The sequence below is a fragment of the Limosilactobacillus alvi genome, assembly GCF_016900115.1.
Classification (GTDB): Bacteria; Bacillota; Bacilli; order Lactobacillales; family Lactobacillaceae; genus Limosilactobacillus; species Limosilactobacillus alvi.
The window spans coordinates 1-43,865 of sequence record NZ_JACJJQ010000014.1 but is presented as its reverse complement, the minus strand read 5'-3'; the positions used below and the strand labels follow the sequence as shown (position 1 = coordinate 43,865).

The following is a 43,865-nucleotide window of genomic DNA, read 5'->3' as shown; positions in this document are numbered from 1 at the left end:
TTTCTAGACATAAAAATACCCTCCAAGCATAAGATGAATTTTCTATTTCATCTGTATACTTAGAGGGCATTATAGCCGTACTGCTAGGATTTTACTCCTGTCAGTACCAAATATTGTAGACCTAAAACTAAAGGCATGACTCCGGTTGAGTACCGGAATCATGCCTTAGCATCTTTAACTTTAACTAACCTTTCGATTGCACTTCTAAAAAACTGCGGAGCTTTTAATTTTGAACTATTTTCTAGTGGAATTGCATCCCACCATCAACTTCAAGAGTTTGACCAGTGATGTAGTTGGAGTCAGGACCAGCTAAGAAGGCAACCGCATTGGCAACATCTTCTGGTTCGGAAAGGCGCTTTAAAGCGATGTCCTTAGCGAAGGTTTGCATCCCCCATTCATCACTCTTGCCAGCGTTTTGGCCAACTTGGTGGGCGATGTCAAACATCATTGGGGTCTTCACGATCCCAGGAGCAAAGGCGTTAACCGTCGTACCTTCTTCAGCCAATTCGCGGGCCACAACTTGGGTAATCCCGCGGATGGCGAACTTAGAACTGGAGTAGGCTGTCAAGTTCGGGTTACCAACAACCCCAGCTTGGGAAGTGGCGTTAATGATCTTACCTGGGTGGCCCAGCTTCTTGAAGGCAGCATGAGCGGCTTGAATTCCCCAAATCGTTCCATTTACGTTGATGGAGTAAACGTAATTCAAATCATCTTCGGTAACGGTGTCAATTGGCGTCGTTGGGGCAACCCCCGCGTTATTTACCATGACATTAAAGTCCCCCAAAGCATCGATCGTTTGGTCAACGGCTTTGAAAACTTCATCACGCTTGGACACGTCCGCCGTAACGACTAATGCCTTACCACCGGCAGCTTCAATCTTGTCCTTAACTTCGTTCAACTTGTCGGCATGCCGAGCAACCAAGGCAACCGCAAAGCCATCCTTAGCTAAACGAATAGCAATTGCTTCCCCAATTCCTTGGCCAGCACCCGTAACCATTGCGACTTTTTGAGACATTATCCATTTCCACCTTTCATGTGAATCCTTTAACATAATTTGTTCATTCATTATGCAATTTTCTTTAACCGCTGTCAAGTATTCACACGATTAATTCAATTCTCTTTATTCGATAGGTTTTAATTCGCTGAGGTTTTGAATGCCGAGCTCATCCATTAAGTTTGGTAATTCATGCGCTAACTTGGGACAAATGTTCAAATCCTTAAAGTGACCAGCACCGACGGCAACAGCACTGGCACCGGCCATCATAAATTCTAAGACATCAGCGGCGGTTTCAATCCCACCCATTCCGATGATTGGGAGCTTTGTGGCGTGGGCAACTTGGTAAACCATCCGAACGGCAAGTGGCTTAATGGCTGTTCCGGAATAGCCCCCCATCCCGTTTCCGAGAACCGGTTTACGGGTTTTAAGGTCAATGTGGAGACCTAAAACGGTATTAATTAGACTCAAGCCATCAGCACCCCCTGCTTCCGCAGCTTTAGCGATTTCAGTAATTGAAGTCACGTTTGGCGTCAACTTGACGTAAACCGGGATAGTTCCACTAACTTCCTTAACGGTCCTGGTTACGGCTTCAACTAACTTTGGATCGGTACCGAAAGCCATCCCCCCTTGGCTAACGTTGGGGCAAGAAACGTTTAACTCCAGAGCATTCACAAAGGGTGATTGAACAAGCTTTTCGGCCACCATTTGATATTCTGCTAAGCTCGCCCCGCCAACACTAGCTAAAACTGGTAGGTTAGAGTGGGCCTGATGAAAGGCGGGTAGCTTTTCATTGACCACAGCGTCAACGCCGGGATTGGTTAAACCAACCGAGTTCATTACGCCATCGCTTAGTTTGGCAATTTGGGGTTGCGGATTCCCAGTCCGAGCTTGAGGGGTCGTCGTCTTCATTACAAAGGCTCCCAGTTGATCAAAGTCAACCCGATCGGCCCCGTAGGCATCCCCAAAGCCAAAGGTTCCGGAAGCAGGCATCAACGGATTTTGCATCTTTAAGCCCGGAAGTTCAACTGCTAATCGTTCCATTTTCTTCTCCTTTATAGTGCCTGGGTGGTAAAGGACCGGTTTTCTAAGGACGTTAAGAGGGCATCCACCGTATCTAAGGCCGTTAGTAATGGCACATTGTGTTCAATGGCCGTCTGCCGGATCACAAAACCATCCGAATTCTTTTGGTAGTCATGGCCCATTGTGTTAACTACAATATCAACCTTGGTCTTAATGGCATCTAGGATATCATTGGTTCCCGTTTCATGGAGCTTATCAACCACTTCGACGTGAAGTCCATGTTGTTTCAAAAATTCTGCCGTCCCACTCGTCGCCAAAAGCCGATAGCCGATTCGGGCAAATCGTTGGGCTAGCGGAAGGACCCGTTGCTTATCAGCGTCTTCGATCGTCAAAAGGACGCTCCCGTTATCAGGTAAGAGCATCTTAGCGCCAGCAAAAGCCTTATAGAGGGCCTTAGCAAAGGTAACGTCACTGCCCATGACTTCCCCAGTGGACTTCATCTCAGGTCCTAAAAAGGCATCAACGTCATCAAGCTTATTAAAGCTAAAGACGGGAGCCTTAACATGGATCATTGCGGGTTCTGGATGTAGACCTGGTGTTAAACCTTGGTCGGCTATAGATTGCCCAAGGATGACCTTGGTAGCAGCTTGGGCCATTTCAATTCCAGTAATCTTGCTTAAGAACGGCACTGTCCGGCTAGCCCGTGGATTCACTTCCAGGACGTAGACTTGATGATCATGAATAATGAATTGAATGTTCATGATCCCAATACATTTCAAAGCCACACAGAGTTTTTCTGTGGCCGCCACAATTTGGGCTTTGATATCCGCATCAAAGCTTTGCGGTGGATAAACAGCCATTGAATCTCCCGAGTGGACCCCCGCTCGCTCGATGTGTTCCATAATCCCTGGTAAGAGAACCTGGTGACCATCACAGATGGCGTCAACCTCACATTCGCGCCCTTCTAAGTAGGCATCCACTAAAATTGGATGATCAACCGTTGCATGAGCATTGGTTTGCAAGTATTGTTCCAATTCAGTTTGGCTGTAAACAATTTCCATTGCTTTTCCACCAAGCACATAGCTTGGCCGGACGAGAACCGGGTAACCAATTTTTTCAGCGGCAGCTAGAACGGCAGCCGGAGTTGTAGCGGTTAAACCAACCGGTTGTTTTAAGTCAAGTTGCTTAATCACCTGGTCAAAAACTTCTCGGTCTTCCGCTGCGTCGAGATCCTTGACGGTCGTTCCTAAGATCTTAATCCCGTGTTGAGCGAGACCAGCCGCAAGGTTAATCGCGGTTTGACCTCCAAATTGGACAATCACCCCAACGGGTTGTTCTAAGTCACACACATTTAAAACATCCTCTAAGGTGAGCGCTTCAAAATAAAGTTTGTCTGAAACTGAAAAGTCCGTTGAAACCGTCTCGGGATTTGAATTCATCACAATCGCTTCATAGCCTTGACTTTGAATTGCCCGCACACTATGAACCGTCGCATAGTCAAATTCAACCCCTTGACCAATCCGGATGGGTCCCGAGCCAATTACCAGAATTGATGGTTTCTTGGAACGGTGACTTTCATTTTCGTGGTCGTAAGTACTGTAAAAATATGGGGTAGCGGATGTAAATTCAGCTGCACAAGTATCAACCATCTTGTAAACGGGGTGAATTTGGTTTGCTAAACGGAAAGTCCGAACTTCATTAGCGGTTACCCCCCACAGCTTGGCAATCGTTTGGTCACTAAAACCATTTTCTTTGGCTACTTGAAGCGTTGGGACATCTTGCTTGTGAGTTTGAATCGTTTTTTCTAATTCGACTAAGTGGGCCACAAGATCTAAGAAGTAATCATTAATCTTGGTGAGGGCATGAACTTGGTCAATCGTATAACCACGGCGAAAAGCTTCGGCTAAGTAGAAGAGCCGATCATCTTGGGCGTGGGTTAATTTTTCTTCTAAGCTGGCTTGATCCGCAGCTTGGGCCGCTGGCAAGATTAGATCCTTGGCATCGATTTCTAAGGATCGAATTGCTTTTTGGAGAGCTTCTTCGGCAGTCCGGCCGATCGCCATCACTTCCCCGGTCGCTTTCATCTGACTGCCGAGGTGGCGGTTAGCCTTGGTGAACTTATCAAAAGGCCACCGCGGAATCTTGCAGACAACATAGTCTAGAGCCGGTTCAAATTGAGCGGTGGTTTTCCCAGTAACCGGATTTAAAACTTCATCCAGGGTTAAGCCAATCGCAATTTTAGCCGCCATCTTAGCAATCGGGTACCCCGTTGCCTTGGAAGCTAAGGCTGATGACCTAGAAACTCGTGGGTTTACTTCGATAACGTAATATTGATAACTATTTGGATCCAAGGCAAGTTGCACATTGCAACCCCCTTCGATTTTCAATGCGCGGATTAATCTTAAAGCACAATCCCGGAGCATTTGAAATTCCCGGTCAGTGATCGTTTGGTTCGGCGCAAAAACAATTGAATCCCCGGTATGAATACCCACCGGATCAAAATTCTCCATGCAACAAACCACCATTGCATTATCAGCGGCATCCCGCATTACTTCAAATTCGATTTCCTTGAAACCGGCAATTGACTTTTCAATCAATACTTGGTTGGCAGGCGAAAGATCAAGCCCGTTAGCCGCAATTGTTGCCATCTCAGCGGCATCATGGCAGATTCCTCCACCAGTTCCGCCCATGGTAAAGGCTGGCCGGACAATTACCGGATAACCAATTGTTTCAGCATAGGCTAAGGCATCATCAACCGTTGCCACGGTTTGCGAAGCTGGCACTGGTTCATTGAGATCCTGCATTAATTCCTTAAACCGTTCTCGGTCTTCGGCTTGGTCAATTGAATCTAGTTTGGTCCCCAAAAGTTGGATCCCCAGTTCATCTAAAAGTCCAGTTTTGGCCAAAGCAACCGCCAAGTTCAGACCGATCTGCCCCCCAATGGTTGGTAAAATAGCATCCGGGTATTCTTGGCGAATAATTCGGGAAACCGAGTCAACCGTTAAGGGTTCAATATAAACATGATCAGCAATTTGGTTGTCGGTCATAATCGTAGCGGGGTTGGAGTTAACCAACACCGTTTCATAACCTTCTTCTTTCAAAGCTAAACAAGCTTGGGTCCCAGAATAATCAAATTCCGCAGCTTGCCCAATAATGATCGGTCCGGAACCAAAAATCATAATCTTATGGATATCTTTCCGCTTAGGCATGGTGATGGGCCTCCTTTTGGTCATCAACGAGTTTGATAAAAGTATCAAATAAGCTAGCTGCATCATGCGGACCAGGTGCGGCGTCCGGGTGGAATTGTAAGGAAAAGGCTGGGTATTGCTTATGACGTAAACCTTCAACCGTTCCATCATTGACTTCAACTTGACTAACCGTTAGCTGGGTCTCTTTAACTGAAGCCGCATCCACAGCATAACCATGATTTTGGGAAGTAAAGTACGTTTTACCTGAGGCCAAATCACGAACGGGATGGTTAAAGCCCCGGTGACCGAATTTCATCTTATAAGTCTTGGCTCCATTTGCCAGGGCAAAGAGCTGGTGACCCATACAAATTCCAAAGACGGGATAATGCTTTTCAACTTCTGCAATCATTTTAATAGCACTTATCATTTCCATTGGATCTCCGGGACCGTTGCTGAGTAAGATCCCATCTGGATGCAAATTTTCAATTTGTTTAGCCGTGGTGTTGTATGGAACCACGACAACGTTACAATCCCGCTTAGCCAATTCCCGCAGGATACTTTGTTTAATTCCAAAGTCAACCACAACAATATTGCGTTGATAACCAGGGTTGGGGTAAACCGACTTAGTAGAAACAGCCGCAATACTTCCCTTTGTAGGGTTAGTTGCCTTTAGTTGAGCAACAATTGCTGGCAAATCACTAACATCATCGGTTAACATCCCCCGTAAGGTCCCCGCTGACCGTAAGTGCCGGACCAACTCCCTGGTATCAATGCCTTGTAACCCTGGAATTTGATGATCCGTTAAGAAGTCACCAAGGCTTTGCTGATTTCGCCAATTACTTGGCCGCCGAGCTAAGTGATGACAGATCACTCCTTTGATGCCTGGTTCCAAGCTTTCGTTATCATCAAAGTTGATACCATAATTGCCAATTAACGGGTTAGTGAAAACCAGGATTTGGTTAACGTAAGACTGATCCGTAATTGATTCTTGGTAACCGGTCATTCCAGTACTAAAGACAACTTCACCTAAGGTGTTTGTCATTGCCCCAAAAGCTTTACCAGCAAAAACTGCCCCATCTTCTAATACTAAATACCGCTTCAATTTAGTTCTCCTTACGTTGGTAAACCACTTGACCATCAACTAAGGTCATCACTGTTTGACCTTGAACATCCCAGCCAGTAAACGGTGTATTGTGACCCTTGGAAAGATAATCTTCATCTTTAAAAGTAAATTGCTTATAAAGGTCAAAAATTGCCAGATCCGCTGGCATTCCAGGTTGGATGTGACCAGCGCCTTGTAAATTAAAGGCATCGGCTGGTCCGGCCGTCAACCATTGGAGAAGCTCGGTCAAACGAACCTTTCCTGGTAAAACTAAGTGGGTATAAAGAAGGGCAAACGCAGTCTCAAGGCCGGTAATCCCGTTAGCAGCTTTGATTAAATCAGGTCCCTTATCACTTTCGGCATGGGGAGCATGGTCAGTGGCAATCATGTCAATTGTGCCGTCCAAAAGTCCAGCTAAACAAGCAGCTTGATCAGCCCTCCCCCGCAGTGGCGGATTCATTTTGTAATTAGAGTTATTGGCTTCAATGTCTTCATCACACAAAAGGAGATGATGCGGAGAAACTTCCGCTGTTACCCGAATTCCTTGGGCTTTAGCCAGCCGAATTAGGTTAACACTTTCCTTTGTGGAAACATGGCAAACGTGATAATGAACATGGGTGGCTTGAGCCAACATCAGATCTCTAGCTAGTTGGGCTGACTCCGTGACCGATAAAATTCCGGGAACCCCAAGCTGACGCGCTTTTTTACCAGCATTAATCACCCCACCAAAAAGCAAAGAATTATCTTCAACATGAGCGGCTAATGGCAAACCAGCAGCCTTAGCGGCTTTCATGGCCTGGTACATCGTTCCAGCAGTTTGGACCCCAGAGCCATCATTGGAGACGGCAAAGGCACCTGCTTTTTTCACCCCAGCAAAGTCAACTAACTGATTACCCTGACGCCCTTCAGTAATTGTGGCGTATTGAAGGACGTGGACCTTCCCTTTTGTTTGGTTTGCCTTGACTTGTTTGGCTACCCGTTCTGGATTATCTGGTGTTGGTAGGACATTTGGCATTGCCCCAACTGTCGTGTAACCACCATGAGCAGCGGCCATTGTCCCAGTTTCAATCGTTTCTTTTTGGGTAAGTCCTGGATCGCGGAAATGGACGTGGAGATCAATTAAACCGGGAGTAACCAATTTCCCGCTAGCATCGATAATCGTGTCAGCGGCCGAGAGTTCATTCCCAATTGCGGCAATCTTACCATTTTCAATTAAAAGGTCGGTTTTAACGAGTTGACCGTTTAAAAAGATGGTCCCGCCTTGAATTTTGGTAACACTCATTATTCCAAGCCCCCTAACTTCCGCCCGCGCAGGACAGCTTCTAACATTGCCATCCGCATAAAGACGCCGTTGCGCATTTGCTCAACAAAGGCCGACTTTGGGGCTTCAACAAATTCACCGGCTAATTCAACCCCCCGGTTAATCGGACCTGGGTGCATGATGATGGCATCATCCTTTAAAGCTTCATAACGGGCCTTGTTGATTCCGTACTTAGCATGGTAATCCGCAGCGCTGAAGCTAGCTTCGTTGGCGTCACCAGCGTGTCGTTCATGTTGAACCCGAAGGAGCATCATTACATCAACCATCCCTACTAATTCATCCATTGGGAGGTACTTGCCATATTTATCAAAGGCATGGTCGTACCAGTATTCAGGACCAGAGAAGTAAACTTCGGCGCCCAACTTGTTGAGAATTTCCATGTTGGACTTAGCTACCCGGGAGTTAGTAATGTCACCGACGATTGCGACTTTCAAGCCCTTAAAGTGGCCGAAGTGTTCATGAATCGTCATAATATCAAGCATACATTGAGATGGGTGTTGGCCACTTCCATCACCGCCATTTACAACCCCGATCGAAAGGTGTTCATCCGCCTTAGGGTGAATCAAGGCTTGGTAATATTCATTTTCACTGGCCCGGATCACCGTCAGGTCAACCCCCAATGCATCCATCGTCAAGCAGGTATCGTATAAAGTTTCTCCCTTCTTGATTGAAGAATGACTGGCATCGAATGGAATTTCAGTTAACCCCAACTTCTTTTCGGCCATTGCAAAACTAGTATGGGTCCGCGTTGAATTTTCAAAGAACATGTTCGTGACGTATACTGGTTGACTTAACTTAGGAGCGGGGGTACCTGCCTTAAATTCTTCCGCACGTTCAATGAGCGCTAGAGTTTGTTCAACCGTCAAGTCTTCAACCGTTACAAAGTGTGGTAAATGTACGAGCATTCTTATTTCCTCCTTACCCGGAAACCGGGAATCACCAGGAGGACCCTATCATCCGTTTCTGAACTCATTGGGCCCTCGCTGGAGCACGTTAATGAAATTCATCAAGCCCATTAAGAAACCCCGCCTACCAGAAAATGGTAAGCGGGGATTGTCGGTTTATTATTAAAACGTGACGTACCTTGCTAGCCTCTCTGGACTACCTTAAAGGACATTGATTGTCATTATCATACTTTAATTTTAAAAAAAGTCAAGCAGAAAGATATCTTTTTATTAAAATGACTAGTCTGATTAACTGGACTGCCGTAAAATATGGTTGCATTTATATTATGGTCAAAACATTTAAATTTAGTACAGAAAGAAGCAGATGCTGATGACTAAGGATCATCATCGATCGCTGAGCCGCCTTTGGCTAATAATTATTTGTTTCTTAATGTTACTTCCCCAATTCATTTCCGGTGGAGTAATTATTGGAAATGATACCCTTTTTCACTTTAATCGCTTTTATGATGCCGCTATGCAACTACGAACTGGCCATTTTAATTACTTCCAGACAAACTATGGTTTCCAACAAAATGGACGGGTAATTAACGCAGTGTACGGCCCCGCTTTTGCGATGCTGAACGGGGCGCTCTTGGCTTTAACCCACAACTGGTTTGGTTACCAATTATTAACAACATTCATTATTAATCTGGTAGCGGGAATTGGAATGCTTAACTTATCACGGCAGATGGGCGCTGGTCCCGGAGTTAGTTTATTATTAGCTGTCACCTACCTCAATATTGGCTGGTTGCCAAATTGGGAAATGGCCCAGAACATGTCAGCTTGGGGGGCTGCCTTAGCTCCCTACCTATGTATGGTAGCAATCCAAATGATTACTGATCACCAAAAGCCGGTCAGTTGGTTAAAATTAACCTTAATTATTAGTATTACCGCCCAAATTCACCTGCTGAGCACGGCTATTTTTGTAGTTACTTTGGTTCCCTTCTTCATCGCTGGGATGGTAATCGTCGACCATCGTTGGAAGATGTTCAAAGAAACTCTTAAAGCCGTTGGCCTAACGATCCTGTTATCGGCTAACATTTGGGGGGCTTTACTAGAACTCACTACCCATAATCGCTTAGCAAAAACTAACCCCTTCAATCTCTATCACAATGCTTTGATGATCTCACAAACAAGTGGAGTTCGAGAATCAATTTTGCTAATCATGGTGATACTCTTTGGTTTAGCTACCCTTTTTACACTAAAATCACCCCAAGACGGAACCTGGTTAATCATGTTGGTAGGTTTAGGGATTCTTTTGGTTGCTTCAACCTTATTTCCTTGGCAAAGCCTACAATCAATCATGCCAGCCTTAAAACGGGACTTTCAATTTCCGGCCCGCTTAACGACCGTCGCCTACCCGCTCTTATTTGCGGGAATTGCCCGCTTATCTACCCAAGGTAAATGGCAACGATGGCTCCTAATCATTTGCCTTTTGGGGACGCTGATCCAAGCTAGTATTTTTAATAGTCAAGCCGTTTACCAAGCAGGCCGAAAACACGTTAACACAACTTTCTTAGTTAGATTGAAAAAAACTGCCTCCCGGCAAGATATTGTTACAGCATCAAATTCACGGCACTTTGGGAAGTTAATTGATGAGGTTGGCAAGCGATCTCCCGATTATCTGCCGCTCCTTAGCAAGAGTCAACGTAATCTCCCCCTAACCTACCAATATGAAATTCTTTGGCAAGCGCCAAAATTTCACCATCAGATTCGCTCCGATGGTGCTCTCATTTTAACCTGGTACGCTAAACGAGCAAATAAGCGCTTAGTAGCGGTAATTGTTTATCAAGAATCAAAGGTCGTCTTAAACGGCAAAGTACAGACTCATCTTCATCGTTCTCGTCTTGGGGCCCCTTATGTTACCCAACGTACTGGAAAGAACGTCCTCGTTTTGACCTTCCATCCGACCATGATGACTCGTTTCTTACTCCTTATTGCTGGGTTAAGTTGGTTATGCTTTGGTCTAATTTTGTTACTCCATGTATTCCGACGCTTTCGACCTAAAAACAGTTTGGTACCTTATTTTGGGATTGGGTAATTCAATTACCACCATTTTTAATCTCGTTCAACTTACAAATTAATTTTCAGATAATAAAATAGAACCGTAAAGCCCGACAAAAGTCTGTCTTTACGGTTCTTTTCGTTTGAATTTTAGTTTGAGATGCTAGCTTCCACGGTTATTATTTCTGTCAACATTGCGCACAATCTAGCTTTTCTAGGTGATATGCTTTAGATAAGATTCAGCTTTAAAAAGTTTTCATTCAACACACGCACCCAACATTTGATCAAGTTGAGCGGCTCGCCGTAAATGTAAGAACGAGTATGGCATAACGGCTTCAAAATAAGTTGGCTGATCAACTTTCCGCTGACTAGCTGCCCGAAGTAAACGGCCATTAAACTTATTAAGTTGCAACCGAATCAAAACCGCCGCTAAATCTAACCCAGTGGTTACGCTGAGAAAAGCTAGTTCCCAACTAGCTGGTGTAGTAACTTTACCTTTAACTAATTTACCATCAACTATTCGAAGCGATAGCTGGTAGATACCTGGTTGCGTACATTTTGCAATCGCTACCTCACCGGCATTTATCATTTTAGATCCAAAATCAGCGGGTGGATCTGGTGCAAACTCACTCTTAATCCCGTCATCTGCAAGGGTCAGTCTGGTTAAACCAAGCGGATACGTGTATTGACCATCAAAGAAAGCATTAAATTGATAACTGATCCCCCGTTGACTTGGTTCAGTAACCTTCGCTGAACCGATAGAAATCAGCTTAATCTTTCCTCCTTGCACCGCCGGTAATGATTTCAAGTTTGTTTGATCAGCAAAGCTCAAAATTACCTCCGGTTTTTCTAAGGCCACTACCGCATTGATATGCTCTAAGTCACGTGGTTCTAAGTAGGTTTTGTTAGCTAATTCTCGGAGTAATAAGGTACTATTGGGATTATCTTCAATTACGATAATTTGGTAACCCTGGCGTTTGAGTTCAGCCGTCGCTCGGGTTAGAAGATAATCGTTAGCAGTACCGTTTCCTAAGCGACGCGGTCCAGCACCAATTATAAGTGCCCGATGATTATTTAAAGCCACACTTTCATTTTCCAATTCAAAAGTAGAATAAAAGGTACTTAAGTGCTGATCTAATTCTCCAGCAGATGGATCAACGGTCTTATAAGTTCGGTGAATTTGATTAATTTGCCGAAGTCGCCAAACTTCAAAGTCCTTAGTATGCCAAAGTTGACCAATCAAATGGTCACTAAAGCCCCAATATTTGGCCTTCCTTAACCAATCAAGATCTCTAGGATGGCTAATCAGCATTTGTTCAATCGAAACTAGGTGTTTAAATTGCACTAAATAAAAGGGGTCGAGCTTGGTTAATTCCACAAGTTCACTAATCAAATAGCCTCGGCGAATCGCTTCTAAGACCGGTAACAATCGATTTGGAGATGGATGAATTAAAAACTGGTCTAAGATTTCATCCCCCAAATTTTCCAAAGCATAGAAATTTGGATGCAATTCGCTCATTGCTTTTAGCAAAGCTTCCACCAAGCTTCGTCCGAGGCCGATTACCCCCCCGACGGACTGCTTTTCCGTATTTAAATTATGGTTAGAAATTCCCAGTTCAGCATTAGCAAATACAGGAATCCGAATCGCAGTTCGATCCAAAACTGGCTCAGTAATTGCCGAGTGCTTAGCAAGGCCATGATCGAGTCGAAGATCACGCAATAAAGCACCCGTATAAAGATATCCGCAAACCCGCGCAACAGGGTAACCAGTTGCTTGTTCCACAAAAGTCGTCATCCGATCAAGATATGGACTATTTTTAATAACGTAGAAGCGGTCATTATCTTCATCGAGGGCAAATTGGACGTGGTTAATCCCAATCACCCGGAGTTTCCGAGTAATCCGGAAGGCAATATCTCGCATATCTTGAATCTGCCGTTCCAATAAGGTTTGGGCAGGTAAAACCGCCATTGAATCACCAGCATGAATCCCAATTGGGTCGACATCTTCGATCATTGCCAATTGCATCATCGTTCCGGACTTATCCCGCGCAACAATTACTTCAATTTCTTTGAGACCAGCTAAACTTTGTTGAACAAGGGCCTGATTAGTACTGGAGTGCTGAATCGCATCACTCACCGCTGTTTGAAGTTCGCCATAATCATGGATAATTCGACGAACACTCCCCGCTTGCGGAATGACCGCTCGTACAACAACCGGAAAGCCAATCTCATCGACCATTGCCTTAGCTTCAGCATAAGTTGTAACCGGGGCAATTTTCTTCGTGTTAGCATTGATCTGACGCAGAGTCTGATTCAACAGTGAAGGATTATTAATTTGGCGAATTGTAGCAATAGGCATCCCCCAAACGGCCACCTCATATTTATTCAAAACTCCCGTCGTTGCTAATTTTTCGGTTAGCTGAAGGGCATCTCGTCCCCCGAGAACTGGTAAAATTGCTGTTGGCCGATACTTTTCAATCAAAAATGTCACTAAATGCGGTGTAGGAATTCCCATCTCGTATTCGTCAACTGCACCCGTAAGCTTTGGCGCAACGTTAAAGGAGTTATTATCGACTAAGACAACACGATAGCCTCTTTTTTTGATGGCAAAAGCAACTTTAATCAGTGAACTAATCAACTCACCTTCATGTTGAAAGTTGTCAGCCCCTGCTCCCAAAATTAGAATGCTTGGTTGGTCTTCCATTAACGTTCACCTCCCTGACGCATCATTTCCATAAACTCATCAAAGAGCGAATTGGTCTCATCTGGTCCGGGGGCTCCATCCGGGAAAAACTGAACCGCAAAGGCTGGATATTGCCGATGGCGTAAACCCTGGACTGAATTATCTAGTAAATCAACGTAAGTTACATAAAGTCGTTGCCGATCAACACTTTCTCGTTCCACCTGATAACCTTCAGCTTGACTAGCATAAACAATTTGATCGGTAATAATTTCCTTAATTGGATGATTCATTCCATGATGTTCGACCGCTAATTGCTTAGTCTTTGCCCCGTTAGCCATCGCGAATAACTCGTGACCAAGGCCAATTCCAAACAGGGGAACACGAGTCTGAATTTCTTGGATCATCTTCAAGACACTCTTTTTCACATTTTTTGGATCGCCGGGACCACTCGAGAGGACCACTCCATCCGGATCTAAGCGTAAAATTTCGGTAGCTGTAGCAGTATATGGTAAAACGGTAACATTACATTTTCGCCGGGAAAGTTCCCGCAAAATTCCATTTTTTAATCCAAAATCAATAACAACCACGGTTAAGCCAACATCTGGATTAGGATATGGCTTGGGAGTTGCCACTTGGGCTACTTGTTGATTCGTTAGGACCGTTGCATGCAGTTGATCAAAAGCATGGTCATCCGGTACGGGAACAATACTTCCTCGAAGTGGCTTTTCCGCTACTTTTAAACGATGAACCAGGGCACGTGTATCAATATTTGTAATCCCTGGAATATTCATTTGATTTAAATATTGATCCAAACTTACTTGCCGCGGACCAGTCGCTTCAAACTGAGCTAGATTTCGCACAATTACCCCCTTGATTGATGGCGTAATTGTTTCATAAACATTCCGTTGGAGAGCAAGGTTCCCAACATTAGGTTGGGTAAAGACCACAATTTGATTAAAGTAAACTGGATTGGTGATTAACTCCTGGTAACCTGCCATGCTGGTATTAAAGACTAGTTCACCAAAGGTTACCGCTGGTGAGCCAAAGCCTTCCCCGCTAAAAACGGAGCCATCTTCTAATATTAAGTACCGTGCTGACAAGATTCCACCCCACTTCATCAATTCTCAGAGACGATTCTACCATATCTTTAATAATGATGCATTTTTATTCGCTAGCTTCAATTCTACTTTGCCGTCTTAATTTAACAATTAAGTCCCGAAAAATTGGTGGCAACGGAGCCGTCAAAGTAATCCGTTTACCAGTTATCGGATGAGTAAAGCCCAAGAGGCGGGCATGTAAAAATTGTCCTTGCCCAGTAATCGTTTTACGTGGCCCATACAAGGGATCACCAACCAAAGGATGATTAATTGATTTCATATGCACCCGGATCTGGTGGGTCCGGCCAGTTTCAAGCCGGCAAGCTACCAAGGTATATTTGTTATACCTTTCAACAACTCGAAAATGAGTTACTGCCGGGCGCCCATCAGCTACGATTGCTTGACGTTTTCGATCCTTTGGTGAACGTCCTAATGGAGCATTAATCGTTCCCTGGCCTTCTTTAATCACCCCATGAACCAAGGCAAGATATTCTCGCGCTGTGGTTTTAACCTTCAATTGGGTAGCTAGGGATTGGTGGGCCTGATCATTTTTAGCCACCATTAAAAGGCCAGAGGTATCTTTGTCAATTCGATGAACGATTCCAGGGCGAAGTTCCCCATTAATCGTTGAAAGCGGGCAATGGTAAAGTAACGCATTCACCAAAGTATGGTTTGGATGACCAGCGGCCGGATGAACTACCATCCCTTGCGGTTTATTCACTACGACCACATCTTGATCTTCGTATACAATCTCAAGCGGTATTTTTTCCGGTGCTAAATCAATCTTTTGGGGCTGCGGTTCCGTCACCTGGATCACTTGCCCTATTTTAAGCTTTAAACGAGGTTTAACCACTTCGCCATCAACAGTAACATTCCCATTCTCGATCCACCGTTGTAATTGTGAACGAGAGGCTTGTGGCAGCAACTTCGTTAAAGCCTTATCTAATCGGTCACCACGCTCAGTGGAAACTTTAAAGGTGTGCGATTCAACCATTAAGCTTAATCATCCTTTTCTAACAAAATTAAAATTACTAAGTAAATTACCCCAAGAGTCAAACAAGTATCGGCGACGTTAAAGACCGGGAAATTAATAAAGAGGGTCTCAAACATATCAACAACGTAGCCATGGATAAGCCGATCGATGAAATTGCCAATCGCCCCTGCTAAAATTAAACTAAGAGCAATCATCATTCCCTGGTTTTGCCGATAACGACGCATTAAATATAGAATAACGGCAATTGCTACTATTGTTAGGATAAAAAAGAGAAATTGCTGTCCCGCCAAGATTGACCAAGCAGCCCCGCTATTCCGCAGGTTAGTTAACCCGAGCAAACCTGGAATTAAAGTATGCAACTGCCCAAGGGCAAGCTGGCTATTTACTAACCACTTTACTAATTGATCAATCCCAACAAGGACCATCACCAGAATTAAGTATGGCATTAAAGCTGTCCTTCCTTCGCTGATTCTTGGAGGAAACTCCGAAGGGAATTAATTGATCGATTCGACAAAGAAAAAGTCATTACTTCCCCATGAACAGTAATCGTCATTGTATGCTTGGTAAAAACAGGTTGTCGAATATCCTTTACCGGAATCGTCAGAAATTGCCCCTGTAAAACCCGGGAAAAGACAAATTTGGACGGTGAGACCACCAGGGTCCGCCGAAAAATCGATAAACCTGCTATAATTAGAAAGATTGCAATGAACGTCCCAGTGACCCATTGAAAATAGGTATATTCAAAGGCGATGATAATCCCCACCACCAGGATTATTAAAATCCAGCACCAATTAATAATGGCAGTTGTCATATCGGGTTGGTAAAAATATTTTTTTTGTTCTTCTTCCATCGTAAACCTCACTTTAGGAGTCATATATGATCAAACTTTATACCGATGCAGCCACCAAAGGTAATCCCGGGCCAACTGGCTTAGGCGCCTTAATTTTGGCTGATCAGCAACAAATTCAGGTTAAAAAATTTGCCGGGAGATATTCAAACCATCAAGGAGAATTTTTAGCTGCCCAATTTGGTTTTCAAACCTTAATTGAACGCTACTCGGACGCTGATGTGGTTTTCTTTTTGACTGACAGTCGACTACTAGCTGACGCAGTTGGCAAAAACTACAGTAAGCATTACCAAAATGAATTAGCAACTTTGTTAGCTTTAATTAATCAATTTCCAACTGTGATTACCCAATGGGTTCCTGAAAAAGCAAATCATGGTGCTCATCACTTAGCTAACCAAGCCTTACAACAAGGGCTATCAGGCGAGAAAACACACCAATAAAAGTATAACAAAAAAAGGTGTTACCGACTAAAATAATAGCTAGTCGGTAACACCTTTTTACAATTATTTAATAAATAAGTCGAGCCGTCGAGGAGAGATGCTCCCTACCTAGCTTTAATCAAAAACCTTAAAGCGGTCTTCGTCGGCCATAAATTCCTTATCGCCAGCGCCTTGTTCGATAGAACCAAATGGCATTTCGGCCCGAAGACGCCATGAAGCAGGAATATCGAAGGCAGCTCGGATATCTTCATCAATCAATGGGTTGTAGTGTTGAAGGCTTGCCCCCAAACCATTTTCAGCTAAAGCCGTCCAGACGGCAAAGTTGCTGTTTCCCATGGCTTGTTCTGACCAGTCATAAAAGTTATCAGCGTAAGTTGGAAATTGTTTTTCCAAGTTATGAACCACATCCATGTCACTGAAGAAAAGCACCGTTGCATATGCGGCCTTGAAACCGTCAATCTTAGCAGAGGTGGTCTTGAAGGCCTCGTCATCCTTAACAACCTTCCGCAAGTTTTCACGAACAATTTCCCATACCTTATCGTGGGAGTCACCAAAAGCGATTACGGCACGAGTCGTTTGAGAGTTAAAAGCCGTTGGGGCTTGTTTCATGACATTCTTGATTAAATCAGCGATTTCATTATTAGCAAAATCAACCTTCTTACCAAGAGCGTAAATCGTCCGGCGTTGCTTTTCTAAGTTTAACATTTCAGTTTTCATAAATTACTACTCCTCTTTGATTCATATCTTTAATTAACAACATCATTATATCTTACTAATAAAAAGTAAGCAAGAAGAAAGTTAGTTTTTTTATTACAAGTTTAAAAGTCACCAAAGAGGTCGAGTTGATTACTGTCAGGTAACTGATCAAGCACATGATTATTAGTCATGAATTCAATCAAGGTCTTAGAAACCTTTCCCCGTTCCGCCAAGTCTTCTTTGGAGATAAACGGTTTTTCTTCTCGAGCCGCCACAATTTGCTTGGCAACATTTAACCCAAGGCCTGGAATGGCCCGGAATGGAGCAATCAAGGTTTTACCATCCATTAACCAATCACTGGCATCTGAACGTTCAATATCAACCATCTTAAACGAGTACCCCCGTTCAAGCATTTCGTTAGCTAATTCCAAGATTGTCATTAAATTCTTTTCTTTGGCTGAGGCTTCGTTACCTTTATCAGCAATTTCTTTAATTGCCGCTTTAACCGAGCTCTTTCCGTGGGCCATGGACACCACATCAAAGTCATCTGCTCGGACAGAGAAGAAGGCAGCGTAGTAAGTTAAGGGGAAATAAACCTTAAAGTATGCAATCCGCAAAGCCATCAAAACATAAGCTGCGGCGTGAGCTCGGGGAAACATGTACTTAATTTTTAAGCAAGAATCTAAGTACCATTGTGGTACCCCTACTTCGAGCATTTTAGCTTGCCATTCGTCTGGAATTCCCCGCCCTTTCCGCACATGTTCCATCACTTGGAAAGCAGTTTCTGAGTCCAGTCCGTAGTGAATCAAGTCGGTCATGATGTTATCCCGACATCCAATCACGTTGGCAATTGTGGCGGTTCCTTGCTTAATTAATTCTTGAGCGTTATCCAACCACACTCCAGTCCCATGAGAAAGACCAGAAATTTGAAGTAGTTGTGAATAATTCTTCGGGTGCGTATCTTCCAACATTCCTCGCACAAATCGCGTTCCAAATTCAGGTAATCCTAAGGTACCAGTCTTGGAATTGATTTGCTCTTCGGTCACACCTAAGGCTTTAGGACTAGAGAAGAGCGACATTACCCCTTCATCATCCATTGGTATCGTTATTGGGTTAATACCTGACAAATCTTGAAGGGCCCGGATCATCGTGGGATCATCGTGGCCTAAAATATCCATTTTTAGTAGGTTGTCGTGAATTGAATGGAAATCAAAGTGAGTTGTTTCCCAAGCGGCGGTTTGATCATCAGCTGGGTATTGGACCGGCGTAAAGTCATAGATTTCCTTATCATCTGGAACAATAATGATTCCAGCTGGGTGTTGACCAGTCGTCCGTTTGACCCCAGTAGCCCCCTTGGCTAGCCGATCCTCTTCAGCACCCCGGAACTGTTGATCAGTATCCCGCTCATAAGCTTTAACATAACCATATGCCGTTTTATCCGCTACCGTCCCAATTGTTCCAGCCCGGAAAACATTCTTTTCCCCGAACAAAACCTTCATATAGTTATGGGCAATTGGTTGATAGTCTCCAGAAAAGTTTAAATCAATATCCGGTACCTTGTTTCCCTTAAAGCCCAAGAAAGTTTGGAATGGAATATCATGACCATCCTTAATCATTAAGGTTCCACATTCAGGACAGTTTTTATCGGGTAAGTCAAAACCGGAACTATACTCCCCTTTAGTGTAAAAGTGACTATATTGACATTTTGGACAACGATAGTGCGGCGGTAGGGGGTTAACTTCAGTAATCCCAGAAAGTGTTGCCACCACACTCGAACCAACGGATCCCCGAGAACCAACCAAGTAACCGTCCTTATTTGATTTTGCTACTAGCCGTTGAGCAATTAGATAGTGGACCGCAAAGCCGTTTTTAATAATACTGTTGAGTTCTAGTTCAACCCGATCTTTAACCAATTTGGGAAGTGGATCACCATACCAAGCCTTGGCCGTATCCCAAGTTCGATCTTGAATTTCTTGATCAGCCCCCTTCATGTGAGGAGCGTAAAGCTTATCTTGAACCGGATGAAGTTCTTCAATTTGATCAGCAATTTTATGAGTATTAGTAACCACAATTTCTTTTGCTAAATCATCACCCAAAAAACTAAATTCACCGAGCATTTCATCCGTCGTTCGGAAGTGAACATCTGGTCGATGAGTCTTATTTAAGAAGTTGGCTCCTCCTTGGGAATTAATTAAAATTTTCCGGTAAATTTTATCCTCAGGGTTTAAGTAGTGAACATCTCCAGTAGCCACAACTAGCTTATTTACCTTCTGTCCTAACTTAACCATGTTCTTTAAGATTTCTTCTAGCTGGGCTTGATCTTGAATTACTCCTTCTTCAAGAAGGGGCGCATAATTTGGCTTAGGTTGCACTTCAATGAAGTCATAGAAGTCAGCTAGCTTCTCGGCCTCTGAAAAACCTTTTTGCATCATCGCAGTAAAGACTTCTCCACTAGCGCAAGCCGTTCCTAAAAGCAAACCATCCCGATATTGAGTTAAGACACTTCGCGGAATCCGCGGAACCCGGGCAAAGTACTTGACATTACTGAGGGAGACCAACTTGTAAAGATTCTTCATCCCCGCTTGGGTCCGTGCTAAGATCGTCACGTGAAATGGCCGAGCATGCCGATAAGCCCCATTTTCGGTCATATGTTTATTTAAGTCATCAACATATTGAACTTTGTAGCGATCTTCTGCATCCTTTAAGAAAAGATGTAATAAATGTCCAGTTGCTTCTGCATCGTAATTAGCCCGGTGATGGTGTTCCAAAGCAACCTTGAATTTCTTACTTAAAGTGTTCAACCGGTACCCGCGCATATTGGGGTAAAGAAAGCGTGCTAGCGGTAAAGTATCAATAACTGGATCTTCAATTGGAGCCATCCCATGACGTTGATAACCAACATCCATAAAGCCTAAATCAAATGAAACGTTATGCCCAGCAATGATTGCGCCTTGGTAGAAGTCGCGAAACATTTGGAAGACTTCTTCTTCTGACTTTGAGCCGCGAACCATATCATCAGTAATACTCGTTAACTCGGTAGTTTGAGGTTTTAATGGGAAACCTGGATCAATAAATTCATCAAACCGATCTAAAACTTCACCATTTTTCATCTTAACGGCGGAAAGTTCGATTACCCGGTCGAAGATAGCGGAAAGTCCCGTTGTTTCCACGTCGAAGATTACATAAGTTTGGTCCTTAAGTAGACGGTGATCTTCGTTATAAACCATTGGTACTCCGTCATCAACGACGTTTGCTTCCACCCCATATAACATCTTAATTTTTCCTGCAGACTTAAAAGCTTCAGGGAAGGCCTGCACGTCGGCATGATCAGTAATTGCCAGAGCAGGCATTCCCCATTTAATGGCTTGTTTAGCATAATCACTAATGGAATTTGTCGCATCCATTTGACTCATTGTTGAATGAAGGTGTAATTCGATTCGCTTTTCATCTTCAGAGGCGTGATCTTGCCGTTCCGGGTGATTTACCTGGTTAATATCATAAGCATTTAAGGTTAAATCTTTCATGAAGGTATCTTCTTGAACTGAACCGCGGACCTTAATCCAATCCCCTTCGTTCAACCCGTCAAACAAGGCTTCGTCTTCTTGATTACGGGAGAACTTCTTAACAACAATTGAGGAAGTATAGTCGGTGATTTCTAAAATCATCAATTGCCGACCAGATCGTAATTCTTTGATCTCTTTTGAAAAAACGTAACCTTCAACAACTACCGACCGTTCTTCATCCACAATTTCCTTCATTGGGGTTAACTCAATTTGAGGACTAATTGTTTTCCCAATCACAACCGGGCCATCCACTGAAGTTGGCGCGCTAACGCCACTACCTGAATTACTCTGTTTTGCCTTATTCGCCTGCATTTGGGCCATTGCTTTTTTTACCAGTTCAGCGTCTTGTTGTTTTTGCCGTTCTTGCAATTCCTTCACGCGAGCTGCGGACTTCTCAGAATCAACCGTTGCATGGAGGGTAAACGCCGGAAAACCAGCTTTTTGATAAGCTGTCATGAGTAATGGGAAAAACCGTTTTTCAACAAATTCCTTTATTTTTTCATTTGCTAAGGGAACTACTACCCGTTGGTCAACCAGCTTGGGCAAAACGCGATCAGCAATTTCTGCTGTCATTGTAGTTTGCCCCAAGGCTTGAGTTACCAATGGTCGCCAATAGTCACCAATCAGCTTTTCATTCAAAGTTTCAGTAGGCGTTTTGATATTTAAATCAACGTTTGCTTGAGCCAATTGATAAAACGAAACTCGTAAAGCCTGATAAAAGCCTTGGTAAGTTGCTGCTGGTAAAATATTGGGAAAACTTAAATGAATCTCCCAAACTCGTGATTGCTTGTGGACCACGACTTCATCGACTTGCCCCGCTTTTAAATCAGGGGTGGAATAATTAATCTGTTCTAAAAGTTTAGTAAACTTTTCTTCTGGACTTAATTTCAAAATTTTTCTCCTGTTTTTCCTAGTCAAAATTAGGATTAAGACCATTATTTTAGTTATTAAAAATCATAAACATTAAAAGGCTGGGAGAAATCAATTTTCTTCCCAACCTTTATACTTTATCCTAGCAGGCTACTCTTAGTCTACTCTGCTTGTTGAAGATTATTCTTCAACAAAATTTGGATTGTATTAACAAGTTCTGCTACCTTCACTTCGATGGTTTCGCCAGTCTTCCGAATCTTAACTTCGACGATTCCTTCAGTAGCTTTCTTACCAACCGTAACCCGAATTGGTAAACCAATCAAATCAGAATCAGCGAATTTAACACCGGCCCGTTCTTTCCGGTCATCAACTAATACCTCTAAACCGGCGGCTTCGAGATCAGTAGTAATTTCATTTGCGACCTTCATTTGATCATCATTTTTGGCATTAACTGGGATCACATGAACATCAAAGGGAGCAATACTATCTGGCCAAACTAGCCCATTTTCATCTGCTTGTTGTTCTGCGACCGCTGAAAGTAACCGGCTAATTCCAATCCCATAACTTCCCATCATAACGTCAGTTAAACGCCCATTTTGATCTAGTACCTGGGCGCCCATTTGTTTGGAATAGTGCGTACCAAGCTTAAAGATATGGCCAATTTCAATTCCTTTTGTGAATTTAATTGGTAACCCATCTGGTGCAATTTCACCTTCTTGGACCATTCGGAAATCACCAAATTCGTCAACGCGGAAATCACGGTCACGATTAGCATTGATATAGTGGTAACCATCATCATTAGCTCCACAAGCAACGTTAACCAAACCTTCAAGGTAGCGATCAGCTAAAATCTTAATATCTTCGCCAACACCTACTGGGCCAAGGGAACCAAAGCTAGCGCCGAGATACTTCTTTGCTTGTTCGTCATTTGCTAATTCAAGTTCTAAACAATCAAGCGCGTTTTTAACCTTGGTCTCGTTAACTTCGTCATTTCCCCGCATTAAAACTAATACTGGTTGGAAAGTTTCATCAGCCATCTTAGCCATGTAAAGCATTGCTTTAATAATTTGGTTACTTTCAATTCCTAAGCTTTCAGCAGCTTCGTCAACCGAATGAGCTCCAGGGGTTGCTTGCTTTGCCAGTTCAGCAAGCGCGGCGTGCTGTTGAACGCCATCAAACTTACTAGTTGCCTTTTCAATGTTAGCAGCGTAGCCACCATCAGTGTACACAATCGTATCTTCACCAACAGCCGCTGGCGCAGAAAATTCTTGGGAATTCTTTCCCCCCATCGTACCAGAATCAGCTAAAATTACTTTGTATTCTAAGCCAATCCGATTAAAAATATTTCGGTAGGCGATGGCTTGCTTATCGTAGGCGGCATCCAACCCGGCTTGATCTGCAGAAAAAGAATAGCCATCCAGCATTTCAAATTCTTTCCCACGTAGAATTCCAAAACGTGGTCGATCTTCATCCCGGTATTTATCTTGCATTTGATAAAGTACCAATGGTAACTTTTTATATGACTTAATGGAATCCCGGATTAAAGAAGTAAATGTTTCTTCATGGGTTGGTCCTAAAATGAATTCACGATCCTTTCGGTCCTGAAGTTTAAATAAGTTTGGCCCATAACTTTCGTAACGTCCTGATTCCTTCCATAGATCAGCCGGTAATAACCCCGGCATCATCATTTCGACAGCGCCAGCCTTAGCCATTTCGTCGCGAATAATGTTTTCAACCTTCCGAATTACCCGGTAAGCCATTGGTAAATATGCCCAGACCCCCGCTGAAACTTGGTAAATATAGCCCGCCCGAGCCATCATCTTATGACTTAAGGCTTCCGCATCACTTGGGGCTTCTTTTTTCGTTGGAATCAATATTTGAGATTGCTTCATTTTTTAAACTCCTTTTAATGGATAAAATATCGGTGAATATCGTTAAAAGTAACTAGAATCATTAATAATAATAAGAAGAAAAAACCGATCATCGTAACGAAGGCTTCTGCTTTCTCTGGAATTGGACGTCGGATGATTGCTTCAATGACATTTAACAGCAATTTTCCTCCGTCAAGCGCCGGAATTGGCAGTAAGTTAACAATTCCCAAGTTAATCGATAAAAGGGCTAAGAAATTTAAGACCCCATTAAAGCCAAGCGCTGTCGCTTGAGATGTTCCAGCATAAATTGCCACTGGACCGCCTAGATCATTTAAGGAAAATCCATGTGTAAACATATGTCCTAAAATTGTGAAAATTAACGTTCCGGCACTAACGAATTGTTGCCAACCAAAGCTTAACCGGGCCTTAAAGGAATGGTCAACTTGTTCTTGAATTCCAATTTGACCGACCCTTTCTTTTCCTTGGGTTACTGTTTTAGGCGTAATTTTTACTGTCTGTGTCTTTCCCCGATGGGAATAAGTAACACTAACTCTTTTACCAGGATGCTTCGAGATTTGATTAGCTAACTGGCTCCAATCATTAGTTTTTTGACCATTAACTCTAATAATCCGGTCACCAGCAGCCAAGCCAGCCCTTGCAGCCGGTGAATTAGCCGTAACTGCCCCTAATTGATTACTATTTTTTGGAATCCCATTTAAAGTGAATCCTAGGATAATAAAGACAACCAATGACAGGAGAAAGTTATTAAAAGCCCCCGCAAAATTAGTAATCATTCGCGCAGGTAGTGAGGCTGAACTAACCCAAGTATCTCGCGGAGCAATCCGCACGGTAGTCCCACTCTTTTCAATTAATTCAGCATCATGATTTACTCGGAAAGTCTTTTCTTCACTTTCATTTCCATTTACATAGCCCTTAATTATTAAGGCATCAGTTAAATCAAAATTTGTAACTTGTAATGGCAAGCCACTGAATAAACCTTGCTTTTGACTAGTATTGATTTTAATAACTTGGCTTTGATCATTTAATTCAAGGGTAACCGGCATTCCAACCCGTAAATCATCTTCATCATCATCATTACCAGCTAGACGGACATAACCACCTAGGGGTAAACAACGAACCGTATACGTTGTTCCGTTAACTTGGCGCCACCAAATCTTTGGCCCCATTCCAATTGAAAACTCTCGGACTAAAATCCCTGCCCGCTTAGCAAAAAAATAGTGACCAAATTCGTGAACTAATACTAACAAACCAAAAACAATAATAAATACAATGATTGTTAGGATCAAAATGTCACCCCTTCTTAAATAATTCCCAGTAGGTAAAGTGCTGGCATAACTACCAACATACTATCAAACCGGTCTAAGATTCCCCCGTGACCAGGGAGGATCTTTCCTGAATCTTTAACACCATAGAACCGCTTAAGGGCTGATTCGATCAAGTCGCCAATTTGACCAAAAATTGAAAGTAGAATTGTCACGAGGACCATTAACCAAACATTCAATTGGCCGACTGGGAAATAGTGAAGATAGATGGCTAAAATAATGGTCGCTGCAAGGGTACCAAGAATTGACCCTTCCCAAGTCTTATTTGGACTAACCTTCGGCGCTAATTTGTGTTTACCAAACTTCCGGCCAAAAAGGTAAGCGCCGGAATCGGTTAACCAAACAATCAGCATTCCATATAGGAGAGTGGTAAAACCATCCATCCGGGCATTAATAAAAGCATTAAAACCCATCCCGATATAGATAACCGCTAAAGTCAAAACCCCGGCATCGTCAAAGTTAAACCGGGTTTTGTGAAAGACGGTGTGCAACAATAATAACATGATTAAAATATAACTGGTCGTTAGTCGGGTTAAGTGCCCCGGTAAAAAAGCTAACCAACTAGTTGGCGCAATCATTACTAATACCGCTAAATAAGAAACAATTGCTGCAAATGAAGTCACAAAAATTTTTTTCATAATTAAGACTTCACTTATTGCAATAACTCCTAGCGCCATCGCGACAATAGTCAGTGGTAATCCCCCAATAATAATCAACGGTATGAAGATTGCTAAGGCAACCACCGCCGTAATTACCCGTGTTTTCATTTTACAAAACTCCTTAAAATCCCAGTTTGTTTAACTGGTTTGATTTACTTATTTTCTAAGCCTCCAAAACGCCGATGCCGACTCTGGAAAGTAGCAATTGCTGCTTTCAAACTCTCACCATCAAAGTCAGGCCAATGTTGGTCAACAAAGACGAACTCACTGTAGGCTAATTGCCAAAGCATAAAATTACTTAACCGTTTCTCTCCACTTGTCCGGATAAGCAGATCTGGATCAGCCAAGTCACCCAGTGGCCCCGTCATCATCGCCTTACTGAGGGTAGCTCCATCGATTTGATCAGCCATCAATTTACCCGTTTGAACTTGCTTTGCGACTGTTTTAGTTGCCCGAATAATTTCATCACGACCTCCATAGTTCAATGCAAAATTCAAAACCATCCCTGTACAATGAGCAGTATCAGTAATCGCCTGGTTAACAACTTTTTGCGTTGCAATTGGTAAAGCAGAAATATCCCCCATTACCATCACCCGTACATTATTTTTTATCAGATCAGGGACGAAAGTGTCAAAGAACTTAATTGGTAATTGCATGAGAAAGTTAACTTCACTACTTGGCCGCTTCCAATTTTCAGTTGAAAAAGCATAGAGAGTTAAAACTTTAACCCCTAAATTACTAGCGGTAATCGTCACCTTTTTTACGGTCTGCATTCCTTGTTGGTGTCCCGCAACTCGTGGCAAGTGACGCGCCTTAGCCCACCTGCCATTACCGTCCATAATAATGGCAATATGAGCTGGAATCCGTTCTAGGTCGAGTGTTTGCTCAGTTACCGCTTTCTCTTTTGGTTTGGAAAACACAGCGTTCCTCCAGTCCTTCCGCATTGGAAAATTTTACAACACTCTTCATTTTAGCAGATTTGATCTAGTATAAAAAGAATTTTCAATAGGATGTGTCGGAAGGATTATTAAAATCATGTAAAAAAAGATTCCTTCAAGTTCAACTTGTCAGGAATCTTCATCACTTACATTTTATTTAATTGCCATAGACTACCATGGACTTGTGTTGGTCGATCAAAAGCAACCGTCTGGTCACTCTGACGTGTAAAGTAACGACCAGTCATCACTTGGGCCCCATCATTTACAAAAATTTCAGCTAATGAATGATCCAAAAAGATCCGCAATTTCACTGCTTGGTTAGCTGGTAAATCAATTTCACGAGTATGACCGTATTCAACAGCTGTCGGTTCATCTGTCTTACTGCGGTCAAGAATTAGTTTGCCATTTTGAGTATCAAATTTAACTTGCAGTCCCCGTTTTAAAATTTGATCCGCTGCTAACCATAACGTTCCTTTCTGGTTCGGTTCAATCGTAACTTCAAATTCAATTTGCTGACCTGCTTGATCATCTACCATGGTCACTTGGCCATCGATTACTTGACTTCTACCACGAAGAGACTTCATCGCTGGAACCGGACTTTGATAAAGTTGACCATCTTTTTGGTGCAACACTTTAACTTGACTAAGACAATTTGCCCAATTTTCCCGATCAGTTGGATATGTTAAATCTGGCAACCCAACCCACGAGATGAGATAAGCCAAACCATCAGGAGCATTAAAGGTTTGGCTAGCATAAACATCAAAACCAGCATCTAAATTTTGTAATTTGCCTGGCCTTCGTAGAGTTGCCGTGGCTAAATCAAAACTTTCACCTTGCAGAACCAAATTCGGGTAAATGTTTTGATACGCAAACTCATTCTTTGACAAACCTTGCGGGCAAAAAATAAGGGTTGGAGCTCCATCAACCATTACTAAGTTGGGACATTCTACCATATATCCAAAGTCTTTAATTCCAGTTTTAATTGGACCAACAAATCGCCATGGTCCGGTAACTTGATTGGCTTGGTATAAAACCATTTCACCCCGTTTATTGTTTTGGCTTTGCATCCCAATAACAGCATAAAACTTCCCATCAACTTCAAAAAGTTGCGGATCGCGGAAATGTTCACTGGCAAAAGTCGGTTGCTCAATTAATGGGTGACTTAGCTTTTTAACTTCACCATTTTGCGTTAACCAAGCACCAACTTGGTAAGGGACCCGAGTCCAATCTGATGTCCGATGATTTCCGGTATACATTAAAAAAAGTTGGTCACCAACTACGTGGGCAGATCCCGAGTAAGCTCCATGACTTTCAAATTTGGTATCTGGAGCGATAGCTAATCCCCGGTTTTCCCAATGAACTAAGTCCTTTGAAACCGTCCGCATCCAGGATTTTAGACCATGGGTGGCACCAAAAGGAAATGATTGATAAAATACATTCCACTCGCCATTAAAGTATGAAAAGCCATTAGGATCATTTAACAAACCTGAAGTTGGCCGAATATGATAACGTAGTTGGTAGGCAGAATTATTAGCCTGAGCTTGTAACTCTAATAATTCTAATGCACTATATTGCTCATATGGACGATACCGTTTTTCGCGTGTCCATTCCATTTTTTACCCCCCTTAGAATCATTTTCAATCATTACTATTCTAGAAGTTCTTGAAGTTAATTGTCAATCGGTTGCTATTAAAAATATTTTGTTGCTCGCTTTCATTGCTTATTTTTAAAGGTTTTATAAAAGAAAAATTATCAATCGGTTGACATTAGGCAAAATCCGAGTATTATATATACCGAATAAAGCGTTTTCACATTTGTAATACAATACATTTAAGGAGGTTTACAGCATGAATCACAAGCAAGTGGCTACCGACGTTATAAAAGCGATCGGAAAAGATAACATGGTGGCAGCGGCCCACTGTGCAACTCGGCTTCGGTTAGTGCTGAAGGATGACACCAAGGTTGATCAAGCAGCTCTTGACGCTAACGATGGCGTTAAAGGGACCTTCAAGGTTAACGGTCAATATCAAGTTATTATTGGTCCGGGAGACGTTAATAACGTTTACGATGAGCTAATTAAACAAACTGGTTTGCAGGAAGTTTCAACGGATGATTTGAAGCAGATCGCTGCTAAGAATGAAAAGTTCAACCCGGTGATGGCCTTCATTAAGCTATTATCTGATATTTTTGTTCCGTTAATTCCTGCCTTAGTTGCCGGTGGTCTTTTAATGGCCTTGAACAACGTGTTAACAGCGACTGATCTTTTTGGATCAAAATCAATCATTCAAATGTTCCCACAAATTAAGGGACTTGAAGAAATGGTTAACGTAATGTCTGCCGCTCCATATGTTTTCTTACCAATCTTAGTAGGGATTTCTGGAGCAAAACGGTTCGGAGCTAACCAGTTCTTAGGGGCCGTTGTCGGTATGATGATGACCGCTCCTGCCTTGGCGGAAGGTGGTACTTGGAGTATCTTTGGTTTACACATTGCTATCCAATCTTACACAAACCAAGTTATCCCGGCTTTAGCAGCTGTCTACTTGCTTTCAATCTTTGAAAAATGGTTACACAAGAAGTTACCATCAGCGGTTGACTTTACTTTCACACCACTAATTTCCGTCCTCTTAACTGGTTTTTTAACTTTCGTAATTGTTGGGCCAGTAATGAAAGAGTTATCTAACTGGATTACAGACGCCATCGTTTGGATTTACAACACCCTTGGCTTTGTTGGAACGGGAATTTTCGGAGCGGTTTACTCCCCAATTGTGTTAACCGGGTTACATCAAAGTTTCCCAGCCATCGAAACGCAACTTATCTCGGCCTTCAAGGCTGGGAAAGGTGCTGGTGACTTCATTTTCGTCGTCGCTTCAATGGCAAACGTTGCCCAGGGGGCTGCCACTACGGCCGTTTACTTCTTAACCAAGGATCATAAGATGAAGGGACTTTCAAGTTCCGCCGCCGTTTCTGCATTACTTGGGATTACGGAACCAGCCCTCTTCGGGGTTAACTTAAAATTGAAATTTCCATTCTTCTGTGCTTTAATTGGTTCCTGTGTTGCCGCAACTTTAGCTGGTCTCTTCCATGTTATTGCAGTCTCCATGGGTTCCGCCGGATTCATCGGTTTCCTTTCAATCGATGCTCATTCAATCCCGCTGTACTTAGCTTGTGAATTAGTAAGTTTTGCAATTGCCTTTACGGTTACCTACCTTTACGGAAAGTCACACAATGCATTAGTCAACCCAGCGGTTTCTTCTACTACTACCGTTACTGAAAAAGATTTGAATACTGCAGTAACGACTGAATCTGCTACTATCGCTAGTCCAGTTACTGGAACGGCTGAAGATTTAAGCCAAGTCAACGATGAAGTTTTCTCTCAAAAGATGATGGGTGACGGGGCTGCTGTTCTCCCTTCTGATGGAACAATTTATGCTCCAGTTGACGGGACCATCACGGTTGCTTACGAAACTAAACACGCTTATGGTTTAACTTCCGATAACGGTGCTGAAGTCCTAATCCACGTTGGCCTTGATACGGTTAACTTGAAGGGAGAACACTTTACTAGCGAAGTTTCCCAGGGACAGCAAGTCAAAGCTGGTGACAAACTTGGAACAATTGATCTTGACGCTGTTAAAGCTGCCGGTTACGATACCACAGTTATGGTCGTAATTACCAATTCAAATGACTACAAGGATGTTAAACGCCTTGCTGATGGCAAAGTAAATCATGGTGACCAATTGATAGAAGTAGCTAAATAACATCTTCTGCTAAAATATAATAAACAACCTAAGATTAGAGGTTGGGAAGAGACTTTTTGTTTCTTCCCGGCCTTTTTTGCATCTCCGAATGTTACTCAGTAACTAAGGTCCAAAAGCACGGCCTTAGTGGATAAGTGCGAACGAAAGGCCGATTCTGATGAATCAACCTTCGTCCTTCTTATCCCAAACAGGCCGTCAAGGAGCTTTTTCCCCAACCTCTTTGTTACCCTAAAGATCGAGCTAAAGTCGTTCATAGGTTCAGGGACTTCAAGTCCGGATTAAAAAATGACTTCCGCTATCTGAGCTTTGATAGTTTGCTTTAAGGTTGTGGAACTACGAGTTCGTGTATAGGAAATGAATTACACAGTTTGATATTCGGTGTTATCAATCCAGTCAAGGTGGCCATCTAGATCACATTAATAAACAGCGGAATCTCATTGCCCGTAAACTTTTATATTTTGCGGTTGGCAATATGATTCGCCATCAACACACTTGTCCTAATCACATTGTCGATTATTATTATTACCTTAAAGAAAAACGACCTTATTCCAAACAGAATAAGGTCGCCATGGTCGCTTGTATGAATAAAGCCCTCAAATGTCTTTTATCCATGATAAAGCACCATATCAAATATAAATACCATTATCGGTATACGAACTCGAAGTCCCTTGTGAAGATATAAATATCTCACAATTTGATTATATCACATTGTCATGATTTTTAAATCACTATTTGAATCAGGTATTTTTAGTATACTCTCATTTTTGATACTTAATCCTTGACTAATCGTAGGAAAGAGGGAGGCCGGAAAGAAACATGAGTTTTTTCCGGCCTCGGCCTCGCTTTTTTATTGGTAAACCCGCGCTGTCGTTTGTGTAGCTAATTCAGGGGTTAATTGGAGAGCAGTCATAGCTAACTGCGAGTAAGCTTGGAAATAGTAGGTTTTTGTTTCTGCAACCATAATTGATCGGTAAACTGAGAAAGTTGGCCGATGTCCCCGACTTTGAGGAACCGTTACTGTATCTAACAAATGGCTCGTTGTTGCAATCCCAGTATTTAAATTAGTTGGCTGATCCGCAAATTCTTTCATATAGGCCGCACGAACAAAGCGCGCGCTCGGAGAATAGGCACCCGGTGGGGTCTTTTTCCCACTTAAGCGCCCGGTTGTGACGTGAAAAGTATTTAAGGGGACACTCCCCGCTTCAAACTGCGGAGTAAAGGTAACATAATCTTCCATTTTGCGAAGTTGCGCCTCAAAATTTGGATGATTCGTCAAAACACCTAATGGATTTTCCCGTAATTTCAACGGTGATTGGCTCGGTTCAATTACCACCATCCGACCGGTCGCATCCATTACGGCAAAATGTTGTTCCGCGTGGCCAAATTTAACATCACTATAAGTATCAGTCATTAATTCGATTTCATCTAAATGCGCCGCGATATCCGCAATTGAGGCAAAACGGCCTAAGAGATAAAGGGCTAACTCAAACGCTGCTAATTGGACTTTATCAGCGTGTCGTTCCTCCGTTAATTGGCCACCATGGTCAAAGGTTAGTTTTTGGACCATTAATCCTTTTTCATTAACCCCATCACTGACATCCGTTCGTTTTAGGTTTGTAAAGCCACCCCCAACTAAAGCATAGCGATTCCGATAGGTCCGATGATCATAAATCGTTTGCCATTCAAAATTGCGTGGGAGAAATAAGGGACTTACTCGTAAGGTATCCCAATCCATCGTCCGGCCAAAAATATGATAATGATCTTGCGTCACAATACCAATACTTGTACACATCTTAATTCCACCTACTGTAGCCAAAAAGTTGTTGTCGCTCGCTTTAATTCCAAAGTTCGATCAATGATCCTTCCTAATAGCTCATATGGAACTTCCGCTTCAAAATTAACTTGGAAGGTTTTTTTACCGTGCTTAAGTTTCAATGCATTAATTGTAGGTAAAAATTCTTCAAAAACCACTTTTTCGGGGCCCACCGAAAAATGTTGCTTCGCCACAAAAAAGCCAAGAATAAAAGTGTCATGGGCAGTAAACATTGGTTGATTCCATTTTATTTGACCAACCAAGGCTTCATGATATTCACTTACCCATTGCATTATTTGCCGAAACTTTTCACGATAAACCGGATTTTCGATTTCCTCAAGATAGCGCCCAATTTCATCCATTACCCAAACCCCATTTCACTTATCTCTAATAATTTTATCATGGTAAAGTTTTTCAAGACAAGTTTATCGTTTATTAATCTATAAGAAAAAGGTAGGTAGAACCCTAATGGCTCTCAACCTACCTTTTTTCATTACCAAACTGACTCCTAATTTGACATCAATTCTTTTTCTTTTTCAGCCGCAATCGCTTCAAGATTCTTAATACCATCATCGGTTTCCGTTTGGACTTTCTTTTCAAGGTCGTGGAATTCATCATCGTTGAAATCGCCGTCCTTGTTGCCTTTCTTCAAAGCATCCATAGCCTCCCGGCGAACATTCCGAACAGCAACCTTTGCCTTTTCGGTTTCAGCCTTGACTTCTTTAACCAGCTCTTTCCGCCGCTCTTCTGTCAATTGTGGAACAATTAATCGAATAGCTGTCCCATCATTTTGAGGCGTTAAGCCAAGGTTTGATTGATAAATTGCTCGTTCGATCTCTTCAAGCAAAGTCTTATCATAAGGCGTTACTAAAAGTTGCCGTGCTTCTGGAATTGAAATTGAAGCTACTTGGTTCAATGGCGTCATTGCGCCGTAATATTCGACTTGAACCGGATTTAACAAACTAGCATTTGCTCGACCAGCCCGAATATCAGCCAAGGTCCGCTTTAATGCTTCCCCTGACTTCGCCATTTTTTCTTTTGCTTCCGCTAAAATTTCTTTACCGGTCATATTAATCCCCCTCAATCGTCGTACCGATTGCTTCACCCTTAACAACCTTCAAAATGTTACCAGGAGTATTAAGGTTGAAAACAACCAGCGGAATATCATTGTCCATTGATAATGAACTTGCCGTTGAATCCATAACGTGAAGTTGTTTATTAATAATATCCATATGCGTCAAACGGTCAAACTTAACAGCTGATGCATCCTTGTTAGGATCAGCAGAGTAAACCCCATCGACCCCGTTCTTAGCCATTAGGATTGCATCGGCATTAATTTCGGCAGCCCGCAAAGCGGCGGTGGTATCAGTTGAGAAGTATGGACTTCCAGTACCACCAGCAAAAATTACAACGCGCCCCTTTTCAAAATGCCGAATAGCTTTCCGCCGAATGTATGGTTCGGCAATTTGCCGCATTTCAATTGAAGTTTGTACCCGTGTTGGAACGCCAAGTAATTCTAAAGCATCTTGTAAAGAAAGAGCATTCATTATAGTTGCCAACATTCCGATATAGTCAGCTTGTGCCCGTTCCATTCCAAGTTTTTCACCGGTAACACCACGCCACATGTTACCACCACCAACAACGATCCCAACTTGCACTCCAAGGTCGTGAACTTCTTTAAGTTCCTTGGCAACCGTCTTTAATTCGGGAGGGTTAATCCCAAAGCCTTGATCACCGGCTAATGCTTCCCCACTTAATTTAAGAATAATCCGTTGGTATTTGACTGATTCCGTCATAATTTACCTCCTGGTTTACTTGCAAAAAAGGACGCACCGCCCCTTTAGTACAGTACGCCCCTCTGACGATTACTAATTACTTATTTAATTGTTCACTGATTTCTTGGGCAAGGTTAGTTTCCTTCTTTTCAATTCCTTCACCAACTTCGTAACGGATGAAGGACTTCAACTTGCCACCCTTGGAAGCAACGTATTGAGCAACCGTTTGGTCTGGGTCCTTAACAAAGTCTTGATCAGCCAGACAAATTTGGGACAAGAACTTGTTTAAACGTCCCTCAACAATTTTTGGTACGATCTTTTCAGGCTTACCTTCGTTTAGCGTTTCTTCAGTAAAGATCTTCTTTTCGTGTTCAATCCGGTCAGCCGAAACGTCTTCCCGCGTCATGAATTCTGGGTTAACAGCAGCAACGTGCATTGCAACGTCCTTGGCCGTCGTTTCATCAGCGCCTTCCAGGACAACTAAAGCCGCAATCCGACCGCCTTGGTGTAAGTAAGCACCAAAGCTGTCGCCATCTTCCTTGTTAACGATCGCAAACCGCCGAAGGGAAACCTTTTCTCCAGTCTTTTGAGTGGTAGAAATCAAGTCATCCTTCAAAGTTCCGTTAGCAGTTTCCAATGCTAATGCAGCATCAACATCAGCTGGTTGCTTTTCAACAAGCAAGTTGGCGATATCCTTCAAGGCAGCCTTGAATGGATCAGAAGCAGCCACAAAGTCAGTTTCAGAGTTCAATTCAACAATTGCTGCTGTATTCCCAGCAACTTCAATATCAGTTAACCCTTCAGCAGCAATCCGGTCGCTCTTCTTAGCAGCCTTTGCGATCCCCTTTTCACGAAGAAAATCCATTGCCTTATCCATGTCACCATCACTAGCAACTAATGCCTTCTTGGCGTCCATAATTCCGGCACCAGACTTCTTCCGTAATTCCATAACTTGCTTTGCGCTAATTGCCATGAGTATCTCTCCTTAAATTTTTTAAATTTCAAAAAAGCTGTTTTGCACTCAGGCCTTCCTGGTCTAACTGCAAAACAGCCCAAGCATTAACTATTTTTAGTTGTTGCCTTCAACACTGTCCTTAAGATCCTTCAAAGAATCTTCAGTAACTTCAGCGTCTTCTGCCGGTGCTTCTTCAGATTGAGCATCGTCTTGACCTTGCTTACCTTCAATTACGGCATCAGCAATCGTAGACGTAATCAAACGAACCGCACGGATAGCATCATCGTTTGATGGGATGATAACATCGATGTCATCTGGATCAGTGTTGGTATCTACCATCGCAACGATTGGAATGTTCAACTTTTGAGCTTCCTTAACAGCGATTTGTTCCTTGTGTGGGTCCACGATGTAAAGAACATCTGGGATCCGTGGCATATCTTCAATCCCGCCAAGGAACCGTTCAAGCTTTTCACGTTGCTTAGTCAAAACAGCAACTTCCTTCTTAGGAAGACGATCAAAAGTACCATCTTCAGCCATCTTCTTAAGTTGCTTCAAACGGCTAATCCGGGATTGAATCGTCTTCCAGTTGGTCAAAGTACCACCAAGCCAACGGTGGTTAACGAAGTATTGACCAGCCCGAACCGCTTCTTCTTCGATTGAATCTTGTGCTTGCTTCTTCGTACCAACGAAAAGAACAACCCCACCATTAGCGGCAACATCCTTAACGTAATTGTAAGCGTGGTCAATCATCTTAACCGTCTTTTGTAGGTCAATGATGTAAATCCCGTTCCGTTCAGTAAAGATGAATGGCTTCATCTTTGGGTTCCAACGACGGGTTTGGTGACCAAAGTGGACACCGGCTTCAAGCAATTGCTTCATGCTAACTACAGACATGAATAATACCTCCAAATAGTTTTTTCCTCCCCGCCTCTCTTCTGATTGGGGTACCCATAGGCACTTCCTCAACCATCAAGACGAGTGTGAATTGTGCTTTTTGCACCGTTAATTAGTATACCGAAAAAGAAAAGGGAAGGCAAGCCCTTCCCTTTGAAATTATCTGAATTTAGTCAAAACTAACTTCCTTTTCTGAGTTGCCAGTTTGAATTAATTCAAGATTAGCATCAAAACTTTGCTTAACCATATTCATTACCGCAACATCAGTGTAGAAGGCCGTATGAGGGGAGATTAAAACATTTTCCCGGCTATCGAGATTCCAAAATTCTGGATAATCCATATTTTTTCCTGCCATGTCATGGTTGAAAACCTTAGTTTCATCTTCGAGAACATCTAAGGCTGCCCCAGCAACCTTACCCGAATCTAAAGCTTCAATTAAGGCAGTTTCATCAATCAGCGGTCCCCGAGAAGCATTGATGATATATACCCCATCGTTCATCTTCGCGAAGGCAGCTTGATCAAGCATGTGTTCCGTTTCTGGGAACAATGGAATATGCAAAGTAATTACCGTTGCTTGAGCATAAAGTTCATCTAGGCTATCAACATAAAGGCCTTCCGCTTCTAGTTCTGGGTTATGGAATTTATCATAAGCAATCACTTTAGCCCCAAAACCTTTATAAATGTTAATTGCTACCCGGCCGATGTGTCCAGTACCAATCACCCCAACCACTTGTTGGTTTAATTCATGAGAAATTTCTGGTGCCCACCGGTAATCATGCCGTTCAAACTTATGGAAGTATTCTTTCGTTCGCCGTAAAAGATTCAATAACTGAGTAACCGAGAATTCTGCAATTGCTGCTGGTGAATATACTGGCACATTTGTTACCTTAATCTTGTTTGCTTTCACGGCGACAGGATTTAAGTTATCAACCCCGACATTGCGTAAGGATAGATAATGAATTCCATAACCTGCTAAGGTTGCCAAAACGTTATCAGTATACGGAGCCTGTTGGAAAGCAACTACCCCATCAAATCCTTGCGCTAAGTTAACTGTTTCATCAAGGAGTAAGTCTTCGACAATCTTTACTTCAACTTCAGGATGTTCCGCTTGCCATTTTGCAACATAAGGTTTTTCATCTTTGCGAATTCCATAAGCAATAATTTTCATCTTAGTTAGCCTCCAAGTTTTCATTCGATATCGACTAGCAACAGACACTCAATACGGTAATTCAACCGCTTTCAAGGAGTAATACAAATTATAGCATATTATCAAAATTTTCGGGAGAATTTTACCATGTCACACCGTGATCCTTAAGGAAAGCTTCCTTTTTTAAACGTGTTTGATGTTTAAAGTGATACTCCGCTGAGAGAGCATCATGCTTATTGGTGAACTTCTCTTGGTAAATTAACTTAAGTGGGTGGCGCTTTTTTACCCGGGTATACTTTGCTCCTTTATATGCTTGGTGCGTGGCGAACCGTTGGTCAACATCATCCGTGAAGCCACAGTAAAAACTATTATCTGCACACAATAGAACATACATGAAATAAGCTTTAGTAACCATTTAGCATCGCCATCACTTTAGGAACGTATTCACCCTTCTCATTTACAACCACAAGCGGTGGTACAATCTTTAAGCCACCTTTTTTACCGTCTTTAATCGCCTCAATCAAAACCATATTAGCATCCCGGCCAACTTTGGGATAAATCAGCTTGAGGCGCTTTGGTTCTAAACGCAAACTCGTCATTAAGCTTAAGATTTCCGTTAACCGCTCTGGACGGTGAACCAAATAGGCCTTCCCGTTCATTTTCAAAAGGCCACTCATTTTTTCAATTACTTCTTTTAAATTAAGGGCAATTTCATGCCGGGCCAAAGCTAAGTATTGATTTGGATTTTTTTCACTTTGGGGGTGGTCCTTAAAATAGGGTGGATTGCAAACCACAATGTCTGCCGAATCTTTCGGTAAATAATTATAGATTTTTTTTACATCAACGTTTAAAACTTGGTAACGTTCGGCTAAATCGTTTAGTTGAACACTCCGTCTCGCCATATCAGCCAAGCGGTCCTGCAATTCTACTTCAATAATCTGACCGCCAAGTTTACGGTTTAAGAAGAGCCCAATCGCTCCGTTACCAGCACAAAGGTCAACCGTTTGCAAATTATGTTTTCGGTTAGGTCGAACGAAATCAGCTAGTAAAACCGCATCCAGTGAGAAAGCGAAAACTTCCGAACTTTGGATAATTTGAATCCCTTGGGCGGAAAGTTGATCAATCCTTTCGTTTGCTTGCAATAGATCATCTGCCACGATATTTAATTCCTCCAACTACTTGCATAAATAAAATTCAATCTTCTATACTTAGTAATGTATTTACAGTAAATTTTTCATGTGAGGTTTGTCAATGCTTTATAGTTTTTTAGTCCATGTGGTGGGACCGTTTCTAAATTTAATTAATGGGCGACCAATCGTAGTCGGTAAAGAAAACCTACCAAAAGGAAACTACATTTTGGTAGCACCACACCGTTCCTGGATGGACCCGGTTTTATTAGCCTTAGCAATTTATCCAAAGAAATTTGCTTTTATGGCAAAAGAAGAAATTTTCCAAAGCAAGTTTGCTAATTACTTTTTACGGAAACTAAATGCCTTCCCCGTTAACCGAGTTCATCCTGGTCCGTCAGCGGTTAAGACTCCGGTTCGAATTTTAAAACAAACGGATTTAGCAACAATCATTTTTCCTTCCGGTTCACGCTATTCCTCAAAACTCAAGGGTGGTGCGTTAGTAATCGCTAAACTTGCTGGGGTTCCCTTAGTTCCAGCCGTTTACCAAGGACCACTGAAATTTAAGCAACTTTTTCGGCGGGAAAAACGAAAGATTGCGATTGGAAAACCAATTACGATTGATCGGAAGATGAAGTTATCAGAAGAAAACATGGCTCAGATTAGCCAGCAAATGCAAAGTGCTTTTGATAGTTTGGATCAACAATTAGACCCAAACTATCACTATCAGATGCCTGAAAAGCCTGCAGATGATCATTTTTAAAATAAAAAAGCGACCGGAAAATCCAGCCGCTTTTTTATTTTGTAGTACTCCACTACTTTTTGTTAGCTTTCTTAGCTTGGTTCTTCATGGTTTGCATCATTTGGTGCAACTTCTTATCAGAAGGCTTTTGCCCCATTTGAAGCATCATCGTCCGTAACATATCTGCCGAAATTGGCGGATTGTTACGCAGGTAGTTTTCCATGTAACGGCGTGCCCCGAAGAAACCAACGGCAATTCCGACAATTAATGCCAGAATTACTAAGGCGATTGTAAGACCCACTTGTCTTTCCCCCTTTATTGTTATCATATCTATGTTACACAATCTAGAGGAATTTTAAAAGTGATTTTTAATCGTCGCGCAAACCTTTTTTCCGTTGAACTTGACGGACCTTTTCTGGGGTTACTTCTTTTCCGTCTTTATCATAGATTCGCATCATCTCAATGTTAGACCGAAAAGCTTCGCGGAAATTAGCTAGATATTGATCCCGTAGTTTCTTACGTTCTGCTTTTTCAGCTGTAGTTAAACCAACCGTTTTGTTTTTATGGGCCAATTCGTTAATGCGTTTTAACAATTGGTCTTGTTCATTTGATTCAGTCATCGTATCAACTCCTTAGAGAACTGAATTTAGCATACTCAAATCAAGACTTAAATGCAAGCAGAAAAGTTCGAACGCATGTTTTACATTTAGAAAAAATCATGTTAAAATGGAAAAAATTATAACAAGGAGTAATCACTATGCCAAGAAATTCCGAGCCAAAACAGCTTGAAGTCCTTGCTTTTATTCATCAACAAGTAACCGAACAAGGATATCCACCAACGATCCGCGAAATTTGTGATGCCGTTGGTCTTTCATCAACTTCAACGGTCCACGGGCATATTAACCGATTAATCAAACGCGGTTATTTACAAAAAGACCCAGCCAAGCCACGAGCCTTAGAAATCACTCAGGATGGTTTAGCAGCCATTGGAATTAAGCCCCACCAACACGAAATTCCACTTTTGGGAGTTGTTGCAGCTGGTCAACCGATTTTAGCAATCGAAGAAGCAACGGATTACTACCCAGTTCCGCCAACCATTCAAGATAACGATGACTTGTTCATGTTAACCATTAAAGGTAACAGTATGATTAACATGGGAATCTTGAATGGTGATAAGGTGATTGTCCGACAACAAGAAACTGCCAATAACGGGGATGTTGTGATAGCGATGACGGCCGAAAACGAAGTGACTTGTAAGCGGTTCTACAAAGAAGCTCGTTACTACCGCCTTGAACCTGAAAACGATGATATGGATCCAATTATTCTTGACGATGTACGAATCTTAGGTCGGGTGATTGGTTTGTTCCGGGATAGTATTTTCTAGATTTTAGTCGGCAAACAAAAGAAGAGAGGCCAGGAAGAAACAAATGTTTCTTCCCGGCCTCTTCTTTCATCTCCGAATGTTACTTAGTAACTAAGGTCAAAACGGTGGCTAAATGGTAGTTGCTTTCCTAACGGTCGCACCAACCGATTCAGCCTTGCACGGGCTCACAAACGCCAAACCAGTTGGCTGGTTCGCTCCAAATTACGGCCTTAGCGGATAAGTGCAAACAAAAAGCCGATTCTAATGAATCAACCTTCGCTCTTCTTATCCCAACCAGGTCGTCAAGGAGCTTTTTCCCCAGCCTCGCCATTCTTCTTTTGTTTTACTTCCGTTGATAAACCCGTTTATGATCCGTTTGCCCAGCTAAGACAAATTCGGCTGGATCATTTGAAACATCAAAAGTGATATCTTCACTCTTCATTCCTAATTGTTGATTAAATAACTGCTCATACTCAGCTACCGAAACTTGCCGCCGTTGATCCAAAAACTTATCCGGATGATCAATAAAGTTTTCAAACCCCGCAACCAAAGTTCCCGTATAAAATTCACCTTCAGCCCCAGAACCATAACTGAATAATCCTAACTGGTTACCAGCCTCTAATTGGCCGTTATTTAATGCGGAAAGTAAACCTAAGTAAAGAGAACCTGTATACAAATTTCCAACTCGTCGACTATAAATTTGACTAGCTGCCAAGATGTTCCAATAGCGGCTGGCAACTTCATCTTCTCGGTCACCTAATTCACTGGCGAGCGCCTTTCGCCCCATCTTCGTAAACGGTAAATGGAAGAGAAAGCCTTCAAAATCAGCTAAAGTCCGCCCAGTTAGTTGCCGGTAACGTTGCCAGCAGGCTTGGAAAAAATCAATGTAAACCTGGGTTGAGAACTTACCATCAACTAAGGCTTCTGTCCGGTATAATGGCCGCCAGAAGTCCATAATGTCCTTCGTCATCGCTACGTTCGTATCCCCAAAGACCATTACCCGGGGGTTAGCCGTCACCATCATTGCAACCGCGCCCCCACCTTGGGTAACTTCACCACCTGTTTCAAGCCCATAACGAGCAATATCTGATCCGATTACCAAAATCCGTTCATTCGGATTAAGGACAATTAACCCTTTCGCAAATTGAAGGCCAGCCGTTGCCGAGTAACAAGCTTCTTTTAATTCGACCGTCCGAACAAAATCATCCAAACCTAAGAGGTGCTTGACGTAAACTGCACTCGCCTTTGAATTGTCAATTCCTGACTCAGTTGCGACAATCAAGGTACTAACCTGTGCCAATTCAGCTTTAGGAAATTTAGCTGCTGCTTGAGTTGCCAAAGTTACTATATCTTGGGTAGGAGGAATCACCGCTTGTTCGCTTTGACCAATCCCAATCAAGTATTTATTGGGATCAACACCCCGCGCAACTGCTAAATCTTTTAAATCCAGAAAAAGAGATGTGGTCGCAAAACCAACCCGGTCAATACCAATCTTCAAAACTATCCCTCCAGATATTCTTATTTACTATAGTGTAATTATTTTATCTAGTTTGCTAGAATTTGTAAAACAGAACAATTTACAAACGTTCCCTAATACTTTTATCATATAACGTATAAGGCCGATTAAACGTCATCTCTCTGACGCTTAATCGGCCTTATAATTAATTATTTAAAGGAGAGTACAGGATTTGAACCTGCGCGCCCATTCAACATGGGTTCGCCGGATTTCGAGTCCGGTGCATTACCACTCTGCCAACTCTCCATTAAATTGACTACTACAGTTTAGCATCTTCAAGAAGCGTTGGCAAGGTATCTTATAACAAAAGCTTCATAACCACTTTCTTAATTACTTTTGCATTTGCTTTGAAACCCAGATTGAAACAGCAACTGCTAATCCAAGCGGAAGCAAAGCTGAATATTGCATGTGGCAGACTTCAAAAATCATAAACAGGGCCATTAAGGGAGCTTGTTGTGAAGCTGCTAATAGTGAAACAGCTCCTAAGACAGCACATTGAGCCAGCGTTATCCCGGGGACAACCGCCATATAGACAACTCCAAGCAAAACACCGGTACATGCTCCAATTGCAATTGATGGGGTTAGCGTTCCACCATATCCCCCACCTTTAATGGTCAAAAGCGTAACAATGGCTTTAGCGAAAAAACCAAACACTAACCACAACAAGGCACCACTTAGTCCTGTTGAGCTGTTTGTATTCATCGCTAATTGAGCAAGGCCCCGGCCATTTCCACAAACCGCTGGGAAAAACATTGCAACCAGGCCAGTTAAAAGCCCCACTAAACTAAGTTGCCAAAGAATTGCTTTCCCCTTAGCCCGGTTTTGACTAGCAAGTTTGATAAATTTTTTAAAGATTGTTCCTAAGAAACCATTCACGATTCCTAAGAGAATTGCCAAAGGAATAACAACTAGGCCATAGTGACGATTCCCAGTTAAATAATAAGGAACAAAGCCCTTCGTAATTGAACCAACCATCGTTGCAATTGATGACATTGTCACACTAACGGCAACCGACCGGGTATTAATTTTTTTGTAAAGCAACTCTAAACAAAACATAGTCCCAGTAATTGGGGAGATATAGACCCCGGCAAAACCGGCCCCAGCGGCAGCTGCAATTAGTAAGCGTCGGTCTTCCGGATCAATTGACCATCCATGCCGATCAAAGGAGCGACTCAAATTGTCGGCAATCATTGCCCCGGCCTGTCGTGGCGCTAATTCACGTCCGATAGAACCCCCGGTACTAACGTAGAAAATCTGGGTCATAACATGAATTGCCGTCCGCAAAACTGGCATTCGTTTTCCTTTAATTGAGGCGTTAATCCCAACCGGTTCCCAATCTCTTTGTAAGAAATACCAGACAACGGCACTAATGATTCCCCCGATAATCAACGAAACTAATCGCCGACTCGGTAAAGCATTCACTGCTACCGGCATCTGATTATTTTCAACAAAACCTAAAAAAAGGTGCTCCACTGTGTCCAGTAGCACCCCTAATAGCATTGACGAGCAACCAACAATTAAACCTAAACAAACTGTAATCACCGCTAAATTAATATCCTGGCGACGACTTGTAACATTCTCCATAATAAATCAGTATCCTTCAAAAAATTTCGCTTTTTATTTTAGCACCATTTTTTTGATGAACACTAGGGCTTAATTAAAAATTAATTCCGCAAGCCCTTCCAAACCGATCTGGTCAGCTTCGCTAAAACGGTTAAGTTTTGGACTATCAATATCTAGGACGCCCCAAAATCGACCATCCTTAAAGACCGGAACAACGATTTCAGAATTAGATGCTGCATCACAAGCGATATGGCCAGCAAACTCATGAACGTTGGGAACAACGATCGTCTTTTCTTGTTGAGCAGCTGTTCCACAAACCCCATTTCCAAGTTGAATATGGACACAAGCCACCTGACCTTGGAAAGGCCCAAGAATTAATTCACCGTCCTTCATCCGGTAAAAGCCTGCAAAGTTAACCTCTTCCAAAGAATTAAATAAGAGCGCTGCTAGATTAGCCGTAATCGCAACCCAGTCATCTTCACCGGTAATTAAAGCTTGTGCTTGTTCTTGCAGTAAATCATAATCAGTATCTGCCATTTTTCTCACCTCATGAACATTTTAGGGTCTACAATATTTGGTACTGATAGGAGTAAAATCCTAGCAGTACCAATTTTTTTGATTTAGGGGATTTTATGTAT

37 protein-coding genes, 1 tRNA gene and 1 pseudogene are annotated in these 43,865 nt (G+C 42.5%); 6 read left to right on the top strand and 33 right to left on the bottom strand.

Going from position 1 to position 43,865, the window contains the following annotated elements:
* Positions 1–241: 241 nt before the first annotated feature.
* The 6 genes from H5993_RS04345 to H5993_RS04320 form a co-directional block, all read right to left on the bottom strand.
* A complete protein-coding gene (locus H5993_RS04345; RefSeq protein ID WP_204776371.1) occupies positions 242–1,015 on the bottom strand; it encodes a (S)-acetoin forming diacetyl reductase in 774 nt (257 codons plus the stop codon).
* Positions 1,016–1,120: 105 nt separating this feature from the next.
* Positions 1,121–2,038 carry a dihydroorotate dehydrogenase gene (locus H5993_RS04340; RefSeq protein WP_204776370.1) on the bottom strand — a complete coding sequence of 306 codons (918 nt, stop codon included), beginning with the start codon at positions 2,036–2,038 and terminating at the stop codon, positions 1,121–1,123.
* Positions 2,039–2,049: 11 nt separating this feature from the next.
* On the bottom strand, positions 2,050–5,226 hold the full coding sequence (carB, locus tag H5993_RS04335; protein ID WP_204776369.1) for a carbamoyl-phosphate synthase large subunit: 3,177 nt from the start codon (positions 5,224–5,226) through the stop codon (positions 2,050–2,052).
* Positions 5,219–6,343, bottom strand: coding sequence for a carbamoyl phosphate synthase small subunit (locus H5993_RS04330; protein WP_204776372.1), 1,125 nt, complete (start codon positions 6,341–6,343; stop codon positions 5,219–5,221). The genes carB and H5993_RS04330 overlap by 8 nt, the downstream gene beginning before the upstream one ends.
* Positions 6,309–7,589: a dihydroorotase gene (locus H5993_RS04325; RefSeq protein ID WP_204776368.1), complete on the bottom strand. Its 1,281-nt coding sequence runs from the start codon at positions 7,587–7,589 to the stop codon at positions 6,309–6,311. Before H5993_RS04325 ends, H5993_RS04330 begins: the two co-directional genes overlap by 35 nt.
* Positions 7,589–8,533, bottom strand: coding sequence for an aspartate carbamoyltransferase catalytic subunit (locus H5993_RS04320; protein ID WP_204776367.1), 945 nt, complete (start codon positions 8,531–8,533; stop codon positions 7,589–7,591). The genes H5993_RS04325 and H5993_RS04320 overlap by 1 nt, the downstream gene beginning before the upstream one ends.
* Positions 8,534–8,903: 370 nt before the next feature.
* Between H5993_RS04320 and H5993_RS04315 the strand changes: the two genes are divergently transcribed.
* A complete protein-coding gene (locus tag H5993_RS04315) occupies positions 8,904–10,613 on the top strand; it encodes a glycosyltransferase family protein (RefSeq protein ID WP_204776366.1) in 1,710 nt (569 codons plus the stop codon).
* A gap of 219 nt (positions 10,614–10,832) precedes the next feature.
* Here the strand turns inward: H5993_RS04315 and H5993_RS04310 are convergent, their stop codons facing one another.
* The 5 genes from H5993_RS04310 to H5993_RS04290 form a co-directional block, all read right to left on the bottom strand.
* Positions 10,833–13,280 carry an ATP-binding protein gene (locus H5993_RS04310; RefSeq protein WP_204776365.1) on the bottom strand — a complete coding sequence of 816 codons (2,448 nt, stop codon included), beginning with the start codon at positions 13,278–13,280 and terminating at the stop codon, positions 10,833–10,835.
* Positions 13,280–14,359 (bottom strand): carbamoyl phosphate synthase small subunit, encoded by a 1,080-nt coding sequence (locus H5993_RS04305; RefSeq protein WP_204776364.1) that lies wholly within the window; start codon positions 14,357–14,359, stop codon positions 13,280–13,282. Before H5993_RS04305 ends, H5993_RS04310 begins: the two co-directional genes overlap by 1 nt.
* A gap of 64 nt (positions 14,360–14,423) precedes the next feature.
* Positions 14,424–15,350, bottom strand: coding sequence for an RluA family pseudouridine synthase (locus H5993_RS04300; RefSeq protein ID WP_204776363.1), 927 nt, complete (start codon positions 15,348–15,350; stop codon positions 14,424–14,426).
* A 5-nt stretch (positions 15,351–15,355) separates the two neighbouring features.
* A complete protein-coding gene (gene lspA, locus H5993_RS04295; RefSeq protein WP_204776362.1) occupies positions 15,356–15,796 on the bottom strand; it encodes a signal peptidase II in 441 nt (146 codons plus the stop codon).
* Positions 15,796–16,200, bottom strand: a complete 405-nt coding sequence (locus H5993_RS04290) for an EbsA family protein (protein ID WP_239457977.1) — start codon at positions 16,198–16,200, stop codon at positions 15,796–15,798. Before H5993_RS04290 ends, lspA begins: the two co-directional genes overlap by 1 nt.
* 26 nt (positions 16,201–16,226) lie before the next feature.
* Here H5993_RS04290 and H5993_RS04285 point away from each other — a divergent pair, with 26 nt between their 5' ends.
* Entirely contained in the window at positions 16,227–16,637 is a 411-nt protein-coding gene (locus tag H5993_RS04285; RefSeq protein ID WP_204776360.1) for a ribonuclease HI family protein, read from the top strand.
* A 114-nt stretch (positions 16,638–16,751) separates the two neighbouring features.
* Here the strand turns inward: H5993_RS04285 and H5993_RS04280 are convergent, their stop codons facing one another.
* From H5993_RS04280 to H5993_RS04250, 7 genes are all read right to left on the bottom strand, one after another.
* Complete coding sequence (locus H5993_RS04280; RefSeq protein WP_180871950.1) at positions 16,752–17,354, bottom strand: nitroreductase family protein; 603 nt, start codon at positions 17,352–17,354, stop codon at positions 16,752–16,754.
* Between the two features lie 101 nt (positions 17,355–17,455).
* Positions 17,456–21,787, bottom strand: a complete 4,332-nt coding sequence (locus H5993_RS04275) for a PolC-type DNA polymerase III (RefSeq protein ID WP_428980927.1) — start codon at positions 21,785–21,787, stop codon at positions 17,456–17,458.
* A 140-nt stretch (positions 21,788–21,927) separates the two neighbouring features.
* The gene (locus H5993_RS04270; protein WP_204776358.1) at positions 21,928–23,658 is read right to left on the bottom strand and encodes a proline--tRNA ligase; all 1,731 of its coding nucleotides are present in this window, start codon (positions 23,656–23,658) and stop codon (positions 21,928–21,930) included.
* A 14-nt stretch (positions 23,659–23,672) separates the two neighbouring features.
* Positions 23,673–24,944, bottom strand: a complete 1,272-nt coding sequence (gene rseP, locus H5993_RS04265; protein ID WP_204776357.1) for an RIP metalloprotease RseP — start codon at positions 24,942–24,944, stop codon at positions 23,673–23,675.
* Between the two features lie 14 nt (positions 24,945–24,958).
* Entirely contained in the window at positions 24,959–25,747 is a 789-nt protein-coding gene (locus tag H5993_RS04260) for a phosphatidate cytidylyltransferase (RefSeq protein ID WP_204776356.1), read from the bottom strand.
* 44 nt (positions 25,748–25,791) lie between these two features.
* The gene (uppS, locus tag H5993_RS04255) at positions 25,792–26,583 is read right to left on the bottom strand and encodes an undecaprenyl pyrophosphate synthase (RefSeq protein WP_180871901.1); all 792 of its coding nucleotides are present in this window, start codon (positions 26,581–26,583) and stop codon (positions 25,792–25,794) included.
* Positions 26,584–26,723: 140 nt separating this feature from the next.
* Complete coding sequence (locus H5993_RS04250; protein WP_204776355.1) at positions 26,724–28,190, bottom strand: sucrose-6-phosphate hydrolase; 1,467 nt, start codon at positions 28,188–28,190, stop codon at positions 26,724–26,726.
* Between the two features lie 234 nt (positions 28,191–28,424).
* Here H5993_RS04250 and H5993_RS04245 point away from each other — a divergent pair, with 234 nt between their 5' ends.
* Together H5993_RS04245 and H5993_RS09695 are read left to right on the top strand one after the other, a co-directional pair.
* Entirely contained in the window at positions 28,425–30,332 is a 1,908-nt protein-coding gene (locus tag H5993_RS04245) for a sucrose-specific PTS transporter subunit IIBC (RefSeq protein ID WP_204776354.1), read from the top strand.
* A gap of 370 nt (positions 30,333–30,702) precedes the next feature.
* Positions 30,703–31,014: pseudogene (locus H5993_RS09695) on the top strand (IS110 family transposase); the annotation flags it as partial.
* A gap of 165 nt (positions 31,015–31,179) precedes the next feature.
* Here H5993_RS09695 and H5993_RS04240 read toward each other — a convergent pair.
* From H5993_RS04240 to H5993_RS04200, 9 genes are all read right to left on the bottom strand, one after another.
* The gene (locus tag H5993_RS04240; protein ID WP_180871898.1) at positions 31,180–32,124 is read right to left on the bottom strand and encodes a linear amide C-N hydrolase; all 945 of its coding nucleotides are present in this window, start codon (positions 32,122–32,124) and stop codon (positions 31,180–31,182) included.
* Positions 32,125–32,135: 11 nt separating this feature from the next.
* Entirely contained in the window at positions 32,136–32,507 is a 372-nt protein-coding gene (locus tag H5993_RS04235; RefSeq protein ID WP_204776353.1) for an iron chaperone, read from the bottom strand.
* Between the two features lie 146 nt (positions 32,508–32,653).
* Positions 32,654–33,214, bottom strand: coding sequence for a ribosome recycling factor (gene frr, locus H5993_RS04230; RefSeq protein WP_204776352.1), 561 nt, complete (start codon positions 33,212–33,214; stop codon positions 32,654–32,656).
* Between the two features lies 1 nt (position 33,215).
* Positions 33,216–33,941: a UMP kinase gene (gene pyrH, locus H5993_RS04225; RefSeq protein ID WP_204776351.1), complete on the bottom strand. Its 726-nt coding sequence runs from the start codon at positions 33,939–33,941 to the stop codon at positions 33,216–33,218.
* Positions 33,942–34,017: 76 nt separating this feature from the next.
* Positions 34,018–34,893 carry a translation elongation factor Ts gene (tsf, locus tag H5993_RS04220; protein ID WP_204776350.1) on the bottom strand — a complete coding sequence of 292 codons (876 nt, stop codon included), beginning with the start codon at positions 34,891–34,893 and terminating at the stop codon, positions 34,018–34,020.
* A 96-nt stretch (positions 34,894–34,989) separates the two neighbouring features.
* Positions 34,990–35,769, bottom strand: coding sequence for a 30S ribosomal protein S2 (rpsB, locus tag H5993_RS04215; RefSeq protein ID WP_180871893.1), 780 nt, complete (start codon positions 35,767–35,769; stop codon positions 34,990–34,992).
* A 169-nt stretch (positions 35,770–35,938) separates the two neighbouring features.
* Positions 35,939–36,937: a D-2-hydroxyacid dehydrogenase gene (locus H5993_RS04210; protein ID WP_204776349.1), complete on the bottom strand. Its 999-nt coding sequence runs from the start codon at positions 36,935–36,937 to the stop codon at positions 35,939–35,941.
* 121 nt (positions 36,938–37,058) lie between these two features.
* Positions 37,059–37,331 (bottom strand): GIY-YIG nuclease family protein, encoded by a 273-nt coding sequence (locus H5993_RS04205; protein ID WP_180871891.1) that lies wholly within the window; start codon positions 37,329–37,331, stop codon positions 37,059–37,061.
* Positions 37,321–38,073 (bottom strand): methyltransferase, encoded by a 753-nt coding sequence (locus H5993_RS04200; RefSeq protein WP_204776348.1) that lies wholly within the window; start codon positions 38,071–38,073, stop codon positions 37,321–37,323. The genes H5993_RS04205 and H5993_RS04200 overlap by 11 nt, the downstream gene beginning before the upstream one ends.
* Before the next feature lie 94 nt (positions 38,074–38,167).
* Between H5993_RS04200 and H5993_RS04195 the strand changes: the two genes are divergently transcribed.
* Positions 38,168–38,806, top strand: a complete 639-nt coding sequence (locus tag H5993_RS04195) for a lysophospholipid acyltransferase family protein (RefSeq protein ID WP_204776347.1) — start codon at positions 38,168–38,170, stop codon at positions 38,804–38,806.
* A gap of 52 nt (positions 38,807–38,858) precedes the next feature.
* Here the strand turns inward: H5993_RS04195 and H5993_RS04190 are convergent, their stop codons facing one another.
* Both H5993_RS04190 and H5993_RS04185 read right to left on the bottom strand, forming a co-directional pair.
* Positions 38,859–39,086, bottom strand: coding sequence for a YneF family protein (locus H5993_RS04190; RefSeq protein WP_204776346.1), 228 nt, complete (start codon positions 39,084–39,086; stop codon positions 38,859–38,861).
* 67 nt (positions 39,087–39,153) lie between these two features.
* Positions 39,154–39,405: a DUF896 domain-containing protein gene (locus H5993_RS04185; RefSeq protein ID WP_180871887.1), complete on the bottom strand. Its 252-nt coding sequence runs from the start codon at positions 39,403–39,405 to the stop codon at positions 39,154–39,156.
* Positions 39,406–39,542: 137 nt separating this feature from the next.
* On the opposite strand from H5993_RS04185, the gene lexA reads away from it, so the two are divergent.
* The gene (gene lexA / locus H5993_RS04180; protein ID WP_204776345.1) at positions 39,543–40,169 is read left to right on the top strand and encodes a transcriptional repressor LexA; all 627 of its coding nucleotides are present in this window, start codon (positions 39,543–39,545) and stop codon (positions 40,167–40,169) included.
* Between the two features lie 322 nt (positions 40,170–40,491).
* On the opposite strand, the gene H5993_RS04175 is transcribed toward lexA, so the two are convergent.
* The 4 genes from H5993_RS04175 to H5993_RS04160 form a co-directional block, all read right to left on the bottom strand.
* Positions 40,492–41,646 (bottom strand): hydroxymethylglutaryl-CoA synthase, encoded by a 1,155-nt coding sequence (locus tag H5993_RS04175; protein WP_204776344.1) that lies wholly within the window; start codon positions 41,644–41,646, stop codon positions 40,492–40,494.
* A 175-nt stretch (positions 41,647–41,821) separates the two neighbouring features.
* Positions 41,822–41,910, bottom strand: a tRNA-Ser gene (locus H5993_RS04170).
* A gap of 84 nt (positions 41,911–41,994) precedes the next feature.
* Positions 41,995–43,248 carry a chloride channel protein gene (locus H5993_RS04165; RefSeq protein WP_204776343.1) on the bottom strand — a complete coding sequence of 418 codons (1,254 nt, stop codon included), beginning with the start codon at positions 43,246–43,248 and terminating at the stop codon, positions 41,995–41,997.
* A 69-nt stretch (positions 43,249–43,317) separates the two neighbouring features.
* Entirely contained in the window at positions 43,318–43,764 is a 447-nt protein-coding gene (locus H5993_RS04160; protein WP_204776342.1) for a GAF domain-containing protein, read from the bottom strand.
* Positions 43,765–43,865: the final 101 nt, after the last annotated feature.

Bases quoted from the DNA above. Each gene is read 5' to 3' on its own strand.
- frr (WP_204776352.1), bottom strand. From the start codon at position 33,214: ATGACCGGTAAAGAAATTTTAGCGGAAGCAAAAGAAAAAATGGCGAAG.
- uppS (WP_180871901.1), bottom strand. From the start codon at position 26,583: ATGCGGAAGGACTGGAGGAACGCTGTGTTTTCCAAACCAAAAGAGAAA.
- H5993_RS04250 (WP_204776355.1), bottom strand. From the start codon at position 28,190: ATGGAATGGACACGCGAAAAACGGTATCGTCCATATGAGCAATATAGT.
- tsf (WP_204776350.1), bottom strand. From the start codon at position 34,893: ATGGCAATTAGCGCAAAGCAAGTTATGGAATTACGGAAGAAGTCTGGT.
- H5993_RS04240 (WP_180871898.1), bottom strand. From the start codon at position 32,124: ATGTGTACAAGTATTGGTATTGTGACGCAAGATCATTATCATATTTTT.
- H5993_RS04315 (WP_204776366.1), top strand. From the start codon at position 8,904: ATGACTAAGGATCATCATCGATCGCTGAGCCGCCTTTGGCTAATAATT.
- H5993_RS04205 (WP_180871891.1), bottom strand. From the start codon at position 37,331: ATGGTTACTAAAGCTTATTTCATGTATGTTCTATTGTGTGCAGATAAT.
- H5993_RS04310 (WP_204776365.1), bottom strand. From the start codon at position 13,280: ATGGAAGACCAACCAAGCATTCTAATTTTGGGAGCAGGGGCTGACAAC.
- H5993_RS04165 (WP_204776343.1), bottom strand. From the start codon at position 43,248: ATGGAGAATGTTACAAGTCGTCGCCAGGATATTAATTTAGCGGTGATT.
- H5993_RS04195 (WP_204776347.1), top strand. From the start codon at position 38,168: ATGCTTTATAGTTTTTTAGTCCATGTGGTGGGACCGTTTCTAAATTTA.
- H5993_RS04245 (WP_204776354.1), top strand. From the start codon at position 28,425: ATGAATCACAAGCAAGTGGCTACCGACGTTATAAAAGCGATCGGAAAA.
- rpsB (WP_180871893.1), bottom strand. From the start codon at position 35,769: ATGTCTGTAGTTAGCATGAAGCAATTGCTTGAAGCCGGTGTCCACTTT.
- H5993_RS04290 (WP_239457977.1), bottom strand. From the start codon at position 16,200: ATGGAAGAAGAACAAAAAAAATATTTTTACCAACCCGATATGACAACT.
- H5993_RS04280 (WP_180871950.1), bottom strand. From the start codon at position 17,354: ATGAAAACTGAAATGTTAAACTTAGAAAAGCAACGCCGGACGATTTAC.
- lspA (WP_204776362.1), bottom strand. From the start codon at position 15,796: ATGCCATACTTAATTCTGGTGATGGTCCTTGTTGGGATTGATCAATTA.
- H5993_RS04300 (WP_204776363.1), bottom strand. From the start codon at position 15,350: ATGGTTGAATCGCACACCTTTAAAGTTTCCACTGAGCGTGGTGACCGA.
- H5993_RS04235 (WP_204776353.1), bottom strand. From the start codon at position 32,507: ATGGATGAAATTGGGCGCTATCTTGAGGAAATCGAAAATCCGGTTTAT.
- H5993_RS04260 (WP_204776356.1), bottom strand. From the start codon at position 25,747: ATGAAAACACGGGTAATTACGGCGGTGGTTGCCTTAGCAATCTTCATA.
- H5993_RS04285 (WP_204776360.1), top strand. From the start codon at position 16,227: ATGATCAAACTTTATACCGATGCAGCCACCAAAGGTAATCCCGGGCCA.
- H5993_RS04325 (WP_204776368.1), bottom strand. From the start codon at position 7,589: ATGAGTGTTACCAAAATTCAAGGCGGGACCATCTTTTTAAACGGTCAA.
- H5993_RS04160 (WP_204776342.1), bottom strand. From the start codon at position 43,764: ATGGCAGATACTGATTATGATTTACTGCAAGAACAAGCACAAGCTTTA.
- H5993_RS04320 (WP_204776367.1), bottom strand. From the start codon at position 8,533: ATGCTCGTACATTTACCACACTTTGTAACGGTTGAAGACTTGACGGTT.
- H5993_RS04185 (WP_180871887.1), bottom strand. From the start codon at position 39,405: ATGACTGAATCAAATGAACAAGACCAATTGTTAAAACGCATTAACGAA.
- lexA (WP_204776345.1), top strand. From the start codon at position 39,543: ATGCCAAGAAATTCCGAGCCAAAACAGCTTGAAGTCCTTGCTTTTATT.
- pyrH (WP_204776351.1), bottom strand. From the start codon at position 33,941: ATGACGGAATCAGTCAAATACCAACGGATTATTCTTAAATTAAGTGGG.
- H5993_RS04345 (WP_204776371.1), bottom strand. From the start codon at position 1,015: ATGTCTCAAAAAGTCGCAATGGTTACGGGTGCTGGCCAAGGAATTGGG.
- H5993_RS04270 (WP_204776358.1), bottom strand. From the start codon at position 23,658: ATGAAGCAATCTCAAATATTGATTCCAACGAAAAAAGAAGCCCCAAGT.
- H5993_RS04330 (WP_204776372.1), bottom strand. From the start codon at position 6,343: ATGGTCAAGTGGTTTACCAACGTAAGGAGAACTAAATTGAAGCGGTAT.
- carB (WP_204776369.1), bottom strand. From the start codon at position 5,226: ATGCCTAAGCGGAAAGATATCCATAAGATTATGATTTTTGGTTCCGGA.
- H5993_RS04210 (WP_204776349.1), bottom strand. From the start codon at position 36,937: ATGAAAATTATTGCTTATGGAATTCGCAAAGATGAAAAACCTTATGTT.
- H5993_RS04340 (WP_204776370.1), bottom strand. From the start codon at position 2,038: ATGGAACGATTAGCAGTTGAACTTCCGGGCTTAAAGATGCAAAATCCG.